This window comes from Anaerosalibacter bizertensis (assembly GCF_009696605.1).
In the GTDB taxonomy this organism is placed as follows: domain Bacteria; phylum Bacillota; class Clostridia; order Tissierellales; family Sporanaerobacteraceae; genus Anaerosalibacter; species Anaerosalibacter bizertensis.
Genome location: NZ_VULR01000002.1, coordinates 54,067 through 111,737, shown reverse-complemented (window position 1 = coordinate 111,737; position 57,671 = coordinate 54,067). Strand labels below are relative to the sequence as shown.

The 57,671-nt window shown below is 29.7% G+C and carries 45 protein-coding genes, 1 pseudogene and 1 riboswitch (2 of these 47 only partly in view); of the genes and pseudogenes, 6 read left to right on the top strand and 40 right to left on the bottom strand.

The window, feature by feature from the left end; all coding sequences use genetic code 11:
* The 4 genes from FYJ27_RS02270 to FYJ27_RS02255 form a co-directional block, all read right to left on the bottom strand.
* Positions 1–2,088, bottom strand: the start of a protein-coding gene (locus tag FYJ27_RS02270; protein WP_154482504.1) for a leucine-rich repeat protein. Its footprint begins 2,151 nt before the window's first position; 2,088 of the gene's 4,239 nt are visible here — the first part of the coding sequence; the start codon lies at positions 2,086–2,088; the stop codon falls past the left edge of the window.
* Positions 2,089–2,501: 413 nt separating this feature from the next.
* Positions 2,502–6,515: a leucine-rich repeat protein gene (locus tag FYJ27_RS02265; RefSeq protein ID WP_154482501.1), complete on the bottom strand. Its 4,014-nt coding sequence runs from the start codon at positions 6,513–6,515 to the stop codon at positions 2,502–2,504.
* 287 nt (positions 6,516–6,802) lie between these two features.
* Positions 6,803–7,648 carry a leucine-rich repeat domain-containing protein gene (locus FYJ27_RS02260; protein WP_154482498.1) on the bottom strand — a complete coding sequence of 282 codons (846 nt, stop codon included), beginning with the start codon at positions 7,646–7,648 and terminating at the stop codon, positions 6,803–6,805.
* Positions 7,649–7,851: 203 nt separating this feature from the next.
* A riboswitch (cobalamin riboswitch) is annotated at positions 7,852–8,034 on the bottom strand.
* Between the two features lie 93 nt (positions 8,035–8,127).
* Positions 8,128–8,829, bottom strand: a complete 702-nt coding sequence (locus tag FYJ27_RS02255) for a DUF881 domain-containing protein (RefSeq protein WP_154482495.1) — start codon at positions 8,827–8,829, stop codon at positions 8,128–8,130.
* Between the two features lie 159 nt (positions 8,830–8,988).
* Here FYJ27_RS02255 and FYJ27_RS02250 point away from each other — a divergent pair, with 159 nt between their 5' ends.
* Complete coding sequence (locus FYJ27_RS02250) at positions 8,989–9,603, top strand: regulatory protein RecX (RefSeq protein ID WP_154482492.1); 615 nt, start codon at positions 8,989–8,991, stop codon at positions 9,601–9,603.
* 113 nt (positions 9,604–9,716) lie between these two features.
* A complete protein-coding gene (locus tag FYJ27_RS02245; RefSeq protein ID WP_154482489.1) occupies positions 9,717–9,953 on the top strand; it encodes a hypothetical protein in 237 nt (78 codons plus the stop codon).
* Positions 9,954–10,035: 82 nt separating this feature from the next.
* Here the strand turns inward: FYJ27_RS02245 and FYJ27_RS02240 are convergent, their stop codons facing one another.
* The 15 genes and pseudogenes from FYJ27_RS02240 to FYJ27_RS02170 form a co-directional block, all read right to left on the bottom strand.
* Positions 10,036–10,836, bottom strand: coding sequence for an ABC transporter permease (locus FYJ27_RS02240; protein ID WP_154482486.1), 801 nt, complete (start codon positions 10,834–10,836; stop codon positions 10,036–10,038).
* Positions 10,837–10,842: 6 nt separating this feature from the next.
* Entirely contained in the window at positions 10,843–11,643 is an 801-nt protein-coding gene (locus tag FYJ27_RS02235; RefSeq protein ID WP_154482483.1) for an ABC transporter permease, read from the bottom strand.
* Between the two features lie 11 nt (positions 11,644–11,654).
* Positions 11,655–12,653 carry an ABC transporter ATP-binding protein gene (locus tag FYJ27_RS02230; protein ID WP_154482480.1) on the bottom strand — a complete coding sequence of 333 codons (999 nt, stop codon included), beginning with the start codon at positions 12,651–12,653 and terminating at the stop codon, positions 11,655–11,657.
* A gap of 21 nt (positions 12,654–12,674) precedes the next feature.
* A complete protein-coding gene (locus FYJ27_RS02225; RefSeq protein ID WP_195839060.1) occupies positions 12,675–13,976 on the bottom strand; it encodes a radical SAM/SPASM domain-containing protein in 1,302 nt (433 codons plus the stop codon).
* 1,311 nt (positions 13,977–15,287) lie between these two features.
* Positions 15,288–16,301 carry a group II intron reverse transcriptase/maturase gene (gene ltrA, locus FYJ27_RS02220; protein ID WP_229775450.1) on the bottom strand — a complete coding sequence of 338 codons (1,014 nt, stop codon included), beginning with the start codon at positions 16,299–16,301 and terminating at the stop codon, positions 15,288–15,290.
* Between the two features lie 277 nt (positions 16,302–16,578).
* A pseudogene (locus FYJ27_RS12670) lies at positions 16,579–16,689 on the bottom strand (hypothetical protein); the annotation flags it as partial.
* Positions 16,690–16,701: 12 nt separating this feature from the next.
* A complete protein-coding gene (locus FYJ27_RS12665) occupies positions 16,702–16,956 on the bottom strand; it encodes an RNA-dependent RNA polymerase family protein (protein WP_229775442.1) in 255 nt (84 codons plus the stop codon).
* A gap of 404 nt (positions 16,957–17,360) precedes the next feature.
* A complete protein-coding gene (locus FYJ27_RS02205) occupies positions 17,361–19,139 on the bottom strand; it encodes an aminopeptidase P family protein (protein WP_326831024.1) in 1,779 nt (592 codons plus the stop codon).
* 62 nt (positions 19,140–19,201) lie between these two features.
* Positions 19,202–20,602 carry a sodium:solute symporter family protein gene (locus FYJ27_RS02200; protein ID WP_154482468.1) on the bottom strand — a complete coding sequence of 467 codons (1,401 nt, stop codon included), beginning with the start codon at positions 20,600–20,602 and terminating at the stop codon, positions 19,202–19,204.
* Positions 20,603–20,734: 132 nt separating this feature from the next.
* Complete coding sequence (proC, locus tag FYJ27_RS02195; RefSeq protein ID WP_154482465.1) at positions 20,735–21,541, bottom strand: pyrroline-5-carboxylate reductase; 807 nt, start codon at positions 21,539–21,541, stop codon at positions 20,735–20,737.
* Positions 21,542–21,626: 85 nt separating this feature from the next.
* The gene (gene hypD, locus FYJ27_RS02190) at positions 21,627–23,987 is read right to left on the bottom strand and encodes a trans-4-hydroxy-L-proline dehydratase (RefSeq protein ID WP_154482462.1); all 2,361 of its coding nucleotides are present in this window, start codon (positions 23,985–23,987) and stop codon (positions 21,627–21,629) included.
* Between the two features lie 4 nt (positions 23,988–23,991).
* A complete protein-coding gene (locus FYJ27_RS02185; protein ID WP_154482459.1) occupies positions 23,992–24,894 on the bottom strand; it encodes a trans-4-hydroxy-L-proline dehydratase activase in 903 nt (300 codons plus the stop codon).
* A 15-nt stretch (positions 24,895–24,909) separates the two neighbouring features.
* Positions 24,910–25,467, bottom strand: coding sequence for a helix-turn-helix domain-containing protein (locus FYJ27_RS02180; protein ID WP_154482456.1), 558 nt, complete (start codon positions 25,465–25,467; stop codon positions 24,910–24,912).
* Between the two features lie 299 nt (positions 25,468–25,766).
* On the bottom strand, positions 25,767–26,786 hold the full coding sequence (locus FYJ27_RS02175; RefSeq protein WP_229775441.1) for a proline racemase family protein: 1,020 nt from the start codon (positions 26,784–26,786) through the stop codon (positions 25,767–25,769).
* Positions 26,787–26,835: 49 nt separating this feature from the next.
* Positions 26,836–27,804, bottom strand: a complete 969-nt coding sequence (locus FYJ27_RS02170; RefSeq protein ID WP_154482453.1) for an ornithine cyclodeaminase family protein — start codon at positions 27,802–27,804, stop codon at positions 26,836–26,838.
* 618 nt (positions 27,805–28,422) lie between these two features.
* On the opposite strand from FYJ27_RS02170, the gene FYJ27_RS02165 reads away from it, so the two are divergent.
* A complete protein-coding gene (locus FYJ27_RS02165) occupies positions 28,423–29,586 on the top strand; it encodes a CD0519/CD1768 family membrane protein (protein ID WP_154482450.1) in 1,164 nt (387 codons plus the stop codon).
* Between the two features lie 128 nt (positions 29,587–29,714).
* On the opposite strand, the gene FYJ27_RS02160 is transcribed toward FYJ27_RS02165, so the two are convergent.
* From FYJ27_RS02160 to uvrB, 3 genes are read right to left on the bottom strand one after another with little or no spacing between them, the layout of a single operon-like run.
* On the bottom strand, positions 29,715–30,263 hold the full coding sequence (locus tag FYJ27_RS02160; RefSeq protein ID WP_154482447.1) for a hypothetical protein: 549 nt from the start codon (positions 30,261–30,263) through the stop codon (positions 29,715–29,717).
* 50 nt (positions 30,264–30,313) lie between these two features.
* The gene (uvrA, locus tag FYJ27_RS02155) at positions 30,314–33,139 is read right to left on the bottom strand and encodes an excinuclease ABC subunit UvrA (RefSeq protein ID WP_326831023.1); all 2,826 of its coding nucleotides are present in this window, start codon (positions 33,137–33,139) and stop codon (positions 30,314–30,316) included.
* A gap of 15 nt (positions 33,140–33,154) precedes the next feature.
* Positions 33,155–35,119, bottom strand: a complete 1,965-nt coding sequence (gene uvrB, locus FYJ27_RS02150; RefSeq protein WP_154482444.1) for an excinuclease ABC subunit UvrB — start codon at positions 35,117–35,119, stop codon at positions 33,155–33,157.
* A 148-nt stretch (positions 35,120–35,267) separates the two neighbouring features.
* Here uvrB and FYJ27_RS02145 point away from each other — a divergent pair, with 148 nt between their 5' ends.
* The gene (locus FYJ27_RS02145; RefSeq protein ID WP_154482440.1) at positions 35,268–36,854 is read left to right on the top strand and encodes a hypothetical protein; all 1,587 of its coding nucleotides are present in this window, start codon (positions 35,268–35,270) and stop codon (positions 36,852–36,854) included.
* 34 nt (positions 36,855–36,888) lie between these two features.
* Here the strand turns inward: FYJ27_RS02145 and FYJ27_RS02140 are convergent, their stop codons facing one another.
* From FYJ27_RS02140 to ftsE, 5 genes are all read right to left on the bottom strand, one after another.
* Entirely contained in the window at positions 36,889–38,115 is a 1,227-nt protein-coding gene (locus tag FYJ27_RS02140; protein WP_154482437.1) for a S41 family peptidase, read from the bottom strand.
* A gap of 123 nt (positions 38,116–38,238) precedes the next feature.
* On the bottom strand, positions 38,239–39,564 hold the full coding sequence (locus FYJ27_RS02135) for a murein hydrolase activator EnvC family protein (protein ID WP_154482434.1): 1,326 nt from the start codon (positions 39,562–39,564) through the stop codon (positions 38,239–38,241).
* A gap of 200 nt (positions 39,565–39,764) precedes the next feature.
* Complete coding sequence (locus FYJ27_RS02130; RefSeq protein WP_154482431.1) at positions 39,765–40,916, bottom strand: murein hydrolase activator EnvC family protein; 1,152 nt, start codon at positions 40,914–40,916, stop codon at positions 39,765–39,767.
* 26 nt (positions 40,917–40,942) lie between these two features.
* A complete protein-coding gene (ftsX, locus tag FYJ27_RS02125; RefSeq protein WP_229775440.1) occupies positions 40,943–41,839 on the bottom strand; it encodes a permease-like cell division protein FtsX in 897 nt (298 codons plus the stop codon).
* Positions 41,829–42,515 (bottom strand): cell division ATP-binding protein FtsE, encoded by a 687-nt coding sequence (gene ftsE, locus FYJ27_RS02120; RefSeq protein ID WP_326831022.1) that lies wholly within the window; start codon positions 42,513–42,515, stop codon positions 41,829–41,831. The genes ftsX and ftsE overlap by 11 nt, the downstream gene beginning before the upstream one ends.
* 222 nt (positions 42,516–42,737) lie before the next feature.
* On the opposite strand from ftsE, the gene FYJ27_RS02115 reads away from it, so the two are divergent.
* Positions 42,738–43,322 (top strand): 5-formyltetrahydrofolate cyclo-ligase, encoded by a 585-nt coding sequence (locus tag FYJ27_RS02115; protein ID WP_154482422.1) that lies wholly within the window; start codon positions 42,738–42,740, stop codon positions 43,320–43,322.
* 73 nt (positions 43,323–43,395) lie between these two features.
* Entirely contained in the window at positions 43,396–44,583 is a 1,188-nt protein-coding gene (locus tag FYJ27_RS02110; RefSeq protein WP_154482419.1) for a coenzyme F420-0:L-glutamate ligase, read from the top strand.
* 25 nt (positions 44,584–44,608) lie between these two features.
* Here the strand turns inward: FYJ27_RS02110 and FYJ27_RS02105 are convergent, their stop codons facing one another.
* The 13 genes from FYJ27_RS02105 to FYJ27_RS02045 all read right to left on the bottom strand — a co-directional run.
* Positions 44,609–45,706: an AI-2E family transporter gene (locus FYJ27_RS02105; RefSeq protein ID WP_154482416.1), complete on the bottom strand. Its 1,098-nt coding sequence runs from the start codon at positions 45,704–45,706 to the stop codon at positions 44,609–44,611.
* Positions 45,707–45,767: 61 nt separating this feature from the next.
* Complete coding sequence (locus FYJ27_RS02100) at positions 45,768–46,481, bottom strand: arginase family protein (protein ID WP_154482413.1); 714 nt, start codon at positions 46,479–46,481, stop codon at positions 45,768–45,770.
* Positions 46,482–46,497: 16 nt separating this feature from the next.
* Positions 46,498–48,867 (bottom strand): Lon protease family protein, encoded by a 2,370-nt coding sequence (locus FYJ27_RS02095; RefSeq protein WP_154482410.1) that lies wholly within the window; start codon positions 48,865–48,867, stop codon positions 46,498–46,500.
* 144 nt (positions 48,868–49,011) lie between these two features.
* Positions 49,012–50,172 (bottom strand): LysM peptidoglycan-binding domain-containing protein, encoded by a 1,161-nt coding sequence (locus tag FYJ27_RS02090; RefSeq protein WP_154482407.1) that lies wholly within the window; start codon positions 50,170–50,172, stop codon positions 49,012–49,014.
* Positions 50,173–50,257: 85 nt separating this feature from the next.
* The gene (locus FYJ27_RS02085; RefSeq protein ID WP_154482404.1) at positions 50,258–50,695 is read right to left on the bottom strand and encodes a protease complex subunit PrcB family protein; all 438 of its coding nucleotides are present in this window, start codon (positions 50,693–50,695) and stop codon (positions 50,258–50,260) included.
* Between the two features lie 154 nt (positions 50,696–50,849).
* A complete protein-coding gene (locus tag FYJ27_RS02080; RefSeq protein WP_154482401.1) occupies positions 50,850–51,785 on the bottom strand; it encodes a transketolase family protein in 936 nt (311 codons plus the stop codon).
* Positions 51,778–52,596, bottom strand: a complete 819-nt coding sequence (locus FYJ27_RS02075; RefSeq protein ID WP_154482398.1) for a transketolase — start codon at positions 52,594–52,596, stop codon at positions 51,778–51,780. The genes FYJ27_RS02080 and FYJ27_RS02075 overlap by 8 nt, the downstream gene beginning before the upstream one ends.
* 14 nt (positions 52,597–52,610) lie before the next feature.
* Complete coding sequence (locus FYJ27_RS02070; RefSeq protein ID WP_154482395.1) at positions 52,611–53,468, bottom strand: YitT family protein; 858 nt, start codon at positions 53,466–53,468, stop codon at positions 52,611–52,613.
* A gap of 18 nt (positions 53,469–53,486) precedes the next feature.
* Positions 53,487–54,242 (bottom strand): WecB/TagA/CpsF family glycosyltransferase, encoded by a 756-nt coding sequence (locus FYJ27_RS02065; protein WP_154482392.1) that lies wholly within the window; start codon positions 54,240–54,242, stop codon positions 53,487–53,489.
* A gap of 36 nt (positions 54,243–54,278) precedes the next feature.
* Positions 54,279–55,610, bottom strand: a complete 1,332-nt coding sequence (locus FYJ27_RS02060; protein WP_326831021.1) for an O-antigen ligase family protein — start codon at positions 55,608–55,610, stop codon at positions 54,279–54,281.
* 4 nt (positions 55,611–55,614) lie between these two features.
* Complete coding sequence (locus FYJ27_RS02055; RefSeq protein ID WP_154482389.1) at positions 55,615–56,157, bottom strand: hypothetical protein; 543 nt, start codon at positions 56,155–56,157, stop codon at positions 55,615–55,617.
* A 16-nt stretch (positions 56,158–56,173) separates the two neighbouring features.
* Entirely contained in the window at positions 56,174–56,635 is a 462-nt protein-coding gene (locus tag FYJ27_RS02050; protein ID WP_154482386.1) for a DUF4330 family protein, read from the bottom strand.
* Between the two features lie 5 nt (positions 56,636–56,640).
* On the bottom strand, positions 56,641–57,671 hold the 3' portion of the coding sequence (locus tag FYJ27_RS02045) for a glycosyltransferase family 4 protein (protein WP_154482383.1). The gene runs 91 nt beyond the window's last position; 1,031 of the gene's 1,122 nt are visible here — the last part of the coding sequence; the start codon falls outside the window, past its right edge; the stop codon is at positions 56,641–56,643.

The following is a 57,671-nucleotide window of genomic DNA, read 5'->3' as shown; positions in this document are numbered from 1 at the left end:
ATTTTTTGAAATATTTATTTTACTTAATTTATTATCTCTAAAGGCACCGCTTTTTATATACATAGTACTATTTGGAATGTTTACTTCAACTAATTCATTTCCTGCAAAAGCTTCTCTTCCTATAGCCATTACACTATTTGGAATATAAATAGTATTTAAGTTTTTCTCCTTAAAAGCCCCTTCTCCTATTGTCCAAACAGGCACACCATCAATTTCTTTTGGTATAACCACGTCCCTATCTTTTCCTTTATATCCTGTTATTGTATTGGTGTCCTTATCAAATTCTAGTTCAGATTCTGGAATTTGTTTTGATACCTTAACTATAGTTTCAACTTTTAATTCTGTAGGTGGGTCTGTTTGTTTCACCCCTTGTGGAAGTTCAAAAGTTCCAATAGCTATATAATTTCCTATTTCGTTCCCATTATAATTTTCTATATTCCATGTTAATCCTACCTCATGTTCTTCATTTTCAAAATCTATAATCTTTGTTGCTTTTGACAGTTGTTCTTTTGCTTCTTCCTCTGTTGTACCTATGTCTACTAATATATCATTTACTGGTTTAATCTCTTTTATTGCTGGAAATTCTCCTTTATTTCTATATTGAGCATATAAAGTAATTTCGTGTTCAGGCATTGATAAAAGTTCTCCCGCCTTATAGGTAGTTCCGCTTCCATCAGCCTTTGTGTTCCAATTTTTAAATATCTTTTCTTCAGTAGAAGTTCCTTCCGGAAGCTCTATTGCTGCATATGGAGACATTTTTTCTGTTCTAGTTTCTTCCTCTAGTACATAGTTTATATTATAAGCTTTGGATTCTCTATATTCATCAGAAAGCATATGTCTATATTCACCATTTTTCATATCTGTCATGTCATATAAGGGTTTTTCACCTTTTTTATAACGATCATAAGCAATTAGTCCATAAAGAGCTTGGTCTGTTGCCATAGCATTAACGCCTGTACCTGAGCCACCGCCACCATCATATCCTGTTGTTACATGTTTAAATCCTCCTACTTCTGGTGATGAACCACTTCCCTTAGCCCAGAAAGTTAGTAAAGCATCTATCATATTATCAGTATATACTCCATCTCTTACAGATCCTGATTTAATAAAACCACATTTTTTACCTATATGAGGTAAATTTACTTCTTCTGATAGTGGGTCTATATTAAGAGCTGTAAGCGCAACAATAACTTGTACAGTACTTTCAGCGTTAACATTTCCCCAAGCATTATATCCACCATTATCTATTTGCAATTCTGAAAGGGTATAAATACCTCTTTCCACTGCTTTTGCAAATTCTTCATAGGATGGTGAATCTTCTTCACGAACCTCATTATATTTATTTTCATCTAAGTAATAAGGGGCTAATGCTTGTAAAGCCATACCTGTAATATCAACATCTGGGAATTTGCCAAAGAGAGACCATCCTCCAACTTTTCCATTTTCTTGGGTAATCTCTTTTTCCAATATAAAATTAATCATTTTTCCAAAAGTATTTACATCCTTATTATCAGGTTGCTCATAAAATTTGTATCCTCCTGTATTCATAGCTATTATTTCCCAGATTGGTCCATTGATTCCTTGTCTAAGAGAAAAGCTATGTGATTTAGACAATCTTTCAATAAAATCATAACTTGCTACATCTGTAATATCATAGCCTAATGATGTAAGAGTAAGTATAAGACGAGACCACTCAGTGGATTTAGAACGATCCAGATTACCTTTTTTATCTCTAACATATTCTTCGATTCGTTTTAAATAGTCTTCAAAATAATTATTGGGAATATGGTTTATATAGTCATAACCTGTATACATTCCTCGCAGCAAATCCATAACAGACCATTCTCCAAAGGTAGAACCCATTTTAGGTTCAGGGACTGTTTCTATTATATATCTTGATGCTGCATTAATATAAAATCCAATATCTGGCTCTTTGTCTTCCCAAAATCTTAGCTCCATATTTTCATAATCTGTTTTGGGATTATAAGCTTCTGCAGAAGCTATTTGCGGAAATATATTTACAACTAATGCAAATATAAGAACAAAAGACATTATTCTAGCAGTAAGCTTTTTATTAGAATTTTTCATTTTTCTCCTCCTTGTCCTAATTTTTTATAATAAAAAGCTTCTGTCACAAGTAAATAATTTACTCACGACAGAAGCTCTATATATGCTGTAGAACTTTACTCAAAACAAAACCTATTTGCGAGGCTTGTTTTCTATCATCAAAGAGCAGGTTCCCGACTGAATTTCACGGTAGCGCATCTGTTCAGGATTTTCACCTGATTCCCTGAGGATAATCTACATATCCTTCTCAATTTAGAATAAATTGAGACTTCCTTGATATAAAGTTAAATTGTAAAAAATACTATAACAATGTATTCTTATTAAAGTATAGCATATTTTATTTTTCAAGGCAAACTAATTTTAATTTTCTATATAGCTATTTTCAACAATATAAAAAGGATAAGAACTCTTAAAAGCTCTTATCCTTAATAACTTTATGCTTCTTTTTCTTTTCTTTTATCTATCCATAGTTTAGCTCCAACTACTAATAGGATTATTCCTAAAATACTTAGCCACAGCATAGAGGATTGTCCTGTTTTAGGAAGTGATGTTTTAGCTGGTTTATCTTCTACATTTGGTTTAGTTGGTTTATTATCTACTTTATCTATTGTTCCTGGTTTATTTGGTTTTTGTGGCTTAGTCGGTTTAATTGGTTTTTCTGAGTCATTGTCATTTGGTTTTTGTGGTTCAGTTGGCTCAGTTGGTTTAATAGGTTCTTCTTTATCTTTCAAACTATTTATTGCATATTTAATTGCTTCTACTGCACTATCTATCTCTTCCTGTGTTACTCCTTCTTTATTAAGAACCTCTTTTCCTGCTAATATTGCTTTATTCAAAGCTTTTATGCTTTCTTCTGTTTTCCCTTCTATATTTATCTTTTCAGCTGAATTTAGTATTTCTTCTAATCTTGTTTTATCTACTTCTGGTTTTGGTTCTTCTTTATCTTCTAAGTTAGATATTGCTGTTTTTATTGCCTCTACTGCACTGTCTACTTCTTCTTGTGTTACTTCTTCTTTAACAAAGATTTCTTTTCCTATTGCTATTGCTTCTTCTAGAGCTTTCACACTCTTTTCTGTCTTATCTTCTATCTCTAGACTTTCAGCTGAGTTTAGTATTTCTTCTAGTTTTGATTTGTCTACTTCTGGTACTGGTTCTTCTTTATCTTCCAAATTAGATATTGCTGTTTTTATCGCCTTTACTGCATTATCTACTTCTTCTTGTGTTACTTCTTCTTTAGCAAGAATCTCTTTTCCTGCTAATATTGCTTCTTCTAAAGCTTTTATATCTTCTTCTGCCTTTCCATCTGTATCTATCTTTTCAGCCAGATTTATTATTTCTTCTAGTTTTGCCTTATCTACTTCTGGTACTGGTTCTTCTTTTACTATTATTTTAACACTTACTTCTAGTTTTTCTCCTGTTACTCCTTCTGGTAAATCATAACTTCCTATAAATGTATATTCTCCTACTTTATTCTCATCATACTCTTCACTTGTCCAAGTTACATCTACTTCTTCTTTAGTTCCATTGCTTAAGTTTAATGTAATTTTTGTTGGTAATTTTTCTATTACTTCTTCTTTGCTTGTTCCATAGTTTACTTCTATTTCTTCTATTTGAGATATTTCTTTTATTGTTATTACTTCTTCTTTTACTGTTACTTTTACATTTACTTCTGGTTTCTTTCCTGTTACTCCTTCTGGCAATTCATAGCTTCCTACAAATGTATAATCTCCTGCTTTGTTTTCAGCATATTCTTCACTTGTCCAAGTTACATCTACTTCTTCTTTAGTTCCATTGCTTAAGTTTAATGTAACTTTTGTTGGTAATTTTTCTATTACTTCTTCTTTACTTGTTCCATAGTTTACTTCTATTTCTTCTATTTCTTTTACTGATACTACTTGTGATACATTGTTTATAGCTGTTTCTAAATTTTCTAAAGTTTTATCAATTTCTTCTTGAGAAACTCCAAATGCTTGTAGAACTCTAATAGATTCATCATAAGCATCCTTAACTCGTTTTACTTTTAAATATTCTTCTTTTCTACTATTACTATTTATTTCTGCTACTTTTTTAGTCAATTCATCTTTATTAACTTTAGGGAACATATTGTTCTCATATCCTCCACCCATGGCATCCGCGCCACCAATATCATTGCCATAAGCTAATGTAAATTGTACACGCATTACGTCTCCGTCTTGAAGATATTTATCTGCAAATCCGACATTTGGAAATACATTGTTTACTGCATACATCCATCCTGACATAAAATTAAAGTCAAATTCGCCTAATCCCCATTCTGGATTATAATCTTCCTCGTCATATGGAACACTGTTTTCTTCTAACTTTCTTTTTAATTCATCTGGAATTCTAGGTTTAACTTTATAAATTTTATTTTCACCATCTAAAAGAGTTGCTAAATAAAAGCTACTTTCAAGACTCCCTGTTTTTTCATATTTATATCCATGTGTTCTTATTATTTCATCTAATTCTTGAGCCGCATTCCTTCCTTTATGAATATTAACTTGAATAGGTTCTATTAAATATCCTAAGCCTACCGTAGAAGCCTCCATACTAAAAGTAAATGTACCTATTACTTCCCCATCTTCTGCTTCTTCACGAATTAAAGTATAATTTTCTACATAATCTTTTCCATTATAATTAACTTTAATCTCAACATTGTTTGTTCCTATTTCTAGATTTAAAGTATAACTAGTTTTTTCCTTATCATCCCAATTAATACCGACTGGTTTTCCATTGTTTGTAACTTTAACATTTGAAGTACTTATTTTATTCCCACTAGGATCTTTTGCCCATAAATCAAAAGTAATCTTGTCTGCTTTTGTAGTCATACTTTTTAAAGTAGTTTCAATAGTTGGAATTTCATCTACAACTTGATCTTTTACAATACCTTTAATTTTCTCAAATGTTAATTTGATTCTATTTCCTTCAGAATCCCGTACAATAATATCAACTCTATTAGCGCCATTTCTTATTGGAAGATCATAACTGGTTTGATCTCCGTCAGTCCAATTAATAGACACTGGTTTCCCATTGCAATATACTATAATATTACTTGCATCTATATTATTTCCTTTATAATCCTTAGCTATTATCCATATATTGTGAATTGATGATTTAATAGTAATTCCATCTTTTAGGTTGGTCTTTACAGTAGGCTTAAAACGCTCGTTGTCAGCCCCATCCCCTTCACCTGGCAATTCTTTATAATAAATTGTATATGTTTCTTGTACTATATCCTCACCATGAATAGCTATTAAATTAATATATTGTCTTCCTTCTTCAGTAAAGTTAAGTGAATAATTACCTTTATCATCTCCCTGTATATATTTGCCATGATGTTCAACTTCTAATTTTACTTTTTCATCGTCTACTTTTGCTATAGCATTAAAAGAAAAGTTTGGATCAGTAACCCATTGTTCATCTTCTAAATTAGTAATTATCTTAATCTTTGTATCTTTTAAAAATATTGGTGTGATTTCTGTTTTTCCATCAGTACCATTGTTATAAAATGCTCCTTCTTCTATATCTATATCTTTTTCATGCTTATCTATAAGGGCATTTCCTTGTAAAATTCTATTATTGCTAAAAGCTCCTTCTTCAATAGTTTCAACACTACTTGGAATATTAATTTTGCTTAATTGATTATTATTAAAAGCACCATTTGCAATAGTTACAACACTACTTGGAATATTAACTTCTGTTAATTGATTATTAGCAAAAGCACTCCAATACAAGATCTCTACACCATCTTGAATAACAAGTTCTTTTATTTGATTATCTGCAAACGCATGATTATCAACTTTTTTAAGACTTCCTGGTATAGTCACTTTCTCTAGTTGATTATTTGCAAATGCATGGTAACCTATGTCTTCTAAATTATCTGGAATATTAGCTTTTGTTAATTTATTGTTTTGAAATGCACTTCTATCAATATTTTTTACACTATTAGGGATTTCAACTTCTTCCAACTTATTATCCTTAAAAGCTTCAACTCCTATATTTGTTAAATTCTTTGAAAACTTAACATTAGTCAATTCACTGTCTGCAAAAGCTAAATTATCAATACATGTGACACTATTCGGGATTTCAACTGACTTCAATTTATTCCCTAAAAAAGCACGCTCTCCTATTTTCTTTACACCATTTGCAATAGTTATAGATTCTAATTCTTTACTTGCAAAAGCTCCATCACCAATTTTTTCAACTTTAACTCCATCAATTTCTTCTGGTATAGTTACAGTTTTGCTGGAACCAATATATTTTATGATAGTGCCTGTTTCTTTATCAAATTCAAATATATTTGGTTTTGCTTCTTTTACTGTGTCTTTGTCTACTTCTAGTCCTTCTGCAAATGAAAAACTTATTGTTGAAAAGATCATTGTAAATGCCATCAAGAAAGATAAACATTTTCTTATACTCTTATTTTTCAATATAAAACCCTCCTTAATTTTATAATAAAAAGGCTTCTGTTCTAAGTAGTTAATCCCTTAAAACAGAAGCTCTATTTATGCTGTAGAACTTTCCTCAAAACAAATCTAATTAATATTTAGATTCATTTTCTGTTATCAAAGAAACTATTTCCGACTAAACCTTTATTTTCAATAAGGTTATCACGGTAGCGCATCTGTTCAGGATTCTCACCTGATTTAATAGGATAATATATACTATCCTGCCTTATAAATAAATTTTTGGCTTTCTTTGATTTAAAGTTAAATTGTTAAATGTATTCGGTTTTGATACCGAACTTTTCACAATAATTATCTACATTTGATCCTTCTCTACACCTTACAGTTGTATGTAGGTTCACAATTTTATCCCCAATGTCTTCTAAATCATGAGGTATTTCTATAGTTTTCAATCTTCTACACCCGCTAAATGCATCTTTGCCAATCCTTTTTACATTTTCAGGTATTCTAACACCTACAATATATTTGCAATTTTTAAAAGCAGAATCATCTATTTCTTTGACCTTATCTGGTATCTCAATATTTTCTATTCCTGATAAATAAAAAGCTTCTTTACCTATGTACTCTAAATCTTCTGGTAATGCAATTTTCTTTAATGATTTTGTTCTATAAAAAGAGCGGAATTCAATCCTTTTTACAGCCTTTGGCAATTGGATATATTCCAGTTTCTCACAGTTATTAAAAACATCTGAATCTATAGTGTTTATTTCACTTTCTGTGGAAATAAACACTTTTTTTAAATTATTACAACCTTTAAATATATTTTTATTTAGCTTGTCCATTCCATCTGGAAGTTTAACGATTTTCAAACTTACACAATCTCTAAAAGCTCCTTCCTCAATAGTTTTTACAGACTCTGGTATATGTATTTTTTTTAAAGATTTGCATTCCTTAAATGCATTCTTACCAATTAGGACAAGGGTATCTGGCAAAACAACTTCTTTTATTTTTAAATTTCTTTCAAAAGCATTGTTTGAAATCCTTACATATTTTTCATTTATATCAACAATTTCTTCCTTATATTGCTTTGCTCTATTCTTATCTAGTGTAAAAATAATATTTTCAGAATTCCAAACCCGTATCCTACTCTTTGCCATCTACTTTTTCCCCTTTCAGTTGCATTGTTATATCGTTTGAATATTCATAATTTTATATCCATTGTATTGAATCCTATCTATATATTTTCTTAGAAAATAAAAAAATCCTACACAGTAGGATTTTTAGCATAAGACATTTAAATAAATGAAAAACAAATTTTCAAAAATATATAATCGTACGCTTAATTTCCCACCGAAATTAGCTTTCCGTTATATCTATGGCAGGTCTCCTGACTTAAAGCTTCTAACCCAATACCCTTATCTTCCCAAAATTATATTCAGTGATATTATCAGAGTATTAGTAGCTTTTACAGTAGCGGGGGCTGTTAAGGTCTCTCACCTTATTCCCTATTATTGCATAAGCAACCATAGAATCTATTTAATTATAGGTATATATTACTATATAAAATTTTTATTGTCAAATTGTTAATTTATACATAATCTCCTCATTTTATGTCAAATTATAAGTTTTGTTGCTTTTATTTACTCCCTTCAATTATAGGTTCTGCATTTTTGAATTCAATTTGTTTATTGAATTTTGGTATGGTTATATTGTTACTTTTTGTTATTTTTATATCAAAATATTCATCATCAACTAAATGCTCTATTATTTTATATAAATCGCTTGAATTTCCAATTACTTTTATTGAAAATGGTGTATTTGTAGATACTCCATTTATTTCAAAATGTCTTCCTGCTACTTCTATTTCTGTATATCCTGTAATACGAAGATCATTAATTGAAATAGCTTCTGCATTTGCCATTCTTAAAATATTAACAATAAAAGTCAATAATTCCTTTTTCTCTACCAATACCTGATCATCAGAATAATATAAATAATCATCATATAAATCATTAATTTCAATTATAATTCCCGGTCCTTCTATTTCTTCGTATCCAGATATCATTTTATATTTCTCTGTTTCTTTTATCAAACCTTTTGTTTTTTCATCCATTATACTTTTTTCATATTTTTTCAATAACTTACCACGTTCTTTTATCTCTTCTTCTAAACTTTCTTTTTCTTGACTCAATTTCTCGATTTTTAAAGCTATTTTTTCTCCTTCCTTTCCAGGAGCCATACTAGCTTCTTTTACACTATCTACAGTATTAAACTGAAATCCAATTAAAACACCTAATATAGTGCTAATAACAAAAAATATAATCTTATCTTTTTTCATTTCATCGGTCTCCTTAATTTCCTACTATTTACCTTTATACCCTAATAATCGTTTAACAATAAAGATTTTAGACTCTAATTTAATTTTATGATAATATAGACTATATATTATATTCTAATATACTTTACTTAAAATATCATCACATGAAAGGATTTTTTTATGAAAATAACAAAAATAAAATCTCAAAACAATAAAGATAGAGTAAATATATACTTAGATGGCGAATTTGCCTTTGGTCTGAGTTTGGAAATAGCATATAAATATAATTTAAAAGAAAATATGGAAATAGATGAATCTTATATCGAAAACGTGCTAAAATCTGAAGAGCAAAATAGGGCCAATGATTATGCATTAAAGTTTTTATCCAACAGATGGAGAACAGAAAAGGAAATTGTGGATAAAATGATCAAAAAAGGTTTCGATGAAGAAGTAATTAATGAAACCCTAGCTTATTTGAAAAAGTATAACTTTATAGACGATAGAAGATTTGCTGAAATTTACACTGAAGAAAAAGTTAGATTGAAAAAACTAGGAAGTTATAGAATAAAACATGAATTACAAAATAAAGGTGTAGATGAAAGCATAGCAAGTGAAATAGTAGAAAAATATTCTGACAACGAATATGAAAGAGCTATGGAATTAGCAACAAAAAAAATTAAATCTTACAAAAATGATGATAAAAATGCTATCTATAGGAAATTAGGTGGATATCTTCAAAGAAGAGGGTATTCTTTTGAATGTGTTTCTAAAGTTTTAAGAGAGCTAGTAAAATAGCTCTTTTTTTATTTTAGTATTTTTCTTAAAATTATGAATAATAACTTAAAATAATTCTATAATATGGTATTATATATTCAATGGGGTAAATATAAAACAGGGGGTGAAAAGTATTGTTTTCTAAAAAATTAAGACATTTAGGGATAGAAGTTGAGAAACTAGAAGACGATGCTATTTACAGCTGTAAAGTAAGAAACAAGAAAAAAAAGGAAGTGGAAGAACCTGTTGAAATCTCAGGCAAAGAGTTAAAAATACTTGCTGAAATGCAAGGGCAAAAATACGGAATGATAAAATATAGTAGCGAATTATTTTACGATGTAGTAGATAAAAAAGAAGAAGCATCTATTTAAATGAATAAACTACCAATATGAAAAAATGCTCTTTCCTGCATGAATAAGACAGAAAAGAGCATTTTTTTAACTTAAATATACACTAATTTCCATTACCTTCATATTTTTTAAGGCCTTTATTAAAAAATATTTTTGATACAATAATTAGAATACATAAAATAACTCCTTCTGCAAAAAAAATATTTACTTTTATAGTTTCCTTATTTAAAAAATAATTTGCAGGATAGTAGCTTAGAAATCCTAAAGGTATAATAAAGGTTAAAATTTTCTGAAATACAATTCCAAATATTGAGATTGGATATTTAGTAAACTCAGCAAGGGAAAAAATACTATCAATAGGTGTAAAACTATATCTTGTATAAAATAAAATAGATTCAGCAATAATTGCTATAGCTCCAAAAATTAGACTTCCTAATATCATAAATAAAATAATAATTATTGTATTTATAAAATTAAACGAAATACCTAAATTATTCATAGCATAAAATATAATAATGAATCCTAATATTATTTCAAATATAGATTCTTCATTAAATCCTGATATAAGAATGTGTAAAATTGGTGGTATTGGTCTTGTTAACATTATCTCAAATTCACCTGAGTACAAATACGCTTTAAGACTTCTCAATTTCCCAAATAAAAATATAAAAAATCCACAGTTAAGAGTATAAAATCCATATACTAGTAAAATCTCATGCAAATTCCAACCATCTATTTCAGGTACTGCATCAAATATTAAATAAAAAAAACTCAAATTCAAAAATTGTATAATTAATAATAAAAATACTCCTAAATAAAAATCCACCCTATATTCTGAAAGCTTCTTTATATTAAACTTTATAAAAGTAATTATAATAGATATATAATATCTAAAATTCCCCATGTTTTTTTAACCTCCATTTATAAATACATGATTCCTTGCAATATTAAATATATATCTACCTATTAATAATAATATAATAATCCACCCACTCTGTTGAATCAAATACATCAAAAAATCATTAGCACTCCAATAATTCTGGTAGATGTCTATAGGAGTATAAATTATTCCAGAGAAAGGGAGTATTTCTATAAATAGATATCTAAAGTTTTTAGGAAAAAAATCAAGAGGAATTAATCTGCCTGAAAAAAAAGATACTATGGCAAATTCTAAAGTAGATACTCCCCAACTATTCTCAGTCCAAAAACAAACCATACCTAAAATAAAATCAAAGGTTATTACAGTCAACAATGACAAAAATACACTTATAACAAAATAAATAAAATTAACAGGCATGTCTATACTAAATATAAATATTTGAAATACTAATACTGAAAAAATTGATATTACCAGTATAGGAAGTACAATTCCTATATTTTTAAATATAAATTGCATTTGATAATCTATAGGTTTAAGCAATGTGTAGGCGATATTTCCTGATTTTATATCCATTGACATAAAATAAATATTGGGATATACAAAAATATTAGATATTCCTACACTAAGAATTATATAATTTATCATTTGTTGAAAATTCCGTCCATTTAATATTTTATTACTACCATATATTCCTTTCCATAAAAAATAAGATAAGAATATCTGAAATATAAAATTAAATATATTCTCTAAAAGAATCCCACGATCAAATAACTGTATTTTTGCTCCCATTTTTAACCACTCAAAATATTTAGATATTTTTAATCTCTTCATGTGGTTCACCCCTATGATTTAGCTTCTATTGTATAAATATTTTCTATTATGTTTTCAAATTTAATAGAAGATATATCATAATCAGTTATTTCGCAAACTTTATTTATTTCATTTAAAATATTCTTCATATTGTGAATTTTTCCATCATTAATAAGTAATTGTAAACTATTGTTGCAAGTGTTTAATATCTTCCCAGATTTTTTTAATACTTTTATCAAGTTTTCTTTATCATTATTTCCAATATAATCAAAAGTAATAGATAATATTTTTTGATTAGTATAAGAAGCCTTTAATTTTTGAGTTTTCCCATCATAGATTATTTTTCCATTATCAATTAAAACCACTCTGTCACATAAATCCTCAATATCCTGCATATTATGAGTTGTAAATATGATGGTTTTTCCACATTTTTCATTTAATTTCTTTATTAATGACAAAGCTTTTTTCTTAGTTAATATATCTAACCCTATGGTAGGTTCATCTAAATAAATTATACTTGGCCAGTGGATAAGACTTCCAGCAAACTCACATCTCATTCTTTGCCCTAAGCTAAGTTTTCTTACTGGGATTTTCATAATCTCTCCTATATTAAGTTCATTATCTAAAAATTCTATCCTCTTTTTATAATCCTCATTAGAAACATTATAAATCTTCTTTAGCAATAAAAATGAATCTTGTACTGGCAAATCCGTCCATAGTTGTCCTCGTTGCCCAAATAATACTCCCATATTCATATTATTTTCTCTTCTATTTTCAAATGGATCTAAACCATTTACTTTAATACTTCCTGAATCTGGCTTAAGTATACCACACAACATCTTTATTGTTGTGGATTTTCCAGCACCATTAAGGCCAATATATCCAATCAACTCACCTTTATCTATAGAGAAACTAATGCCCTTAACAGCTTCTTTTCTTATATATTCTCGTCTCATAAGGTTCTTTAAAAATCTCCCATCTTTCTTCACAGGAATTACAAAACTCTTTTTTATATTATCTACTTCTATCATAATTATCCTCCAATATTTTGGCTATACTTCCCATTTAGGACAATAGGGATCTTTATCCAAAATACTGCTATAAAATGCATCAGAAATAGCTGGACAACCTCCTACACATGTTCCATCAATATAAGAATCACAAAGTAAACAACTATTTCCAGTTTTAAGATTTCTCATAAATAAAAATTGAGCATTGCTATCCCATATGTCCTTCAATGGTTTCTCAAAAACAGACTCGGAATAAACCTTTCTTTTATTAAAAAAATCTTTCAAATGTACACAAGGAATTAAGTCACCATTTGAAGATATAGTTATAATATAAGAACCAGCTCCACACCTCTCCAATCCTAATTCTTTTCGAATTTCATCTTTTTCTAAAATAAATTTGCCCTCTGAAGTAACAACATCACCGAACACATATTGTGAAGATGATGATTTAATTGCAAATTGTTGTATACTTTCTTTAGCTTTTTTAATTTTATGTTTCCAAAGACTACTATTCAAATTTATTAGATTAATTTCACTATCAGCTGCTCTGCCTGTTGGCATTATTAAAGAGAAAGAAACATCTGTAATTTCATTTTCCAATAACATATCCAAATATTCGTCTATAGTATCTATGTTATAATTACTAATTACTGTATTAATACCAAACTTAAAATGATTCTTCTGTAAAAACTTAATCCTATCCATTACTTTTGAAAAATTTCCTTCACCCCTAACTTTATCATGTGCTTCTTTTATTCCATCTAATGAGACTGAAATTCTAAAACATTGATCACTATATTTAGAAAATGTATTTATAAATTCATCATTTATAAGTAAACCATTAGTTGTCATTTGTATAGTAAAACCTTCTTGTATTATTAATTCAACTATATCATATATTCTTGGATGACATAAAGGTTCTCCACCTGTAATACTTATCTGAGGAACTCCTAAGTCATTTAATTGCTTCAATATTTCTCTTATATTTTTCATATTCATTTCATTACCCTTTCCAAAATCTCCAAAACAATGATCACATTTTAAATTACAAAAATCAGTAATAGTTAAATATGCTTTTACTGGTGCCGATAATGATTTTTCAGTTGGTTTATTTATTATAATATCAGCATCAATTTTATTACCTTTAACTAATCCAAGTTCATTTAATTCTTTTATATAAAAAGTAACACTATCTCTTTCGTCATAATCATAAAACTCTATTGTTCTTTGGATACCAAATTTATTAATATTTAAAATTATTTCAAATCCAAACTTATCAATAAAATAAAATTCAAAATTTTCTCTATCATATAATATTGCACCAAAATTTTCTTTTCTTAACATAAATCTTAATCCCATTTTCTTTTTTTCTTTCCTATTTCACTTATCTTGTGAAATAATAATTGTACAGATAGAGACCATAGTCCACCTCTTTGAATTCCAGTTCTTCCTAATAAAAGATTGCACCTCTTCTTTACACCATATTCTAATTAGGAGAACATTACCTAATTACCGAATATACATAGACTTATATCAATAGAGTAGAGAGGTTCTAAACATTAGGTTTTATAAGTTAAGTGTTTTCTATTTATTTATATTATGAAATAATTATTGTATAGATAGAATCCATAATATACCACATTAGAGGCTAAAACTCTTAGATAAATTATACTTCTTATTTATCTATACGAAAAAATTATATAATATTCAACTGTTAAATATCTATCAAAAGTATATTATTCAAAAGGTAAAAATTTTTAATCTTTATCCATTAGTATTTTAAAGACTGTAATCTTAATATTTTTAAACAAATTCTAGAAATTTCTAATGTCATTATTAAAAACTATAGACTTATTATGAAAAATGCTCCTTTCTTAATCATATTGTAATAAATTCTCTATCTTTATCTATATTAAGGTTAACTTTATTAAATAACCATTTAGTTAGCTATTATCAACATACATTCTGATTTTTTCAGATCACTTGAATACTATAACAACCTAAAAAATATAAAACACCTTTCAATGAATAGCGTTATAATTCACACTATTCTGACTTATAATCTTGCATAAGATTATAAATGATAAGTTGTTCTATTTCAAGAAAAAGCATGCAAGGAATTTTGACATATTTTTATATAACTTAAAAATTTCTCACTAATCTAATATGTATTGCATAATATTTGTCGAATCGAGTATGGAAAAATAAATTTTCCCTCTCACACCACCGTACGTACGGTTCCGTATACGGCGGTTCAATTAAATCTTACATTACGCCTGTGTTCATAATAATCTAATGGACTTATTAACCCTCTTCGGGTTAATATATCCTTTGAAATTGCTCTTGATACACAGGTTTTTGTTGCTACAAAGTAGTACCTATCCCACAATATGAGGTTAATCTTGCTAAGTCTTTATTAATTCCTAACTTTTTGTAAACCCCACTGTCTCTTTGCTGCTACTTTACTTTTTACTGTTATAATACAGTGAGTAGACCTAAGGAACCTCCCCTTAAGTCTCTCTCAGAACCGTATGTAAACCTCTCAGCTCATACGGCTCCCATTATCCAGCCGTTGGTAATACTCCAAATTTCCAGTGTACAAATAATTTCACATCTCTTTTGGCAATGTTACCTAACCAATATTCTGATTTTCATCTATGTTTTCATTTCTTGTATTTTCTTGTTAAACATCTTTGATATATCCCATATGTCTTTATCAACTTTTAATTGTAGCTTCCAGCTTCTTACTTCCTTACAAATTGCTTTCTTTACCTTTTCAGATATTGCTGGAAGGAAATTTGTGAAAAATTTTCCATATTTACTGCTTGAATGTCTTGGTCTAAATACATATCCTAGAAAGTCAAAAGATATATTTTCATAATTTCCTTTAAGGTCATCATCTTTACAGTACACTATCTTCGTTTTCTCTAGATTTAGTTCCACTCCACATTGTTTAAACCTTTCTTCTAACCTTCTTTGTAGGTATTTCGCTTGCTTTAATGATGTACAATGTGTTACTCCATCATCAGCATATCTCTCCCACGGTATTGTTGGAAACTGTTTTACCATAAAATCATCAAATGTATAGTGTAAAAACAAGTTTGCAAGTACTGGGCTTATGACACCTCCTTGAGGTGTTCCTGCTGTTCTTAGTATTAATTCTCCATCTTCCATTTGAAATGGTGCTGTTAACCATCTTTCAATGTATAGGATTATCCATTTCTCTTCAGTATGTCTTTTTACTAATTCCATTAGATAATCATGCCTGATATTATCAAATAATCCCTTGATATCGAATTCTAGCACCCAATCCTTCCTCCAACATCTTATTCTTGTCTTTTCTATTGCTTGTATTGCTGATTTATTTGGTCTATATCCATATGAGTCTTCGTAAAATATGGACTCTACCTTTGGCTCAAAGTATATTTTAGCTACCATTTGTGCAATCCTATCTTCAACAGTGGGTATGCCTAGTATTCTAGTACCACCATTCTTCTTAGGTATTGCTACTGCTTTTACAGGTTTGGGAAAGTAACTTCCTGATGACATTCTATTCCAGATTTTGTATAGATTGTTGTTTAAGTTTTTCTCAAAATCTTCAATGGATTGTTCATCACAGACGCCTGTATTAAGTTCATGCCACCTTTGTGCCGTCCACCATCTAGGCAGTAAACAGGTTTCCCCTAGACTTATCCCAGATTAACGACTACCCCCTGGTTTTGATGGAATCTCTACGCTTTCGACACTTTCGTAAGTGGTTCACTTGTTCGTTCATCTCCTTAACACACACTTGACAGTTTAGATACTGCCTTTTCCTTAACGCTCAATACCATGGCTTTTGACCACAGCACCTTAAGGTAATTTGAAATCTCCACCTGTATGGCGATTTCGGCGGGCCCGCCGCCATCATCTGTACAGTATAGCTGTATTCAAGTAGCTACGCTACTTAGACGCACATTCGTGGCACACAATCATCTGCATAACGGACAAAATTAAGTTCACGACTTTCTAACTCTTTATCAAGCTCATTTAGCATTATGTTACTTAAAAGAGGGGATAAATTTCCTCCTTATGGTGTACCTGTTTTTGATGGTTGAAATTCACCTCTATCCATGACTGTAGGTATGCCCAATTTTCTGGTGCCACCATTAGGTTTTGGAATTTCTACTCTTAAGACTGGTTGTGGTTTGTAACGTCTTTCTTTTATTTCGACTTTTATTCTTTGCCAGTTTTCTCTAATATATCTGTCGATTTCGTCAACAGTTATCCCATCAACTCCACTTGTTCCTTTGTTCGAACATACTCTTCTAAAGGCTTGATACATATTTTGTATGTCAAAAATTTTGTCTAATAAATTTGTCATAATGTGAATCCTACTCCTTTTTGCTAGTTTAGAAATATCTTAATTTAGCGACCTTGGGTTCCTTTTACGTTTTCACCTGTATCAATCATATTATCTAAACTACACCCATTTTATATTATGTTCTTTAATTGTTCAGTCCTTCACTAAAAAAAATTTAATTACTATGACCTCTGCTGACTTCTCATGATTCGTTGTTACTACTGTATCGTTCATGAGACCTCACGGTGTGAAACTTACAAGTTGCTATTAAGTTCTTTGGTAACTACGCCCCTTAGGACTTTCACCTTAAATATATGACATGCCCGTCAAACATAAAAAATAAATGAGAGAATACTTGGCAAGTATTCTCTCATTTATTTTATCATTTATATACTTCTAGTTTCGTTTTTCAACCATTCTTTTTCATCTTTATTTAAATATGGAGATAATTTTTCATATACTTCAGTGTGATAGTTATTTAACCACTGTCTTTCACTTTCATCCAATAGATCTACATCTACTCCTTCTAAATCTATTGGACAATAGGATATAGTTTCAAATTTCATAAATTGACCTGACTCAGTTACTATGTCTTTTCTTACTACTATATCATTTTCTATCCTTATACCATGTTTCCCTTCTTTATATACTCCTGGCTCTATGGTCACTACCATTCCCTCTTCTAATTTCACTTTATTAGGGATTGGTGCAAATCTATGTGGACCTTCATGAACATTTAAGAAAAACCCTACTCCATGACCTGTTCCACATTTATAATCAATGCCTTCCTGCCATAGTGGAAATCTAGCTAAAACATCTAAGTTTGAGCCTGTAGCTCCATATAAAAATCTAGCTTTTATAAGATTAATATGCCCTTTTAAGGTTAAAGTAAAGTCTCTCTTTTCTTCTTCTGTTATAGGTCCCAATACTATAGTTCTAGTTATATCTGTAGTTCCATCTAAGTACTGTCCTCCTGAATCAACTAAAAGCATACCTTCATTTTTTAATGTGTAGTCTGACTCTTCAGTAGCACTATAGTGCATCATAGGTGCATGGTCTTTATATGCAGCTATAGTACCAAAACTAGGTTCCACAAAATCTTCTTGCTCTCTTCTAAACTCTTCTAATTTATCTGATACAGAGATCTCAGACATTGGAGTTTTCCCTAAGTTTTTATCTATCCAATACAAGAACTTAACTAACGCAACCCCATCTTTTATATAGCATCTTTTCAAGTTTTCTATTTCTACAGAGTTTTTTATTGCTTTAAGATTAGTTGTTATGTTGGTTTCCTCAACTATTTTACATCCTTTTGGTATTCCATTATATAACCATCTATTTACCCTACTTGGATCTATAAATACCCTACTTCCATCCTTTATTTTTTCAACATAATCTCTTACTTCATTATATTCTCTAATCTCTATACCATTTTTATTTAAAAAGTTTTCTACTTCTTTTGGAACTTTTACCTTATGGACAAATAAATAAGCTTTATCCATGGAAATAAGAGCATAAGAGGTAACTACAGGATTATACTCTACATCTTTTCCTCTGATATTATAAACCCAAGCTATATCATCAAGACTTCCTAATATATAATATTCTACTTCTAATTTTTCCATTTCTTTTCTTACATCTTCTAATTTTTCCTTTGGAGTTTTACCTGCATATTTTACATCATGAATAAATATTTCATCCATTGGTAGCTCAGGTCTATCTGTCCATATACTACTTATTAGATCATATTCTTCAACAATTTTTATCTTCTTATTTTCAAGCTTCTTTTGCATCTCCAGTACATCTGATTGTGGAAATAGCTTTCCATCAAATCCTACAGTTTCTCCTTCTTTTAGAGTGTCTCTAATCCATTCCATATAGGTTGGATAGCCAGGTATACCCATCTTAAATAATTTTATTTCACTACCCTTTAGCTGATTTTCAGCTTGAATAAAATATCTTCCATCTGTCCATAGTCCTGCTTCATCTTTAGTTACGACTACAGTTCCAGCAGAACCTGTAAATCCTGATATCCACACTCTAGCTTGCCAATGTTCACCTACATATTCACTCTGATGTGGATCATATGTAGGTATAATATAAGCGTCTATTCCCTTTTCATTCATAAGTTTTCTTAAACTTGAAAGTTTTTCATTTACATTCACGTTATTCACCTTCCCATATTTAAATACTTAAAACCATTATAACACGACTATAAAAGTCTATGTTATTCATTAACTTGACTTTTCTTTAAAGAACTTTGTGTCATTAAGCTAACAATAATAAGACATATTATTGATAATGGCCCTGCAATTACAATACTATTTAATCCCATTGGATTTTTCAATACTATCTCCCAAATAAGTACTGTAAGCCCACCTACTATAATTGAAGTGAGACCTCCTGCCTTAGTTGCTTTATCCCAAAATAAACAAGCTAAAAAAGCCGGAGTTACTGCAGCACCATATATTGAATAAGCATACATCTGCATACTTAATATTGAAGGGAAAAATTTTCCTACTACCAAAGCTATTATTCCTAATACAACTATTGAAACTCTAGTAACAATAAGTTTTTCCTTATCAGAGGCATCCTTATTTATAAATCTTGCCCAGAAATCATAAGTTACATTTGTTCCTGCTGATAATAAATATGAATCTGCTGTAGTTATAAACAATGCAACTGAACTAGCAAGCATAAAAGCTCCTATTATTTCAGGAAGTCCCATGGCTACTTGAAAAAATGCGGTATCAGGATTTTCCAAATTAGGATAAAGTACTATGCCTGGAGTTACTAATCCCAATATCAATATATCCAATAAAAGTCCAAGCCAAAATAATCCAATACCTGATTTTCTGGATTCTTCAACATCTTTAGCTGAACCAAAACGTTGATATAAGTTTTGTTCTCCCAAAACTAAAAATATAGTAGGAAGTGTATATCCCAATAATTGAACCCCACTTAATTTTCCTGTAACCGAAAGCTGTTCTGCTGGAATTGCTGAGATCATTCCAGATAGTCCTCCTGCCTGTTTTACAGCAATTGGAAGTCCAATTATCATTGCAATAAATATTATCAATGTTCCTACAGCATCTGTATAAGCAACAGAAACCAGACCGCCTACTACTGATAGAAATATAATAATTATAGCACTAATTAATGTTCCTATTTCTACGTTTATTCCAGTTGTAATATTTAATATATATCCTCCTGCTTGAAACTGATATGATACTATCCCAACATAAGAAAGGATTATACATATAGCTAATATTACTCTTGCTACTGGTCCATATTTTATTTCAATTAATTCAGGAATGGTGTAAGATGTTTTTTCTCTTGCACGCTTAGCTAAAAATAATGCTACAAGTAATAAACCTAAAGGTTCTCCTATAAGATGAATCAATCCTGCAATAGGACCATATGTATAAATAAAGTTTGCTGTGCCAGTAACCATTCCACTACCCATCCAAGTGGCTAGTAAGGTACCAATTAATATTGGAAGAGGTATTCTTCTACCACCTGTAACAAAATCATCACTAGTTTCAATATGCTTTCTGTTTAAATACCATCCATATACTGCAATTCCCAATATATAACCTAATATCACTATTAAATAAATATTTTTCACTTTTATCCCCCTTTTTTTGTTTTATATGTACATAATATAATATTAGATTTATGTTAAAATTATAACGTATAGGTATATAAGTATAGGTATATGGCAAGCTAGCCCTATACCTATATTGTTTTGTGTCTTCATTTATTTTGACATTTCTTTTGACTTTTTAGTGCAAGCTTTCATAGCTGAAATAACAGCATCTCTAAATCCTTTTTCTTCAAGGGTTGCAACTGCTTCAATAGTTGTTCCTCCTGGAGAAGATACCATATCTTTTAAGGCTCCAGGATGCATTCCTGTTTCTAATACCATTTTAGCTGAACCTAATACTGCTTGTGCTGCCATTTTATAAGCCTTATCTCTTGGCAATCCATCTAATACTGCTGCGTCAGCCATAGCTTCAATAAATATGTAAACATATGCAGGTGAAGAACCGCTTACAGAAGTTACTGCATCCATAAGATATTCATCTACAATTTCAGCTTCCCCAAAACTTTCAAACATATCTACTATTAACTTTAACTCTTCTTCTGTAACTGATTTGCTTGGACATAGAGCAGACATACCTTCCCCAACAAGAGCTGGAGTATTAGGCATAACTCTAACCACTTTTATATCTCTACCAAATTGTTTTTCTGTATCTTCTATACATTTTCCAGCTGCAATAGTTATTATTATTACATCTTCTTTCACACTATCTTTTATTCCCGATATTATAAGAGGATAAAGATTTGGTTTTACTGAAAGTATAATAATATCTGCTTCCTTGGCAACATCTTTATTATCTACTGTAGTTTTTACACCATGTTCTTCTTTTACTTCTTTAAGGCTCTTTTCATTAATATCTGAAACTATAATATTTTCTGGTTTGAAAAGTCCAGCTTTTATTATACCGCCCATCATTGCTCTACCCATATTTCCATTTCCTATAAATCCTAGCATTTTATTCATATATATTCCTCCTGTAAATTATTTTATATTTTTATGAAATAGAGAAGAATAAAATTATTATTTTATTCTTCTCTATAAGTATCTACTAGAAGCTTTGTTCCGTTCTCTCTATTATTTCATCTTGAAGAGCCTTATCAAGATTTCCAAAATAATCACTATATCCAGCAACCCTAACTATTAAATTTTTATATTCTTCTGGTTTGTTTTGGGCTTCAATAAGGGTTTCTTTACTTATTACATTAAATTGTATATGATGTCCATCCATCTTAAAATATGAACGAACAAGATGTGCTAAATTGTCCAATCCTTCTTCCCCTTGAACGACAGAAGGTGTAAACTTTTGATTTAATAAGGTTCCGCCTGTTATTATATGATCCATCTTAGAAGCTGATTTTATTACTCCTGTTGGTCCATTTTTATCCGCTCCTTTTGATGGAGAGATACCATCTGCTAGTGGTGTATTAGCCAATCTGCCATCTGGAGTAGCTCCAATTACAGAACCAAAGTAAACATGGCATGTAGTTGGAAGCATATTTATTCTATGGACTCCACCTTTACCATTAGGGCGTCCTGTAACTTCATTGTAATATGCATGGAATACTTCGGTCATTATTTCATCTGCATAATCGTCATCATTTCCATATTTAGGAGTTTTGTTTTTAACAAGATGGAGTATATCTTCATGACCTTCAAAATTGTCTTTAACTGCATTTAACAATTCTTCCATTGTTATTTTCTTATTGTCAAATACATTGTATTTTATAGCTGTTAAAGCATCTGTAATATTTCCTATTCCAACCCCTTGAATATAACTAGTGTTATATCTTGCTCCTCCAGCATTATAATCTTTACCTTTTGATATACAATCATCTATTATTACAGATAGGAAAGGTACAGGCATCTTTGTAGCATATAGTCTTTCTATAACCCTATTTCCCCTAACTTTTATATCTATAAAATGTTTTAATTGTTTCTTATACGCTTCAAATAATTCTTCATAGGTTTTAAACTCAGTTGGATCTCCTGTTTCTATTCCTAATTTTTTACCCGTTTCAGGATCTATACCATTATTTAGTGTGATTTCAAGAATTTTTGGAAGGTTGAAATATCCTGTTAGTATATAAGCTTCCTTACCAAAAGCTCCGGTTTCAACGCAACCACTAGTTCCTCCATCCCTTGCATCTTCAACAGTTTTTCCTGCTCTAAGCATTTCTTGAATTACTGCATCTGTATTAAATAATGAAGGTTGGCCCCAGCCTTTTCTTACAATTTTAAGTGCTCTTTTTAAGAATTTTTGAGGTGTTTTTTTACTTATTTGCACATTTGAACTTGGTTGTAACAATTTCATTTCATCTATAACATCAAGTACAAGATAGCTTACATCGTTTACTCCATCAGAACCATCTGACTTCAAACCACCACTATTTATATTAGCAAAATCCGTATATGTTCCGCTTTCTTTAAGTGTAACCCCTACCTTTGGAGGTGCTGGTTGGTTATTAAATTTAACCCAGAAGCATTGAAGATATTCTTTAGCTTTTTCTTCTGTTAATGTTCCTGCTTCTGTTTCTTTTTTGTAATATGGATATAAATGTTGATCAAGTCTACCTGGGTTAAATGAATCCCATGGATTCAGCTCTGTAATTACACAAAGATGAACAAACCAGTACATTTGAAGTGCTTCTCTAAAAGTTCTTGGAGCATGCGCAGGTACCCAGCTACAAACTTCTGATATCTCAAGAAGCTCTTTCTTTCTTTCAGGATTTTCCTCTTTTTCTGCAAGTTCTTTAGCATATTCTGCATAGCGTTTTCCTAATATCATTATAGCATCACATGCTATACTCATAGCTTCTAATTGATTCTTCTTATCAAGAGCTTCATGGTCATTTAAAAAGTCAAGTTCTTCTATAGCTTTTTCTATATCTTTTTTAAAATCTAAGAATCCTTTCTTATATATCTTTCCATCTGCTACTGTATGACCAGGACCTCTTTGTTCCATAAATTCAGTAAATATTCCTGCTGCATAACATTCTTTCCATTCATCAGTCATATTTTCAAGTATATGATATCTCATAGATCTTTTTTCCCAGTAAGGAATTATTTCCTCTTTTTGAATCTTTTTAGCTTCTTCATTGACTTTAAAAGATATTTTTTCACGTTTATCCATTATTTCAAAATCTTCTATTGTATGGCAGCATAGTTCAGGGTATGTTGGAGTTGCTGCAGGTGCTTCTCCTCTTTCTCCAACTATAAGTTCTCCATCATTGATACAAAGTTTTTTAGTTGACATTATCTCTTTAAGTACAAGAGCTCTTAGTACTGGTGTTGAAACTGCACCTTCATACTTTTTATAAACCCTATCAACTGCTTCTGCCCTTTCCATTGAAATATAAGGAACTGCATTAAGACTTTGTTCTCTTAATTTTTTAACCCTTTCTGTCATCATTTTTTTAGCCCCCTATCTTTACTTTTATTCCTTCCTTCTCAAATTTTTCTTTTAATTCTTCCATTTTTTCATCAGCAGGTTTCTCCATACCTGAAAGCTTATAATCCATATTTAATCTTTTATATTTATCCATTCCCATACTATGATAAGGAATTAGATTAACCTGCTCTATGTTATTTAAAGTTTTTATAAACTTTATACTCTCATCAATATGGTCATTATCATCATTGATCCCAGCTATTATAGGCATTCTTACAAATATTCTTTTCCCTAATGATGATAACTTTTTAAGATTTTCCAAAATTAACTTATTGGAAACTCCTATATACTTTTTATGCTTTTCATCATCTATAAGCTTTAAGTCATATAAAAACAAGTCAACTTTATTAACTATTTTCTCTATATTTTCCCACTTTGTATATCCAGAAGTATCTAATGTTGTATGGATATTCTTCTTATTGCATATATCTAAAACCTCACTTAAAAAATCGACTTGCAAAAGAGGTTCTCCTCCTGAAAATGTAACTCCTCCTCCTGATTCCTCATAAAAAATCTCATCTTTTTGAATTTCTTTAAATAATTCTATAGCTCCTATCTTTTGACCTACATATTCTCTTGCTTCGTTATAGCAAAAATCTGTACAATTTCCACATAAAATACATTTAGTCTTATCTATTGTAGGCTTCATTTCCCTCATAGTAATAGCTTCCTCTGGACATCTTTTTACACATATTCCACATCCAGTACATTTCTGTTCAAAAAACATTATTTCATTTTTAGTACTTTGACTTTCAGGATTGTGACACCACCAGCAACTTAAAGGACAACCTTTTAAAAATACTGTAGTTCTTATTCCAGGGCCATCATGTATAGAATACTTTTGTATATTTACAATTGTTCCTTCCATATATAACACCTCTTTTTATTCCTCTTTAAGAGTATTAGGAATATTCACTGCTATAAATTTCACAACCTTATTTGTATAGTTAGCCCAGTTATGAACATGCATGGAACTATAATGAGCACTATCACCTGGATATAAACTATATTCTTCATCATCTACTACTAAAGTTAATATTCCTTCAAGAACATAGACAAACTCTTCTCCCTTATGCTTATACGTTTTTATGCTTTCAATCTTTTCCATAGGAAGAATGTGTATAAGCCTTGGAAGTAATTCTCTTTCATTAACATCATTTATAAGATTGTAAATTATATGGTTATTTACCACTTGATATACTTCTTGTTCGTAACTACGCAATACTGTTTTTTTCTGTTCTCTAGGTGGTGCTAAAAAATATGTTAAATCTACACCAAGTTCTTGTGCTATTTTCTCTAAAGAATCTATTGCTATAGTTGTTAATCCTCTCTCAAGCTGAGATAAAAAACCAATGGACAAATCTGTCTTCTCACTTAATTCTTTTAAAGTCATATTGTTTCCTGTTCTCAGATCCTTTATTTTTTTTCCTATATTATTCATACCGTTTTCCTTTCCCTTCCTTTTAAATTTTTATCTATTAAAATACTTTTATCATTATTATATACGATTTAATTATACTTTTTAGGATTTGTGGTATAAAAAACTATATCTAAGCAAAACGGTATTACTTTGATATGTTTTTAACTTAATTATACTTCATAATTTAAAAAATGTCCAGTATTTTTTAAGTATTGCTAAACTTTTTTTATGCTTATGAAAAATTATTTTGTAAATCCTCATATTATATGTCTATAGTTCATTTATATGAAATATACGGCATTTGTTTTTTATCTTATATTTTAACTTCCTGAAATTCTAAATCCTTCTGGTAGAGGATCCTCTGGATCTAATACTAATTGATTAAATCCTGATATATATGCTGTTCCAGAAACTTCTGTTATTACAGCATCATATTCTCCAACTTTTGTATCTTCAATAATTTTTGCTTTCATAGTAGTATCTATAACACTGTTATTTATAAGTATGTCTTCCTTATTCATTTCACCTTTACTGTAGTGTAACGCTACTCTACCACCTGTTCCTGTTCCTGTAGGTGATCTATCTATTTGTCCTTCTGCAAATATACATATATTCTTTGTATAAAGTTTCTTACCGTTTCTTATCAATGGCTCATAAAATATAGTTCCATATAACCAGTTTACTCCTGAAGTAGGATGTTTAAATTCCATTTTTGCCGTTACTTTATTCTTTATTTCCATACCTATTCTAACAAGTTCTTCTGCATTTTTAGGATTTACCTTTAAACCTACTTGGTTTACATCAAGATATACATAAAAAGCCCCACAATACACTACTTCTCCAGTTACTTCTCCTATACCATCTACATATACTTTTACATTTTTCTCATACACAAAACATGGAACATTTTGAAACCTTACTTGTTCTACTTTACCATCTTTTAGATCTGCATAGGCAGTTATTCTTCCAGCAGGAGAATCAATCTTTACAACTTTAACACCATTTTCTGCAGGAATCATTCCTGTCTCAATAGCTACTTTAGTCACTGCAATTATGCCATGTCCACACATGGAACTTAAGCCTTCATTATGTGTGAAAAGCACTCCAAAATCTCCATCTTCCGTTACAGGAGGAACTATAATACAACCATACATGCCACTATGTCCTCTTGGCTCCAACATCATCATTTTTCTTAGATAATCATAATGTTTAAGTACAAATTCCCTTTTTTCAAGAATAGTATCTCCTTCAATTGGTGGAAGACCTGATGTTATAATTCTAAGAGGTTCTCCACAAGTATGAGCATCAATGCAATTTATATAATGCTTAAAATGCATCATATATATCATCTCCTTCTTATATATTTAAATTGAATTTTGAACACATTTATTACAATTCAATTTCTTGACCAATACCTTTTTCTTTTGCCTTATTATATATAAGGTGAGCTACAACTATATCAAATAACGCCATACCTACAGATTTAAACCAAGTTGTTCCTTTTATTATTTCTTCTTTATTTTTTTCATATAAAATATAATTTCCAAGAGTTTCGATCTGATTATCTTTTAATAGTCCTCTCTCTAAAGGATTAGAAAGATCTCCTGTTTCTTCTTTTGCAAATTCAGTATCTATATATACTTTGTTTAAAACAGAAATAAGTGCATCCGGGTATTCTCTCATATTAGGCTTATATGAACCGATTCCTATAAAATTTTTGCCTTTAAAAAGCTCTTTTTTATTAGGAAATACAGGCTCATTAGAAGTAGTTGTTGTTATTACTATATCTGATTCTTTTAAAAGCTCTTCTGTATTCTCTACAGATACTACTTCAACTCCAGAAATTTGCTCCTTAACTTTTTGAATAAAGTCTGGAAGCTTTTCTTTAAATAAATCAAATACTATTATTTTTTCTATATCTCTTGCCTCACAAGCGAATCTTAATTGATTAAATCCCTGTACTCCTGCTCCTACAAGACCTACAGTTTTTACATCTTTAGGTGTTATATGACGTATACCTGTACCTCCTACAGCTCCTGTTCTAAGGGCTGTTAGCGTTTTCCCATCTAGTATGGAAATAGTTTCACCTGTATCATAATCATTTAGCAACATAAGACCATCTATTACTGGTCTACTTTTCTTCCTATTCTCTGGAAAAACTGTGAGAAACTTTGTTCCAAAAATATTTTCTAAAAAACAAGGCATATATAATATAGTCTTGTTTTTGTAATCTACATGGATTCTGTCAGGCATGTAAAACTTATTTTTTTCATATAAAATAAAAGTTTTTTCTATTTCATCCATAATTTCATTTAAAGTTATACATTTATTTATATCTTTTTCGTTTAGATATAACATCTTAACACCCCTTTTTTTAATTTTTATATTAATTTTTATTTTTTAATGTTATTTTTTTATCATTTATAAACCATCTAATTTAAACTTCTATATATGTAGTCATGATTTCACCTTTTCTTAATATTAAAGTTCTGTTTCATATATATGAAATGTGTTTAACTCAGTTACATTATATATATGAAATGTTTTTTCTTTATATGAAGAATAGTTATATTTTTATTATTATACTAATTAGGTGTAATTTACTGTTTTGCCCATTGGTTTAATTTCATTATACTAAGATTTTATTTTTTTGTCCATATAAAAGAATGTTTTTTTATGAAAATAAATGTTTTTTATTTTTTTCTAAAATGAATTGATTTTCATGATTATAAATTATATAATAGTTTTGAAAGATTCTTTATTGTTTTTTTAAATATTAGAAAAACCTTTTCCTATATTTTTATGTTTTTTTATCTATATTTGTTTGATATTTAACTAACACCTGTTCTCTTATAATATTTTATATTTAAATTAAGGAGGATTGATAAATATCTAATACATATTTTTTTACCTTATATTCTATTTATGCAATATAAAAATAATTAAAAAGTATTCTCTGGAGGTGTTTTTTGAGAAATGGAAAACGTAAAAAACAAAAAAAATCTAAAAAAAGCTATCTCAACTGAAACTTTTGTTTTTATAGGTATTAGTCTTGCTATTCTCATTTATTTAGCAAATAAAATGGGTGTAGGCATTATGTTTAGTGTTATGATGAAAACAGCTCATGATTTAGTTCTTAACACAACCCTATATATAATGGCAGTTGCAGTTTTGGCTGGAGGTGCAGCTGGGCTAATGTCAGAGTTTGGCGTTATAGCTCTTATTAATAAAATTATATCTCCAATTATGAGACCTTTATTTGGTCTACCTGGTGCCGCATCGCTTGGTGCTGTAACAACTTATCTCTCTGATAACCCTGCTATTTTATCACTTATTAGAGATAAGGAATTTATAAAGTACTTTACAAAAGCTGAAAGTGTCGCTCTTATAAATCTTGCCAATACTTTTGGAATGGGATTAATAGTTACTAGTTATTGCCTCGGACTAGGTGATGAATATATTCCAGCCATAATTATAGGAAATATAGCTGCTATACTTGGAGGTATTTTTAGTATAAGGGCAATTCTTCATATTGCAAAAAAAGAATATAAAGAATATGAAAAAAATGTTAAACCAGCAGATTCAGACGCATTTGAATATAGAAAAGTTCGTGAAGGTAGTGTTGGTCAACGTGTTCTAGATTCCTTGCTTGAAGGCGGAAAAAATGGAGTTGAACTTGGTTTAAGCATTATCCCAGGAGTTGTTATTGTTTGCACCATAGTTATGATTTTAACTTTTGGTCCAAGTGATGTTGTAAATGGTGTCCCTGTATATGAAGGTGTTGCTGGAGAAGGTATAGGGCTTCTTCCCAAATTAGGAGAAAAAATTTCTTTCATTCTTGATCCAATGTTTGGTTTCAAAAGCACTGAAGCACTAGCTCTTCCAATTACATCTTTGGGAGCAGTAGGAGCAGCTATGGGTATGGCAAAAGGTTTATTAGAAAAAGGTCTTATGAATGCTCATGATATTGCTGTATTTTCTGCAATGGGAATATGCTGGGCTGGTTTTCTAAGCGTACAAGTTGGACAAATGGATGCTATTGGTGCTCGCAAACTTATTGGTAAATCTATGCTTGTACATTTTATAGGTGGCTTAATTGCAGGAATTTTAGCAAATTATATGTATATAATATTCTGCTAATCTTTATATAAAATAGGATGGCAAACGCTATCCTATTTTATTGTCTTCTATTACAAAATAGTCTTTTAGTCATATATTAAATAAAAAAATAGCTTGAGAATGGTACGTACCATTCTCAAGCTATTTTTTTATTTAACTAATATTATTGCCCGTACATTTTTATCCTTATCTAAAATCAACCCAATATCTTCTCCTGCCCTTAAGTCTGTAAAATCTATATTCATTTTCTTATCATTTCTTTCAAGTACTATAACTGCATCTTCTCTTATTTTTAATTTAGATGGTATTTTTTTAGTAGTTTCATCTAAATACTGCTCTATTCCTATTTCTCTATTTTCATAATTAATACTCATTATAATTCCATAGGCAAATACTTCTCCCTTATTACTTTCACATTGGATAAAATCATTATAAGGTTTTATAATAATTTCAGTCTTTTCTTCATTCCAAAATCCTTGTCCTCCCATAACATCTATTACTTTTGAAATAGGAGCATATATCTTATTATTATAATAAAATGCTTCTTCTTTTAAATTTATACTGCCTTCATCACCTTTTAAACTAATATTTTTAAATACCACATCAGCTTTTTTAAAATCTCCTTGAGAAAAAACTATAGTATATAATGAAAATATTAAACAAAATAATACTATTAAAATAAAAATCTTCTTTCCCATCTAAATCCCTCCTTTAAAAAGAGTATAGACAAGAAAGAAGATTTTAAAACCTATGCATTATTTAAAGTATCTTTTAAAAACTGTCCTGTATATGAACTATCTACTTTTGATATTTCTTCTGGAGTACCTTTAGCTACTATAGTTCCTCCACCATCTCCACCTTCAGGTCCTAAATCTATAATATAATCTGCAGTCTTTATAACATCTAAATTATGTTCAATAACCACTACTGTATTTCCGCCTTCTACTAATTTATCCAATACTTTGATTAACTTGTGAATATCTGCTACATGGAGACCTGTTGTAGGTTCATCTAATATATATAATGTTTTTCCTGTACTTCTTTTACTTAATTCTGTTGCCAATTTAATTCTCTGAGCTTCGCCTCCAGATAATTGGGTTGAAGGCTGACCAAGTTTTATATATCCCAATCCAACATCATATAATGTTTGAAGTTTTCTACTGATTCTAGGTATATTTTCAAAAAACTCTAAAGCTTCTTCTACAGTCATATCTAATACATCAGATATTGTCTTTCCCTTATATTTTACTTGTAATGTTTCCCTATTGTACCTTTTACCTTTACATACTTCACAAGGAACATATACATCTGGCAAGAAATGCATCTCTATTTTTATGATTCCATCCCCATTACAAGCTTCACATCTGCCACCTTTAACATTGAAACTAAATCTTCCTTTTTTATATCCTCTCATCTTTGCTTCAGGAGTCATAGCAAAGACATCTCTAATATGATCAAAAACCCCAGTATAGGTAGCTGGATTTGATCTTGGTGTTCTTCCTATAGGAGATTGATCTATTTCTATAACTTTATCTAAATTTTCAAGTCCTAAAATTTTCTTATGCTTTCCAGGTTTAATCTTTGCATTGTTTAATTTCTGAGCAAGAGATTTATAAAGTATTTCATTAACCAAAGTACTCTTTCCAGAACCTGAAACCCCTGTTATGCAAGTAAATACTCCTAGTGGCAATTTTACATCAATATCTTTAAGATTATTTTCCTTTGCTCCCTTAATCTCTACCCATTTTCCATTAGGCTTCCTTCTACTTTCAGGTATTTCAATCTTTTTCATTCCTGAAAGGTATTGACCAGTTATAGATTTTTTATTTTTTTCTATATCTTCAAGTGTACCTTCTGCTACAATGTATCCTCCATGTCTTCCTGCTCCTGGGCCTATATCTACAATATAATCAGCATTGTACATAGTATCTTCATCATGTTCTACAACTATAAGGGTATTGCCTAAATCTGTAAGATTTCTCAAGGTTTTAAGCAATCGTTCATTATCTCTTTGATGTAGTCCTATACTAGGTTCATCTAAAACATATACTACTCCAACAAGACTTGAACCTATTTGAGTAGCCAATCTTATCCTTTGAGATTCTCCTCCTGAAAGAGTACTAGCAGATCTAGAAAGTGTAAGATATTCTAAACCAACATCTTGTAAAAATTGAAGTCTTTCTTTCACTTCTTTTAATACTTGATTACCTATAAGTCTTTGTCTTTCTGTTAATTTCAAGTTCTCAAAAAAACTTAGAGAATCCTTTATAGAAAGGTCTGTAACTTCTGCTATATTAAGACCATTTATTCTAACAGCTAACACTTCATCCTTAAGCCTTTTTCCATGACAACTAGGACAAGGATTTTCAGCCATATATTTATCTATTTTATCTCTCATATAATCTGAATTGGTCTCCCTATATCTTCTTTCTAAATTAGGTATAACTCCTTCAAATGTTCCACTGTAGGTTCTATTTCCACTATAACGACTTTTAAACTTAAATCTTATACTGCCCTTTGTTCCATATAATAGTTCATCTAAAAACTCTTTAGGTGCATTTTCTAAAGGTTCATCAATATCAAAATCATTTTTTTCTGCTATAGCTTTAAACACTTGATAATAATAGGTATCTTCTGCTGAAGTACTAAAGGGTGCAATTCCTCCTTCTTTAATGCTTAGGGAAGGATTTGGAATAACTAATTCTGGATCTATCTCTTTATAATGGCCTATTCCGTTACAAGTATTACACATTCCAAATGGACTGTTGAAAGAAAACATTCTTGGTGAAAGTTCTTCTATAACTACTCCACAGTCTGGACAAGATAGTTTTTGACTAAATAATATTTGTTCTCCATCTATAATATCGGCTATTACCAATCCATCTGAAAGCTTCAATGCAGTTTCGATAGAATCTGCCACCCTTCCTTCTATTCCTTCTTTAACAATAATCCTGTCTACTACTACTTCAATATTATGTTTTTTGTTTTTATCTAATTTTATTTCATCTGTAACTTCGTACTTTTCTCCATCTACTACTATTCTTATAAAACCTTCTTTTCTTATATTTTCCAATACCTTTTTATGTTCTCCCTTTTTTCCTCTTATTATAGGAGCCAATATTTGAAGTTTTGTTCTATCTTCTAATTCCAGTATTTTGTCAACCATTTGATCTACAGTTTGGCTAGCTATTTCCTTACCACATTTGTAACAATAAGGAGTTCCTATTCTAGCAAATAGTAGCCTTAAATAATCGTATATTTCTGTTACTGTACCTACTGTAGATCTAGGATTTTTACTAGTAGTCTTTTGATCTATAGATATGGCTGGAGAAAGTCCTTCAATATAATCTAAATCTGGCTTTTCCATTTGGCCTAAAAATTGTCTTGCATAAGCTGAAAGACTTTCTACATACCTTCTTTGGCCTTCTGCATATATAGTATCAAAGGCTAATGAAGATTTACCTGAACCACTGATACCCGTAAACACTATAAATTTATTCCTAGGAAGCTTTAAATCTACATTTTTAAGATTGTGCTCCCTAGCTCCTTTAATAATAATTTTATCTTTTGACACTAAACCACCTCTTAACTAGAGCATCTTTTTTAATTCATTTGCTTTATCTCTTAATTCAGCAGCTTTTTCAAAGTTTAATGATTCTGCTTCTTTAAGCATTTCACTTTCTAAACCTTTAATGATTTCTATCATTTCATCTTTTGACATTTTATTAGCTACATATTCTTCTTCATCTTCAATAACTTTTGTAGCCTCAATTACATCTCTTATACCTTTTACAATAGTCTTTGGAATTATATTGTGTTCTTCATTATATTCACTTTGAATTTTCCTTCTCCTATTGGTTTCATCTATAGCCTTTTTCATAGACTTTGTAATAGTATCTGCATACATTATTACTTTTCCTGAAGCATTTCTTGCTGCTCTACCAATAGTCTGTACCATAGATGTTTCTGATCTTAAAAATCCTTCTTTATCTGCATCCAATATGGTTACCAATGATACTTCAGGTAAATCTAATCCTTCTCTTAAAAGGTTTATTCCTACTAATACATCATACTTTCCAAGTCTTAAATCTCTAATAATCTCCATCCTCTCTATTGTATCAATATCGGAATGAAGATAGGTCACCTTTATACCTATTTCTTTAAAATAATCTGTTAAATCCTCTGCCATTTTCTTAGTCAATGTAGTTATCAATACTCTCTCTTTTTTCTTTTCCCTAATCCTTATTTCTTTCACTAAATCATCTATTTGGTTCTCAGTAGGTCTTACCTCTATCTCCGGATCTAAAAGTCCTGTAGGACGTATAATCTGTTCTACTACTTTTTCTGAATGTTCCAATTCATAAGGTCCAGGAGTTGCACTTAAAAATAGTATTTGGTTTATATGGTCCTCAAATTCATTAAATTTAAGAGGACGATTATCTAGTGCAGATGGAAGTCTAAAACCATGTTCTACAAGGGTAGTCTTTCTAGACCTATCCCCATTATACATACCCCTTATTTGGGGAATAGTCACATGGGATTCATCTACAATAATGAGAAAATCTTCTGGAAAATAATCTATAAGGGTATAGGGCTTGCTTCCTTTTTCTCTTCCACTTAAATGTCTGGAATAATTTTCTATGCCCTGACAATACCCCATTTCTCTAAGCATCTCAATATCATATCTAGTTCTTTGTTCTAATCTTTGAGCTTCTAAAAGTTTATCTTGGCTCCTAAGTTCTTTTAATCTATCTTCTAGCTCTTTTTCTATTCTAACTATTGCTCCTTCAATTTTTTCATAGGATGTAGCAAAGTGGGAAGCTGGAAATATAGAGACATGATTTCTAAGACCTATAATCTCACCTGTAAGATGATTTATCTCTACAATCCTATCAATTTCATCACCGAAAAATTCCACCCTTATAGTATTTTCACTAGATGATGCTGGAAATATTTCCAAAGTGTCCCCTCTTACCCTAAATGTTCCTCTAATAAAATTTATATCATTTCGTACATATTGAATATCTACTAGCTTCTTTATAATTTCATCCCTATCTTTTATAATTCCTGGCCTTAGAGAAATTACTAAGTTTTCATAATCTATAGGGTCTCCTAAGCCATAGATACAAGATACACTAGCTACTATTATTACATCTCTTCTTTCAAATAAACTAGCTGTAGCTGAATGTCTTAATTTATCTATTTCATCATTAATTGATGCATCTTTTTCTATATAAGTATCTGTTTGTGGAACATAAGCTTCTGGTTGGTAATAATCATAATAACTTACAAAATATTCTACTGCATTATCTGGAAAAAACTCCTTAAATTCACTGGCTAATTGATAAGCTAAAGTTTTGTTATGTGCTATAACCAAAGTTGGCTTTTGAACTTTTTCTATAATATTTGCCATAGTAAAAGTCTTTCCCGATCCTGTAACTCCAAGTAGTGTTTGATACTTTAATCCATTTATTATGCCATTTGAAAGCTTCTCTATAGCCTCTGGTTGATCACCAGTAGGCTTAAAATCTGATACTATTTTAAACTTACTCAATTTATTCACCTCGTTTTGAACGCCTGTTCGTTCTTACTATTTAATTATAATATATATATTAAAATAATCAATGGTTTTCAATTATAAAAAATAAGATTGAACTTATTTATTGAATAGTATAAACTAATATAGAAGGAGGAGGCCAAATATGAAAAAAATAATTTCACTTGTTTTTCTAGTATTTTTATCGGTAGTTTTAACTAGTTGTAATACTATTCAAAACTCTGACACCAAGCCTGCTGACAATGGTTTAAAAGAAAAACCTATTGAATACGAAATAGAAAAGATTGTCCTTTCTAAAGGATATCAATCTTTGGAACCAAATATAGAAATTCTTGAAAAAAATGAAGATGTTAAAATATTAGTTTCGCTAGGTCTAGTTGAATCTTCAGGTATAAAAATAGATAGAATAACAGAAAACAATGAAGAAGTAAATATATATACTAATAGGTTACTAGAAGATGATAAAACACAACTTGCAATTCCCCAAGCTATTATTAACCTAAAGATTTCTGATAAAGATAATTTAGATGATATTAAATTCAATATTATAAATCAAAACTACGATCCCATAGAATTAAAGTTTGGAAAATCTCAAATACTCAATAAGATATATTCCCAATTTAAGATATCTCCAAACACTACACCTATAGTAGATCTTGTACGAACTAAAGAAAGTTTTATTTGGAATATAGATTTTAGTAATATTTCTGAAACAGATGATTGGAAATCTCCATTAATAAATTTAAATGTAAAAGCCGATGCCAATACAGGAGAAGTTGTTCTATCAGATAAAGAAGTGATCTCTGAGTATATTGATAATGGTTTGATTTTAGATTATATACCTGGAAAATATCTATTATATAAACAAGAGGAAATAGATGGAGAAGAAAGTACTAATATATTATGGCTATATAATCTTCAAAATAAGAAAAAAGAAAAATTATATGAAACTAATGACCTTATATACTCTGCTACTTTTTCTCCTGACAATAAAAACATAGCTTTTATAGAAAATGATGAAAGTATATCAAATATTTTCTTAATCAATACAGATGAAAAAACTACAAATAAAATTACTCCTGTAGACTATAACCACACTTGGAACATGAAATGGAAAGATGAAAATAATCTATACTTTATTAACAATGATTCTGAAAATAAATCTACTCTACTTAAATATAGTACAACTGAAAAAAAATCTGAAGAAGTTTTTTCAGTTGGAAAAGTTATATCAGATTTCGACTTTAAAAATGATTTAATTGTATTTACTGAATACGACGAAAAAAAGTTGAATCAAAACATTTATATTACAAGAGATGGTTCAAATCTTGTGACAATTGATGAAGGATATAAAATAAGCTTTTTAAATGATAGCACAATTATATACTTAAAAAATCTACAAAATGAAAATACAAATATTTTATCCCTATACAGTCTAGAAGATAATTCTAAAATAACTGAAACAGGAGTAGATGTTAAAGACTATATAAAATTAGATCCAAACAACCTCCTAATTATCGCAAAAAATTCTTCTAATAAAGATTATACAATTATGAAATATAATACAGAAAATAAGTTTTCGAAACCAATTGGTGAAATAACTGGAGAAGTTTTATTCTATGATGAAGCTTTAAATAAATGCTACATAAGCTTATCTCCTCCTATAGAAAATGAAAAAAGACATATTATATATTCTATTGATTTAAATAAATTAAATATAAATAAAAAATAAGGGTTTTAAAATCCCTTATTTTTTTATGCAAATTTTACTTTTCAATTTTACCTTCCATTATTTCTATAGCCTTTTTAAGTTGTATATCTTCACTTAAATTCTCTGGTCCAATTATATCAATATCTTCTGGTAGTTTAACTTCTACATTTGGCTTTATGCCAATACCATGGATATTGGTACCATTTGGAGTAAAGTATTCTGATACTGTTAGCTTGTATCCAGAGCCATCAGGAAGTTTAATTATTCTTTGAACTATACCCTTGCCAAAAGTTTTTGTACCTACAAGGACTCCCCTGTCTGTATCCTTTATTGCTCCTGCCAATATTTCCGAAGCACTAGCACTTCCTTCATTTACAAGAACTACTAAAGGTAAATCTGTTTTTCCTTTATCTGAGTTTAAATATTCTCTTTCTCCATTCTTATCTTCTGTATATACTATAGTTCCTTCCCCTAAAAACTCATCTGCTATGTCTGCACAAACATCTAATAATCCTCCTGGATTATTTCTTAGATCTAGTATAATTCCTTTTGCTTCATCTTTTTCTAATGTTTCAAATTCCTTTTTAAAATCTTTATATGTTAAATCATCAAAAGAAGTAATTTTTATATATCCAATTTTATCTTCTAACATCTGTGCTTTGACACTTTTTAATCTAATTTCTTCCCTTTTTATTTTTAATTCTAAGTTCTCTGCTTTTTTATCTTTGTCTTTTCTCAAAATAGTCAAAACTACATCTGTTCCTGGTTTTCCTTTCATTAATTTTACAGCTGCATCCATTTTATCAGCTGTGAATTCTTTTCCATCTATCTTTATTATCTTATCTCCTGTCTTTAGACCTGCCTTCTCTCCAGGAGTATCTTCTATAGGTGATACTACAGTGATTAAATTATCTTCTCCTGGACTTACTATTACTCCTATTCCACCATATATACCTTTTGTATGTTCCATAAAATCATCAAACTCTGCCTTAGTCATATATGTGGAATAAGGATCTTCTAAGGATTCTACCATACCTTTTAGCTGTCCATCCATCAATTTTTCATCTTTTACATCCTTCAAGAAATTTTTCTTTATGGATTCTTCAATAGTCATTACTTTAGAATATTTTTTATATACTGATGACAATTCTTCATACTCATTTTTAGGAATTATAACTTTTTTATTGAGAGGGATAGGTACTAAATTGCTAATAGTAAACGTAGCTATATTAGTTACAAGAACAAGTATTATTGTAAAAGTTGTAGCCTTCTTTTTTGACATTCCATTCACCTCAATCTAATAAGCATTATGTACTTTATTTTATTAAATCTACTTAAATATTATACCATTAGACTTATTACTTTTCAAAGAAAGATAAAAAAAGGAGGAAAATTCCTCCTTTTTTTATCTTACATATGATACTGGATTTACACGGTTACCATTTATTCTTACTTCAAAGTGACAATGTGGTCCAGTTGAATATCCTGTACTTCCTGCTCTTGCTATAGTCTGTCCTCTTTTTACACTTTGACCTGTGCTAACAGTAAGTGATGAGTTATGTCCATAAAGTGTTGACATACCTCCAGGATGAGCTATAATTACAGCATTTCCATAACCACCCATCCATCCTGCACTTATAACTATACCATCACCTGCTGCAACTATTGGAGTTCCTGTAGGTGCTGGTATATCTATTCCTGAGTGATATTTCTTAGTTCCAAAAATTGGATGGATTCTATATCCAAATGGGGAACTAATTCTAGTATGTCCAGGAACAGGCCATCCCAATCTACCACCTGAATAAGTTGGAGTGCTATCTGAACCTGAGTTATCTCCTGCGCTTCCACCATTTTGTGTTGGTTTAGATGGAGCTGTTGTTGATGGTGTTGATGAATTTCCTCCATTTTGTGCTGGCGCTGGTGAACTTTCTTTATTTTGTGCTGGCGCTGGTGAACTTTCTCTATTTTGTGCTGGTGCCGCATTTGCTGCAGCCATTTGAGCTTCAGCTTTTCTTTGAAGTTCTGCAATTCTAGAATCTAGCCCAGCAGATAGACCTTCTAATTCATCTAATTGCTTTTCAAGTCCTGCTTTATCTGTTTCTACCTTTTTCATTAAACTCTGTTTACTTCTTGTGGCAACCATTAACTCATCTTTCTTTGACTCTATCTTTCTCCTAGTAGCTTCTGCTGAAGCTCTTTGAGTTTGTAGTTCTTTTTTCTTGCTTTCTATTATTTTTCTTTGTTCTTTCATATATTCAAGTAACTCTACATCATGATCTACTACCGCCTGTACCATATCTTTTTTAGCTAAAAAATCTTTTATATTTGCTGCTGAAAGTAATACTTCTATGTATCCTATGTTCCCTTTTTTATACATTACTCTTAGTCTAGAGTTAAAAGTATCTTGTTTTTCTCCCAGCTTTTCTTCAGCTTCTTTTAATTCTTTAGTTGTCTTTTCTATATTGTTATTTATATCTACAAGTTGTTTTTCAACCTTATTTAATTCATTGCCTGTCTGACTTACTTTTTTATCCAACGCATTAATTTCTGTTGATAAGTTTTTTTGTTGTTTTTCTAATTTTTTGATTTCACTTCTTTTTTCTTCTTTCTGGCTATTCACCCCCTTTTGTTCGTTCTTCAAATCTTTTACATTGTCTGCTGCATATACTGATACACAATTAAAAACTAATACTGCTATAAGTAATGCAACAATTTTTTTACTGCGCCCCATAAATTTTAAGCCTCCTTCCTTAGATGATACATTGAAAAATCTTTTAAAGGATACTAGGCTATCTAATGTTCTATTATAGTGATAGCCATGAATATAGATTTAATAAATAATATATATTATATTAAATCTACTTAGTTATTATATCATTATATTAATTACTTTTCAAAGAAAAAAATAAAAAGGAGGAATTTTCCTCCTTTTTATCTCAAGTAAGGTATAGGGTTTACAGGCCTTCCATTTATTCTAACTTCAAAGTGTAAATGAGGACCTGTTGAACGCCCTGTATTTCCTGATAATGCTATTTGTTGACCTCTTCTTACTCTTGTACCTACTCCAACAGATAAGGAAGAGTTATGAGCATATAGAGTTGAAACTCCTCCACCATGGTCAACAACTAAATAATTACCATAGCCACCACCATAACCTGTCTTTGCAAGAATAACTACACCATCTTTAGCTGCAACCACAGGGGTTCCTATAGGTATGCCTATATCAATTCCTGTATGAATTCTTCCCCATCTTGGTCCATAAGGTGAAGTTACTGGTCCATTAGATGGCCAAGCCATTGCACCACCACTTGGAACAACAGATATATTTCCTGTACTACTATTACTTCCTACTGTTGCTGTAGAACCTTGTTGTTTTGATACTTGTGCAGTAATTTGTCTAGACTCTCTTTCTATTTCATCTAATTGTTTTTCTAAAACCGCTTTATCTTTCTCTACCTTTTTCATTAAACTCTGTTTACTTCTTGTAGCAACCATTAACTCATCTTTCTTTGATTCTATTTTTCTTCTAGTAACTTCTGCTGTGATTTTTTGAGTCTTCAATTCTTTTTCCTTGTTTTCTATTATTTCTCTTTGTTCTTTCATATAATCAAGTAACTTTATATCATGATCTACTACTGCCTGTACCATCTCTTTTTTAGTTAAAAAATCTTTTATATTTGCTGCTGAAAGCAACACTTCTATGTACCCTATATTTCCCTTTTTATACATTACTCTCAATCTAGAGTTAAAAGTATCTTGTTTTTCTCCCAGCTTTTCTTCAGCTTCTTTTAATTCTTCAGTTGTTTTTTCTATATTGTTATTTATATCTACAAGTTGTTTTTCAACCTTATTTAATTCATTACCTGCTTCACTTGCTTTTTTATCCAGTTCATTAATCTCTGTTGATAAGTTTCTTTGTTGTTTTTCTAGTTTTTTGATTTCACTTCTTTTTTCTTCTTTCTGCCTATTCACCCCCTTTTGACCATTTTTTAACCCTTTTGCATTGTCTACTGCATATACTGATACACAATTAAAAACCAATACTGCTATGAGCAATGCAATAATCTTTTTACTGCGCCCCATAAAAAAATTAAGCCTCCTTCCAGAGATTAAGCATTTAAAAATCTTTTCAAAGATACCAAACTACCTAATGTTCCTATTCCTACACCAATAGCTATAAACATAATGCTGATATCCTTTAATAGTGTATGAGGTGCAACTAAATATACTGTAAATAGTACATATAGTTTTTCATTTATAACTTTGAATAAATAGTCATATCCATAGTTTACTATAAGAATAGATAGTAAAGCACCTATAAGACCTAAAAGAATACCTTCAATAATGAAAGGTCCTCTAATATAACCATTGGTAGCTCCTACATACTTCATTATATTTACTTCTCTTTTTCTTGCTGTTACTGTGATTTTTATAGTGTTTGAAATAATAAATACTGAAACAGCCATTAATATAACTATTATTATAATTCCTGTAATTCTTATATAATTAGCTGTTGAAAGTAATTTTTCAATTATATCTCTATAATATTTTACTTCTTCAATTCCTTTCATTCCTTTTATGTTTTCCACAACTGCATCTGCATATTCTATATCTTCAAGTTGGATAATATAAGAATTAGGTAAAGGGTTCTCTTCTAATCCTTCAAGTAGATCGCCTTCTTCTCCCCAATCTTCTTTCATATCCTTCATTGCTTCTTCTTTAGTTAAAAATTTTACATTCTTAACCCCATCAGAAGATTTGATTTTATTCCCTATTGTCTCTATCTCTTCTTTTTTGATATCGTCTTCTAAGAATATCTGGATTTCATCAAACTTATTTTGTGTTTCACTTACTATATTATTTATACTAAGTATCATGATCAATACCATTCCCAATATAATTAAAACGGCAGTAATGGAGCCTACTGAAGCTATACCCATACCTCTATTTCTCCACATGCCTTGAAATCCTTGTTTGAGAATATTTTTGAATATCCTAAAACTCATATTCATACACACCCTTCTCTTCATCTCTTGCTATTTTTCCATCATCTAAAGCTACTACTCTTCGTTTCATACAGTCTACTATATCTTTAGCATGTGTAGCCATTAAAACAGTAGTTCCTCGTCTATTTATATTTTTCATAATCTTCATAATTTCCCAAGCTGTATCTGGATCTAGATTTCCTGTAGGTTCATCAGCTATAAGTACTGGTGGATTATTTACAATAGCTCTTGCTATTGCAACCCTTTGATGTTCACCTCCAGATAATTGATCCGGATAGTCATTTGCTTTATCACCTAATTCTACCATTCTTAAAACTTCCGGAACCCTTCTCTTAATTTCAGCTGGATGAGCACCTATTATTTCCATGGCAAAAGCTACATTTTCATATACAGTTTTATTTGGAAGCAATCTAAAATCTTGAAAAACCACTCCTACCTTTCGTCTTATATAAGGTATTTTCCTATTTTTTACTTTAGTTATATCCATACCATCTAAAATTATTTTACCAGATGTAGGCTCTATTTCTTTAAGCAATAGCTTAACCAATGTAGATTTTCCTGCACCACTATGTCCTACAATAAATACAAATTCACCTTTATCTATGGATATATTTATATTACTTAAAGCTTTAGTTCCATTTTTATAAACTTTACTCACATTAATAAACTCTATCACTTTTCTACCACCTTTACTATGAGTCTTAAGTTTTAACTTTTGTACAATATGATATATTATAACATATAATATACTATAACATTTTCTTTTAAAGAACAACTTCTACTATTTTTTATTAAATCCTTTATTTTGAAAAACATTTTATTTTCTTTGCCATTAATCTGTTTTCTAAATTTATAATATATTATAATATAAATTGAATAGATATCAAGAGGTGATTTTATGAATAAAGCAGTTTTAAGAAAACAATATTTGGAAAAACGCAGCAATCTTCCCATATCAGAAGTGGAAGAAAAAAGTAATAATATTATAAATAATTTATTTGATTTAGACATATACAAAAACTCTTCCTTTATAATGTCCTATGTAGCCTTTAGAAAAGAAGTACAAACTGAGAACTTAATAAAACATTCTTTAAATATTCAAAAAAGAATAGGGGTTCCTATAACTGTTCCTGAAACAAAGAAACTTATTGTTTCCGAAATAAATGACTATGATGTTGAGTTAAGTCCAGGACACTTTAATATCCTAACCCCTAAAAAAGAATATATAAGAGAAACTCCTCCTAATTTAATAGATTTAGTAGTTGTTCCTGGTGCAGTATTTGATAAAAATGGATATAGAGTTGGATATGGCGGAGGATATTATGATAGATTTTTAAAAACTCTAAATGAAAAAGCAATAAGCATTGGACTAGCTTATGATTTTCAATTGGTGGATTCCGTTCCAAGAAGTAAATATGATTTACCTGTAGACTATATTTTAACAGAAAAACAATTTATTTCTTGTAAAACAAAAAAGATTTAAATAATCCTATTAAATCTTAATTATAGTGATATAATATATAAGGTAATTTATTTAATTTTTAGGAGGAATATTTATGGTAAGAACTGTAGGTACAACAGTGAGAGGCATAAGAGCTCCCATTGTTAAAGAAGGGGATGACATAGTTAATATTGTAGTTGATTCTGTCATTAAATCTTCTAAAGCTGAAAATTATACTATTAAAGATAGAGATATTATTGGAATAACTGAATCTTTAATTGCAAGAGCTCAAGGCAATTATGCAGAAGTAGAACAAATTGCAGAAGCTATAAACAATAGCTTTGAAGGTGATATTGGACTAGTCTTTCCTATACTTAGTAGAAATAGATTTTCTATTATACTAAAAGCAATAGCAATGACAGGTAAAAAAATATATCTTATACTTAATTATCCTTGTGATGAAGTTGGAAATTGTCTCATGGATATAGAAAAAATGTATGATTTAAAAATAAATCCGTATACTGATGTATTAAGTGAAAGTGAATACAGAAAACTATTTGGCAATAATGTAGCCCATCCTTTTACAGGAGTAGATTATGTACAAATGTATAAAGATTTGGCTATCAATGACAATATTGAAATATATCTTTCAAATGATCCTACAACTGTCTTACAATTTTCAAAGGATGTATTAGTTGCAAATATTCATGATAGAAAAAGAACTAAAATGCTCTTACAAAAATCTGGCGGTAAAAACATATTAGGATTAGATGATATCTTAAATAAACCTGTAGGCAAAAGTGGATACAATCCGGAATATGGTCTATTAGGTTCTAATATGGCTACAGAGACTAAACTTAAACTATTTCCTAGGAATTCCCAAGATTATGTGGAATCAATCCAAAAAAAGATGAAAGAACTTACTGGAAAACAAGTTGAGGTTATGGTATATGGAGATGGAGCTTTTAAAGACCCTGCAGGTAAGATATGGGAACTTGCAGATCCAGTGGTTTCTCCTGGATATACTGAAGGACTTCATGGTACTCCAAATGAAATAAAGTTAAAATATCTCGCAGATACTGAATTAAATGATCTTGATAAAGAAAAGATGGAAGAAGTTATGAAAGAAAAAATAAGAAATAAAGGTGAAAATTTAATAGGAGAAGGTGCTTCTTTAGGTACAACCCCTAGAAAAATTACAGATCTTCTTGGAAGTCTGTGTGATTTAACTAGTGGTAGTGGAGACAAAGGAACTCCTATAGTATATATTCAAGGATATTTTGATAACTATGCAACAGAGTAGCAAAATGCTACTCTGTTTTTTCATATTATTCATTTAAACCTTTTATTTCATATTGTCTTTTAATATATTTTCTTAAAAGGGATCTTATTACTGCAGCAATTGGAACTGCAAAAAGCATACCCCAAACTCCAAAAAATCCTCCTCCTATTAAAATAGCTGTAATTATCCACAAAGGTTTCATTCCTACTTGTATTCCAAGTATTTTAGGCCCTAAGTATAGTCCATCAAATTGTTGTAAAGCAAATATAAATATAATAACCCACAATGCTTTTATTGGACTCTCAAATAAAGTTATAACTGCTGCCGGTATCATACCTATAAACGGACCAAAATAAGGAATCATATTTGTTACGCCTACAATTAAACTTATTAAAAGAGCATAAGGTACCTTCATAATTAAACAACCTATAAAGCATAGAAGACCTATTATGAAAGAATCGATTATTTTGCCTACAAAGAACTTCGAAAATGCCTGCTTTATTTCTTGTTGAACATTAATCAATGCTTCAGCTCTTTGCTTTGAAAACACAGCATAAGTTAATTTCCTAAATCCTTCAGTAAGTTCTTCTTTATCTTTTAAGATATATATGGAAATTATAGAACCTAATATAAAGTTTAGAAAACTAGATGTGAAATTTATAACTTGAGTTACTGTCTTATTTAATAACGGTGTCATACTTCTAGTAGCTTTGTTAAGAGCTTCACTTAAAGATTCTCTTATTTCATCTACCACTCCATATTTGTCTATTATAGTAAGTTTTGAAGGCATAGATTCAAACCATTCTTGAGTAGCATTAATATAGCCAGGCAATTGCCTTATCAATGTTTTTACACTTTCAATAACCTTTGGTGTTATAAACACAAAGAGTAAGACTATTATTCCAAAAAATATTATATATACAATAAGGATATTTAACCATCTCTTTAGTGTATATCTTTTTTCTAAGTATACTAACAATGAATTTAGAAAAAAAGATATAAAAATAGCCCAAATAAATGGTCTTACTACTTTTTCTAAAGTAATAGCAAATTCTTGACTACTTACTAATCTAAATAAGATAAATGCTATTATCAATAAGAAAAACATCTTCAAATAGTTTGTTCTTTTCTCTATTTCTATCACTCCCTGTATATGTTTTTGTGTTATTTCAATTATTTTATCATTTTTTCTATTTATATTAAAGTTAATTTAAAAATATATTACATATTTTTTTATTTACTTTTTTATTTGCTATATTAATTTGTGGATTGACAAAATCCATAATAGGATTATATTCAGGTTCTCCACAAATATCTACTCCTAAAACTTTACCATAGACATTTATAAATTTAAGCCAATTTATAAGACTATCAAGTTCCATATTTCCCTGATCCCAAGATGTTTTAACTATCTCTTCTTTTAAAACATCTTTATCAACACTTACATATACAGGCATTCCCTTAATTTTTCTTATAGTATCCAAATCTAAAATTTTATTCCCATCTTCAATATAGTCCACAAAGGAATATAACACATCACCTGTGTCTATATATTCTTTATTTGCACCTACTATCAATACCCCTCTAATTAAATCCTCTTCAATACAACTTCTTACCCAAGAGCCACAGGTTAAAATTCCTTCCCAAGCTTCATTCATATCAAAATGATTATCAAATAAAATCAATAAAGGCTTAATGGGAAGATCACCTATTAAAAAATAACTAATATAATGGAAATCCCCTGATCCCAAATAGGCAATAGACTTTTTGGGCAGGGAATTTAAAAGTTTTTTTACTGCAAACTTCTTAGATAAATCAAAGTATTTTGGACGGAAATCATACTTATAAAAATCTTCTTTTAGATTTATAAATCTAAATTGTTCTTTAAAAAACTCTTTTTTTCTGTTAAGTATGCCCAATTTTTATCCCTCCATATTATTCACTATCTTTACTTAATTCAGAATATTCTTCTAGTTTTCTTTTCACCATGTAGTGAATTGTTCCTTCTTCATCTACTGTACCTGCTTTTAATCCTGTTAATATTTCTATACCTTCATCTATATTTTTTACTGCATATATTTTAAATTTCCCATTCTTTACTGCATTAACTACTTCATCATTTAACATTAAATCCTCTAAATTTTTATGAGGGATTATAACCCCTTCTCCCCCTTTAAATCCTTTTATATTACAAACCCTATAATATCCTTCTATTTTTTCATTTACTCCTCCTATAGGTTGAATAACTCCTTTTTGATTTACAGAGCCAGTTACTGCAATTCCTTGATTTATAGGTATATCACCTAGACTAGAAAGAAGTCCATATAATTCTGTACTAGAAGCACTATCTCCATCTACACCATCATAGGATTGTTCAAAAGCAATACTTGCTGTTATAGAAAGTTGAGTATCTTTAGCAAATTTTTCTCCTAAATACCCACTTAAAATCAATACTCCTTTGTCATATATATTACCACTCTGTTCTACTTCTCTTTCTATATTTACTATTCCTTCTTTCCCTAAAAATGTATTTACAGTTATTTTACTAGGTTTTCCAAATGCATATTGACCTATACTCACAACAGCTAATCCATTAATCTCTCCTACCTTATATCCTTCTGTATCTACTAATAAAGTCCCGTCTTTTATCAACTCTAATATTTTTTCTTCATATATATTATTTCTATATATTTTATTTGATATTGCTCTATCAACATCTTCCCTTGTTACTATATCTTTATTTCTCTTTGTAGCCCATGCATCTGCTTCATAAAGTATTTCTACTAACTCATTAAATCTAGCCGTAAGTTTATTCTGACTTTCAGAAATTCTACTGCTTAAATCTATTATAGCCGCAAGAGCAGTCCTATCAAAAGGTTTCAATCCTTCTGATTTACACTGATAAGCTACAAAAGAAGCAATTTTTTTAATATTTTCTTCATTTCTTTCCATTTCAATATCAAAATCTGCCCTTATTTTAAATATTTTTTTAAATTCTTCATCATATTGGTAAAGAAGATGGTATGTTAAATAGTCTCCAATTATTATTACTTTTATATCTAATGGAATAGGTTCTGGCCTTAAAGTCTCAGATATAACATTTAATCCTGTAATATTTTCAATCACAATTTCTTCTGTTGAAATAGCCCTTTTTAATCCTTCCCACGCTGCCTTACTTTGAAGAATATCTTTTGCCTGTACAATTAAATACCCTCCATTGGCCTCATGCATAGAACCTGGACGTATTTTAGTATGATCTGTCTTTAAACCTCCTAGTTCATTAACATATTCTATTTTACCTAAAAGATTATAGTAGTTTGGATTCATTTCCCTTATAACCGGAGCCCCTTCTAAATCCTTATTATCAATGAATAAATTTACTTCATACCTTTTGAAAAAATCTTCCTTCTTATTTCCTGGAAGTAAAATATTTTCAATTCCATTATCTTCTCCATCATCTAAAAACATTTCAAAATTTTTCACTATATCGTCTTTCATATTGGAAAAATATTCTTTAACTTCTTTATTCTCTCTAAATTTTTCTTCTAAAGGGTTAAGGTGTAAAACTAAAACTTCTAATACCTTTTCTTCTTTCAGTTTAGTTATTCTATTTTGAAGATCGTTTTCTATCTCCCGTATCCTTTTAACATAATCAAAAGCTTTTTTACTTAACTCATTAGAAGATTCTCTCAGTTTTTCTACTTCTTCCTCAGATAAGTCTTGTACCTCTTTATCAGTCATAATTCTATCCTCTACTAAAGGAATACTGAGTATTCCTTTCTCAGTCTGCTTAAACACAAAACCATAGCCCTTTGCCAACTCATTTAGTTCCTTTATTACATCTTCAGCTTTTTCCTGTTGTTGAGAATAAATTATATTTTTATTATCCTCATAGTCTTTTGATAAAAAAACTTTAGATATATCTATTTTTATGTTATTAATAGCTTTTTCTACATCTTTTTTAAACACTTTACCCATTCCTGGTGATAAACTTATTGCCTTTGGAGAGTTAGCTCTTTTAAAATTAAAAACATAGCACCAATCTTTAGGTGTTTTTTTGTTTTGACTAAATTCCTTAGCTACAAGATATGAATAACTATTTCTACCAGTTCCTGTAATGCCTGATACATATATATTATATCCTTTTCTTTTCACCGATAAGCCAAATTTTAATGCTTCCATTGCCCTCTTTTGGCCTATAAGCTCCCTAGAACCTGGAATATTTTCAGTAGTATCATATTCAAATATATTAGGATCACATTCTTTTCTTAACATATTGTAGGATAGCTCATATTTCTCTTTCATTTCTCCACCTCCATATTGACCAATCAATACATATATACCCTATACTTAATACTATGTATTAAAGTTTTATTTGATATTTATATTTATTATATCACTAATAAAACAAGGAGTTGTCTTAAAATAAGACAACTCCTTGTAAAAATATCACTTTATCATTCCAGCTGCAATTTTAACATTTTGTTGATGTTTTTCATCTACTCTCCCGTCTTTATGCCTTTTACTACCTGCAAAATGGATATCTACATGGCCATCCATTCCGTTTCCTTTTATATAGTCAAAGTTTGTTCCTGGGCCATAATCTCCGCTTCTCCAGTTAGTATATACTCCACCTTTTACTTTGTCATTACCTGCATGAGGCATAGCTGTCATACTAGCTGCAATAAGCCTATTGCCAGTTTGGACCAATATTGGTCTCCTAGTCCAGCTAAATCCTCCCCATATTTCCTTTATAATCTTAGTATCTTCCATAGTTAAAGCTTCTACATCAGCGTGATAAGCTCCTATAGTCCTTTTCATATTAAATGATTTGCCAGTATAATAGTCTATTACTTTAAAAGTTGTACCTATTGGAACTAATTGATTCACTTCTTTAAACCAATCTAGATATTCTCCAGTTTGACCTTTTTTAACTTCTGTGTCTTCATTTGGAGTATCCACTATATTTTCTGAACTAGGTATAATTAATTTTTGTCCCACATAGATTATTGAGTTTTCGTTTATATTGTTATTTGCCGCAACTATTTGGGAAACAGATACATTATATTTCCTACTTAATTTCCATAGTGTATCTCCTCTTGCTATAGTGTGAACTATAGTCTTTGAAGGTTTTGTTTTTTCAGGTTCTTTAACATTTTCTTCTGGAGTTTCTACTAAATTTCCTACAGTAGGTATAATTAATTTTTGTCCTATGTATAGTATTGAATTCTCATTTATATTCTTATTTGCTCCTATTATCTTAGCCATAGGTACATTATATTTCCTACTTAGTTTCCATAGTGTATCTCCCCTTACTATGGTATGAACTATGGTCTTACTTGTTGGCTTATTTTCTGTATTATTGGTATTTTCGTTTTCGATATCTGTCTTACCATCTGGAATTTGTAATACTTGTCCTGGATATATAATTGTATTCTGATTAGCGTTATTAGCTTTTAAAATACTTTCTAATTTTACTCCAAATTTCCTTCCTATCTTCCAGAAGGAATCTCCTGGTTTTACTGTATAAGATGTAGCATAAGATGTAGAACTTAAACTTATTGTAGCTACTAATAAGGCCGTACAAGCCTTTCCTCTTATATTTTTCATTGGTTCTCTCCCCCTTTCAATACTCTATATAGGGATTCGACAATAATGTGTGATTTCCTTTAGGAAAGTTTTGGAAACTTCAAGTTTATTCTTCATACTCTACTTCTAATTTTATATTGGCAGGTAATTTATCCAAATTAGTTTTCACTATTATATAAGGATAGGATATTTTTTGAGCTACTATTTGATCAGGCTTTGGATCTTTATATTTTGCAAATACAGTAATATTAAATTTATTATCTTCTTTCTTTCCCTTTTCAATTTTATCTATAGCAACTGAATATCCTTCCATATTTTTTTCTCCTCTTGTAACTACTACAAATACATCGTCTTCTATCTTGCAGCTTAGAGCTCTTTCTTCTGATAAATAATTGGGAAGAATATCTTTTAACTTTTGTGGAACTTCATCAGATTTAAGAACTTTGAATTTCACCTCTTTATCACCTTCATTTAAATATTTTGGAACAAATATAATTCCCAAGATAACAACAACTATTATTATTCCAATGTAAACTCTTTTCATTGCCTCCCTCCTGATAAATAAAAATAAATAGCCTATATTATATTTATTGTTTTTTTGTACAATTTATGATATATGAATATAAAAATAAAATCTGCCAAAAAAACTTTTCTAGTTTTTTGGCAGATTTTATTTTTATATAGTTAAGAAATAGTCTTTATTTTGAAACTAGTTCTCTAACATTATTAACAATATTTTCTACAGTTAAACCATATTTCTCAAGTACATCATCTGCAACTCCTGATTCACCAAAGGTATCTTCTACACCTACTCTTTTCATTGGTACTGGATTATTTTCTACAACAACTTCAGCTACAGCGGAACCTAATCCTCCAATAATGTTGTGTTCTTCTACAGTAACTATTTTTTTAGTTTCTTTTGCCGCTTTAATAATAATATCCTCATCTATTGGCTTAATAGTAGACATATTTATAACCCTTGCTGATATTCCTTCTTTTTCCAATACTTCACTTGCTTCTAATGCCTTTGACACCATAACTCCTGTTGCAATAATAGTTATATCTTTTCCAGCTTTTATCTCAACGCCTTTGCCAATTTCAAAATCATAGTCTTCATTAAAGATTACAGGTACTTTACTTCTTCCAAGTCTTATATAAACAGGACCTTCATATTGGCTAGCCTTTATAACACTCTTTTTAGCTTCTACTGCATCTGCAGGACATAAAACAGTCATATTAGGCACAGATCTCATTAAGCTTAAATCTTCTACAGATTGATGAGTTGCTCCATCTTCCCCTACAGTAAGTCCTGCATGAGTTGCCGCAATTTTCACATTTAATTTAGGATAGCATATAGAGTTTCTTATTATTTCAAAAGCTCTACCTGTAGCGAACATAGCAAAAGTACTAGCAAATGGAATTTTGCCTGCTGTTGCTAATCCTGCTGCAGTTCCCATAAGGCTTTGTTCTGCTATTCCTACATTAAAAAATCTTTCTGGGTATTCATTTTTAAATACTGCAGTTTTAGTTGAACCTGAAAGATCCGCATCCAATACTACTATATCTTCATTGACTTTACCTAATTCTTTTAGTGCCTCACCATAAGCATCTCTAGTAGCCATCATCTTAGTCATCTAATACACCCCCAAGTTCTTCCATTGCCTTTTCTGCTTCTTCTTTGCTAGGTGCCTTTCCATGCCAACCTACTTGGTCTTCCATATATGAAACGCCCTTACCTTTAATAGTTTTTGCTATGATCATAGTAGGTTTTCCTTCAACTTTTTTAGCTTCATCTATTGCATTAAATATTTCTTCAAAATCATGGCCATCAATAGATATTACATGCCAACCAAAAGCTTTAAATTTCTCATCTACAGGCTCTATATTCATTATATCTTTATTTTTTCCATCTATTTGAAGACCATTATGATCTAAAAACACTATCACATTATCTAGTTTATAATGGGCAGCAAGCATAGCAGCTTCCCATATAATTCCTTCTTGGGCTTCTCCGTCCCCTATAAGAGCATATACTTTATAATCTTTATTATCCAATTTACCTGCTAGGGCCATTCCATTAGCAGCTGCAAGACCTTGTCCTAAGGAACCTGTAGTCATATCTACTCCAGGAGTCCCTTTCATATCTGGATGTCCTTGAAGCATAGAATCTATTTTTCTAAGGTTATTTAACTCTTCTTTAGGAAAATATCCCTTTTCAGCTAATGCTGCATATAGGACTGGTGCTCCATGACCTTTTGAAAGAACAAATCTATCCCTATCTTCCCAATGAGGATTTGCTGGATCTATATTCATTTCCTTAAAATATAGAGCAGTTAATATCTCACATGCTGAAAGAGATCCTCCAGGATGTCCTGATTTTGATTCTTCAAGCATTTTTATTATATCTATCCTCAGTTTATTTGCTATATCTTTGTACTTATCCATAAAATCCCTCCTGCTTATTTTTTTATTTCTTGGAAGCCTTCACCCATGACTTCATACATTTCTGTAACCATGATAAAGGCATCTTCATCTATTAAATTTACTATATCTTTTGTTTTAGTAAATTGAGATCTATTTACTACACATAATAAAACATCTTTATCTTTCTCTGTATACATGCCCTTTCCTTTAAATAAGGTTACTCCTCTATCAAGTTCTTCCATAATTGCCTTACTAATTTCTTTTGGCTTATTAGTAATTATTAAGAAAGCTTTCAAATAACTCATACCTTCTAAAATTAAGTCTATAACTTTAATAGATGTATATAGGGTTATTATGGAATATAGAGAAGTTTCTATCTTTCTATCTACAATCCCTGCTATAATAACTACAAACATATCTATTGTCATCATAAAGGTTGGTACACTTATATTTGGAAAAGATTTATTGAGTATTGCTCCTGCCAAATCGGTGCCACCTGTAGTGCCTCCAAATTTAAACACCAGACCAACTCCTAGTCCCATAAGAACTCCTCCAAATAGAGAAGATAGTAATAAGTCGTGGGTCACTATTTCATAAGGAACTAGCTTTAGGAAAAAAGATAAACCTAAAGTAGCAAATAAAGTTTTAATTCCAAACTCCTTCCCCAATTTAATTATACCAAAAATAAATAAAGGTATATTTATCAGTAAGTTTGTAAGATATACAGGCATACCTGTTCCTTTTTTAATTATAACAGCTAGCCCAGTTACTCCTCCAGGAGCGATGGTATTTGGTTCTAAAAAGAAATTTAAAGATATGGCCATTAAAAAAACTCCAAGGGCAATACCTAAATAAGAAAGAGCTACTATATACCATTTTTCCCTATTTTCCATAATCCTCCCTCCCCATATTTACTCAACTACATTTTTACCAAATATAACTTTAAGCATAAATCTAGGAAGAACTACCTGCCTTTTTATTCTTGAAGGCTCCTTTATAAGTCTATAAAACCATTCTAGTCCTAATCTTTGATAAATTTCTGGAGCTCTCTTTACTTTTCCTGCTAATATATCCATAGTTCCTCCATTCCCTATGGCTACTTTACAATTTAACCTGTCTTTATACAAATCTATCCATTTTTCCTGTTTAGGTGCTCCAAATCCTACAAATAATATATCAGGATTAGCTTTATTTATCTTATCCAAAACTTCTAATTCTTCTTCATGGCCTTTTAAACCAATATGAGCTCCTTTAAAATATCCATTATTATATCCAGCTATTTTAACATTAGGATTATTTCTAATAATAATTTCTCCAGCTTTTTTAGCTATACCTTCTTCCCCACCTAGTAAAAATATACTGTATCCCTTTCTATTAGCCAATTCAATCATTTTCATAGATAGATCAAATCCTGTAACCCTTTCTGGAAGAGGTTTTTTCTTTATTTTTGAAGCATATATAAGGCCAATACCATCAGGAATAATCATGTCTCCATTATTTAATATTTCTTTTAAATCTTCATCTTCTTTTGCAGCCATTATTATTTCTGTATTAGGGGTATATATTGTTTTTAATCTATCTCCTTGTAAAAATTCTTCTACCATTTCTATTGCTTTTTCTAAAGTAACTTTGTCCACCCTTGTTCCGAATATCTTTATATTTTCCATATTATCACCTGCTTCTTAAAAGATCCGGAATAATATTTATATAATCTCATTTGAACTATTAGATATCCTTAAAAGAACTAGCAAAAAAGATATCAAAGTCCAAAAAGTTATTATTGTTTTAGGCATAAAAAATATACTATCAAAAAAACTATGAATAAAAACTGCTGATAATCCCGAAAGTATTCCTGCTGTTACAATCTTTACCCATTTATCCTTTCCCTTAATTAAATTTTTGATTGGATACTTATATATTACAAATATAAGCATAAAAAGAACTATTAAACCTGCAATTCCCATTTCTACTGCTGTTTGAAGATAGGTATTATGAGCATGATAATAAACAAAACTACTTCTAGCATAGTGTCTATAGGCATTTCTAAAAGGATTACTTCCTAAGCCCACTCCTGCTATCCAATTATCTTTTATTATATTAATGCTTGTTAACCATATACCAAACCTAGATGAAGTAGAAGAATCAGCTATATCTTTTATACTTAGCATTCTATTTAATATGGTTGCAGGAAGAAATGGTAAAGCCAGTAACCCTAAAGGTAAAAGTATAAACAATAACCTCTTTTCAGTTAACAAAATAAAGATAAAGATTCCAAACGCAAAACCTAACCAGCCTCCTCTAGAATAAGTTAACCCTAGACCAGTCACTAAAATAATTGTAGTAAATAGAAAGATAATTTTTTTATAACCCTTTTTAGAGTTCCATAAAAGAGAAATTGATATTGGAATTGTCATAATTAGATATTCTGCTAATACATTAGGATTATCAAATACAGAAAACACTCTAGTAACAATTCCCGGATTTCCAGCCTCGTCTACCCATCTATCTGTCATTTTTAAACCAGTTATATATTGATAAATTCCATATAATGATGAAATAGTAGCTGTTATAATAAGAATAGTAAGTAAGATATTTAGATCCTTTTTACTTTTAATATTATTTATTATTACAAAAACAAAACTTATAGATACTAATTGAAAAACTAAATCCCTAAGACTACCCTTTGGATCAATAGAGGTTATCGTAGAAATAATTATGGCTATAACAAACAAAACTATAGGAATATCTATTGTTTCTTTTGTAAAAGGATCTATCTTTCTAAAAATCCCTTTATAAATATATGCAAAAAATATAAAGAGCATAAAAAGCAAATCTACAGTAAATGGTAAATATGGCATTAGAAATACAGATAAACATATTCCTATTTTTATACTATAAAGAGTAGCTACTATTATAATAAATCCTAAAAATATAAAAGCAAATATACTTAAAGGCAATTTGAAATACAGAAAACCCAAACATATGCCCATTATTATAGGGAGTATAAATTCCTTTCTTTTAAAGCTTTCTACCACTATTTCATCTCCCTTCATCAATTAAAAAAATATTTTTTACAAAATTAAATAATAGACTTCCGGCAAACACTTCTTTATAGTTGTTTTTCATAAATATTCCAGCTAAAGATACAATAATTATAAAAAATGAAATTATTATATTTCTTGCTAAAATTTCACCTTTAAATAAATTTAAAGTTAGTATAGTCAATCCAAAAAATAAAAAGAACAAGTAAAAAGTATTTCTAGCTTCTTTTTTATCCTTAAACAGTTTAGAGACCATTTCATCTATAACACTGCCCTTTTTTCCCTTATTTACTATTATCCTAAATTTTTCTACCATTTCATATACAAAATCTAAAACTTTACAGTATATTTTATAAAACAAACTTTCTTCAAATACATTATTATCGCCTACAAAAACTTTAAGAAAAAATGAACCTTTTCCTAAATATTTAAATGCTTCAATAATTTTAATAAGAATTTTTTTTAGCAGGCTATATTCATATGCTCTTTTTAATTTATGTGAAATTTTTATTAACATTGATACTACAATGCTACCGTGCATAATATCACCCCTATTATCATTTAACTTCCATTCTAATAACAGTACCTGCTAATTTTACTCTTTTATTTTTTAAAACAAGTTCACTACCAACTCTTGTTTCACTATCACCTATAATAATCGCCTTAGGAGTATCTTCAACTTTAGATTCAATACTAATAACAACCTTGTATAAACCTGGCTTATCTTCTTGATCTTCAACTTTTTTATCTGTAATTTTACCAAATGTAGTTCCTTTTTCATTATTATATAAAAGATCTCCTACTACTATTTCATCAACAACATTTTCTTTAAGTTTTCCAACTTCAAATGTAATCAAAGCTTCCTTTTTTACTCCTTCAACCTTTTCTTCTACTTCTATTTCAGAATTCTTCACCCTTTTTACTCCTCCGCCTATAAGCAATACAACAACTATTATTACAATTAAATCTATTATATTTATGATTCCAAATAATTTTCCTTTTTCGTTTATTATTTTCATTTTGTTTACCTCCTAGTTTCAATTATCTTTTTATATACTTTAAAATGATCCAAAGCCATCTTTTGCGAAGAAAAGTTATCCTTTACATTTTCATAAAGATTTTCACCTAGAATCTTTATGCTTGACTTATTATCCAAAAGAAAATTTATATTTTTAGCCAAAGCCTCACTATCTCCCACATCTATTAAAAAACCATTATGTCCATTTCTTATTAAATCACTTATTCCTCCAACATCAGTACTTATAATAGTTTTTTTAAATCTAGCACCTTCAAGTATTACATAGGGAAAACTTTCGCTTACAGATGTAAGTATATTTATATCTATAGCATTAAAAAATGAATAAGGATCCTTTATAAAACCTAAAAAGTAAACATATTCACTAATATTTAGGTCCTGTGCTTTAGAAACAAGTCTTTCCTTTTCACTTCCATCTCCTGCAATTAAGAATATAATATCTTTCCTTTTTTGTAATACTTTATAAGCACCTTCTATAAATGTATCATGGTCTTTAACTAAATCTAATCTAGCCGCAATTCCAACTATAGTTTTTCCTTTAGCATTTATATTATATCTTTCTAGAAACTTTTCCTTAGAAATATAATTTAAATCTGTTTCTAAATCTATGCCATTGTAAATTGTAAATATGCTATTACTATCAAACCCTCTCTCTACTAGCATCTGCTTAAAGTTTGTAGATATAGCTATATAGTAATCAAATTTTTTTAGTGAAATAGTATTTATTGCTGTATAAACTATATTTTTATAGGGATTATCTTTAAAATCCAATTTATAATCACTATGTATTGTAGTTATAAACGGTCCTTTCACCTTTGTCTTTAAAAACATAGCAATAAAATTTGCCCTTGCACCATGACAATGTATTATATCATAATCTTCCCTTTCAATTTCTTCTCTAAGTTGAGATACTATTGACATATCATATCTTTTCTTTTGTTTAAAAACTTCTATATTTATTCCTTTTGCCTTTAAATCATGGAAAAAATCACCTTTTAAAAAGCAAATTATTTTAACAT

Excerpts from the sequence above, each read along its gene's own strand:
- proC (WP_154482465.1), bottom strand. The coding sequence starts at position 21,541 with ATGAATAAAATGCTAGGATTTATAGGAAATGGAAATATGGGTAGAGCA.
- FYJ27_RS02250 (WP_154482492.1), top strand. The coding sequence starts at position 8,989 with ATGAAAATAACAAAAATAAAATCTCAAAACAATAAAGATAGAGTAAAT.
- FYJ27_RS02255 (WP_154482495.1), bottom strand. The coding sequence starts at position 8,829 with ATGAAAAAAGATAAGATTATATTTTTTGTTATTAGCACTATATTAGGT.
- FYJ27_RS02145 (WP_154482440.1), top strand. The coding sequence starts at position 35,268 with ATGAAAAAAATAATTTCACTTGTTTTTCTAGTATTTTTATCGGTAGTT.
- FYJ27_RS02110 (WP_154482419.1), top strand. The coding sequence starts at position 43,396 with ATGGTAAGAACTGTAGGTACAACAGTGAGAGGCATAAGAGCTCCCATT.
- FYJ27_RS02175 (WP_229775441.1), bottom strand. The coding sequence starts at position 26,786 with ATGATGCATTTTAAGCATTATATAAATTGCATTGATGCTCATACTTGT.
- FYJ27_RS12665 (WP_229775442.1), bottom strand. The coding sequence starts at position 16,956 with ATGTATCAAGCCTTTAGAAGAGTATGTTCGAACAAAGGAACAAGTGGA.
- FYJ27_RS02185 (WP_154482459.1), bottom strand. The coding sequence starts at position 24,894 with ATGGAAGGAACAATTGTAAATATACAAAAGTATTCTATACATGATGGC.
- FYJ27_RS02070 (WP_154482395.1), bottom strand. The coding sequence starts at position 53,468 with ATGGAAAATAGGGAAAAATGGTATATAGTAGCTCTTTCTTATTTAGGT.
- FYJ27_RS02140 (WP_154482437.1), bottom strand. The coding sequence starts at position 38,115 with ATGTCAAAAAAGAAGGCTACAACTTTTACAATAATACTTGTTCTTGTA.
- ftsX (WP_229775440.1), bottom strand. The coding sequence starts at position 41,839 with ATGAGTTTTAGGATATTCAAAAATATTCTCAAACAAGGATTTCAAGGC.
- FYJ27_RS02170 (WP_154482453.1), bottom strand. The coding sequence starts at position 27,804 with ATGTTATATCTAAACGAAAAAGATATAAATAAATGTATAACTTTAAAT.
- FYJ27_RS02135 (WP_154482434.1), bottom strand. The coding sequence starts at position 39,564 with ATGGGGCGCAGTAAAAAAATTGTTGCATTACTTATAGCAGTATTAGTT.
- FYJ27_RS02065 (WP_154482392.1), bottom strand. The coding sequence starts at position 54,242 with ATGGAAAATATAAAGATATTCGGAACAAGGGTGGACAAAGTTACTTTA.
- FYJ27_RS02095 (WP_154482410.1), bottom strand. The coding sequence starts at position 48,867 with ATGAAAGAGAAATATGAGCTATCCTACAATATGTTAAGAAAAGAATGT.
- FYJ27_RS02230 (WP_154482480.1), bottom strand. The coding sequence starts at position 12,653 with ATGATAGAAGTAGATAATATAAAAAAGAGTTTTGTAATTCCTGTGAAG.
- FYJ27_RS02240 (WP_154482486.1), bottom strand. The coding sequence starts at position 10,836 with ATGGGGAATTTTAGATATTATATATCTATTATAATTACTTTTATAAAG.
- FYJ27_RS02050 (WP_154482386.1), bottom strand. The coding sequence starts at position 56,635 with ATGAAAATAATAAACGAAAAAGGAAAATTATTTGGAATCATAAATATA.
- FYJ27_RS02165 (WP_154482450.1), top strand. The coding sequence starts at position 28,423 with ATGGAAAACGTAAAAAACAAAAAAAATCTAAAAAAAGCTATCTCAACT.
- FYJ27_RS02075 (WP_154482398.1), bottom strand. The coding sequence starts at position 52,596 with ATGGATAAGTACAAAGATATAGCAAATAAACTGAGGATAGATATAATA.
- FYJ27_RS02180 (WP_154482456.1), bottom strand. The coding sequence starts at position 25,467 with ATGAATAATATAGGAAAAAAAATAAAGGATCTGAGAACAGGAAACAAT.
- FYJ27_RS02080 (WP_154482401.1), bottom strand. The coding sequence starts at position 51,785 with ATGACTAAGATGATGGCTACTAGAGATGCTTATGGTGAGGCACTAAAA.
- FYJ27_RS02235 (WP_154482483.1), bottom strand. The coding sequence starts at position 11,643 with ATGAAGAGATTAAAAATATCTAAATATTTTGAGTGGTTAAAAATGGGA.
- FYJ27_RS02160 (WP_154482447.1), bottom strand. The coding sequence starts at position 30,263 with ATGGGAAAGAAGATTTTTATTTTAATAGTATTATTTTGTTTAATATTT.
- hypD (WP_154482462.1), bottom strand. The coding sequence starts at position 23,987 with ATGATGACAGAAAGGGTTAAAAAATTAAGAGAACAAAGTCTTAATGCA.
- FYJ27_RS02085 (WP_154482404.1), bottom strand. The coding sequence starts at position 50,695 with ATGAAAAGAGTTTACATTGGAATAATAATAGTTGTTGTTATCTTGGGA.
- FYJ27_RS02130 (WP_154482431.1), bottom strand. The coding sequence starts at position 40,916 with ATGGGGCGCAGTAAAAAGATTATTGCATTGCTCATAGCAGTATTGGTT.
- FYJ27_RS02055 (WP_154482389.1), bottom strand. The coding sequence starts at position 56,157 with ATGCACGGTAGCATTGTAGTATCAATGTTAATAAAAATTTCACATAAA.
- FYJ27_RS02090 (WP_154482407.1), bottom strand. The coding sequence starts at position 50,172 with ATGAAAAATATAAGAGGAAAGGCTTGTACGGCCTTATTAGTAGCTACA.
- FYJ27_RS02115 (WP_154482422.1), top strand. The coding sequence starts at position 42,738 with ATGAATAAAGCAGTTTTAAGAAAACAATATTTGGAAAAACGCAGCAAT.
- FYJ27_RS02225 (WP_195839060.1), bottom strand. The coding sequence starts at position 13,976 with ATGTTAAGAAAAGAAAATTTTGGTGCAATATTATATGATAGAGAAAAT.
- FYJ27_RS02260 (WP_154482498.1), bottom strand. The coding sequence starts at position 7,648 with ATGGCAAAGAGTAGGATACGGGTTTGGAATTCTGAAAATATTATTTTT.